Source organism: Planktothrix sp. PLAVEN19ND, assembly GCF_057220675.1.
This window is the reverse complement of record NZ_CM170132.1, coordinates 481,011-538,681: the sequence shown is the minus strand read 5'-3', so window position 1 is coordinate 538,681 and position 57,671 is coordinate 481,011. Positions and strand designations below refer to the sequence as shown.

Genomic DNA, 57,671 nt, shown 5'->3' with positions numbered 1-57,671 from the left:
GACGGGAGAAGTTCAACGTCCGGGGTCTTATATCGTCTCCCCATCGGCGGCCACGACCCCGAATAACCCCCTGATGGGAACCCCAGAAGTCTCAGGAACCGGGGGACGTTTACCGACAATTACAAGGGTATTGCAACTGGCCGGGGGAATTACCCCCAGTGCAGATATGCGACAAGTAAAAATTCGGCGCTCAAGTGGAACAGGGAGGGAAAAAATTATCAATTTGGATTTGTGGGAACTCCTGCAAACGGGAGATTTACGCCAGGATATTACCCTGCGTGACGGCGATACGATTTATATTCCCACCAATACCGAAAACAATGCGGCGGAATCTTCTCAATTAATTACGGCTAATTTTGCCAGTAATAATAATCAACCCATAAATGTTGCTGTTGTTGGTGCGGTAAATCGCCCCGGAACCCATACCCTAACCTTAGAAACCATTCCCAGAGTTTCCCCGGAACCCGGTCAACCCGCCGAGGGTTCAGTGGCGGCGACTGGGGGACTATTTACGGTGACCAAAGCCCTGAAAATGGCGGGGGGAATTACTCCGGGCGCGGATATCCGTAATATTCAGGTGCGACGCCTAACCCGCACCGGAACTGAACAACAGATTACCGTGGATTTATGGAAACTGTTACAGGAAGGAGATTTGAGTCAAGATGCGATGTTACAACAGGGCGATACGATTGTAGTTCCAACGGCGACAACAGCCGAAAGTCAACAAAATGCTGAGGTGGCGACGGCGAGTTTTTCTCCCGATACCCTGAAAATTAGTCTGGTGGGTGAGGTGGTATCCCCAGGGGCGAAAACTCTCCCTCCCAATACCGCTTTGAATCAAGCTTTGGTGGAAGCGGGGGGATTTAATGAATCTCGGGCGAATAAAAAACAAGTGGAATTAATCCGCATCCATCCTAACGGAACGGTTTCTAGGCGCCAGATTTCCATTAATCTATCGGCGGCTGTGAATGAGGAAACTAACCCTATCCTCAGAAATAATGATGTAATTGTTGTGGGTCGTTCCGGTGCGGCTAGTTTCCGAGAGGGTTTAGGAACTGTGTTAAATTCATTAAGTCCCCTGAATAACTTTTTAGGACTTTTTCGATTTGTGAATATTTTAAACTAAAAAAAACTATGAAAAACCGAAAATTATCTCAAATCTCTGTTATTAAAAATACTAGGAAACCTTTACATTCTTCGGAAGAAACCTTATATTATGATGCTGATTTATACCCGGGATATGATGAAGAAAAATCGGATTTCTTTAAAATTTTAGGGAAGCGAGCGCTCGCAGTTTTAGGCGTCACTACCGCCGTCACCGCCGGGGTATATCTATGGACAATTAATCAAACTCCTGAATATAAAGGGTCATTTCAAATTTTAGTCGAAACTACTCCCGCAAAAGATAGTTTACCCTTAGACTCCAATTCAGAAAAAAAATCAGACCTCGATTATTATTCCCAACTGGAAATTTTACAAAGTCCCAAATTAATGTCGGGAATTTTAAAAGGGATTCAAACGCGCTATCCTGAAGTTACCTATGATTCTCTATTTAACCAAAAAACTGGACAAACATTTTGGGAAAAGGATACCCTGGCGATTAAACCATTAAAACAGACTCGGATTTTTGAAGTGAGTTATCAAGGTTCTGAACCTCAAAAAGTCCAATTTATTTTAGAAAAAATAGCTGAAGGTTACTTAAAATATAGTCTACCCAAAGATGTCAAGGATCAACAACAAGAACAACAATTAAAATTAATTCATGGGCAAATTGCCACCTTAGAGAAAAAACTTCTCCCGATTAAACAAGAAATCCAGAAACTCCAACAACAATATAATTTTATTGATCCGAAACTACAAACTGAATATTTATTCAAACAAAAGAGTGAATTACAAGCTCAAAAATTAGAAGCTCAATCCCAACTTTTTCAACAGCAATCTCAATATCAAGCCTTACAAAAACAGTTAGGATTAAAACCCGAACAAGCCCTGTTAGCATCCGCCTTAACTCAATCCCCGAACTATCAAGGGTTACTTCAAGAGTTATTAAAGTTAGAAACAGAGATAGCGATTGAATCCGCCCGTTTTAAGGGGACAGCACCGCAAATTCAGGCATTATTAGATCAGCGATCACAAATACTTCCCTTATTAGAAAAAGAAGCTAAAAATGTATTAGGATCAAATAGCAATCAAGTCGATCCTAATATTATCCGGTTTCAAGATTCGATCCGAATGGGAATGATTCAGCAGTTAGTTGTGGCGGCGAATAATATTGAAATGCTGAAGGTGAGAAATGAAGTTTTAGAAAAAGCCACCCAAGAATTCAACCAATATTACCAAGTATTTCCCAAGGTTTTAGGTCGATATAATGATTTACAACAACAGTTGAAAACTATTACCAATCAACTCACAGAACTGACTAATAAATCTCAAGAAATACAACTCAAATTTGTTCCCAAAGTCAAGTCAGAACCCTGGGAATTAATTGCCCCTCCTCGGATTCCTAGTAATATTAATGGAGAATTAATCACCGTTTCTCCTAATGTTCCTTTAAATCTCGCCCTAGGGGGATTAGCTGGATTATTCTTGGGGGTAATTACGGCTCAAATTTTGGAACGATTTAACAATGTTTACCGCACTACCCACGAAGTTACAGATAGTATTTCCTTACCATTATTAGGGGTAATTCCAGCTAGTAATGAAGGCTTAATCCTTCCAAATTCAGTTGCACCAACTATTGATATTTCTGATATCACCTACCCCGCTTGTAGTCCATTCCAAGAGGCATTCCGAGCCTTAAATACCAATTTACGCCTATTAAACCCTGAAGGTTCTGTGCGGTCTTGTGTGATTACTTCCGCTACTCCAGCCGATGGAAAATCAACCATTGCTATGAATTTAGCCCAAGGAGCCGCCGCCATGGGTCAACGGGTTTTATTAGTGGATGCTGACCTACGTTGTCCCCGGATTCATACCCTGTTAGAAATCACAAATCAGTTGGGATTAACTAACATTTTAACTCAAAAATTAGAGTTTAAAACCGTAATTAAAAAAGTTGCTTCTGAGGAAAACCTATATGTTTTAACCGCCGGAAAATTTTATCCCGATCCGACTCGGTTATTATCCTCAAAACCCATGCAGGAGTTAATGAAACAATTGCGGGAATCCTTCGATTTAATTATCTACGATACCGCCCCAATTTTAGGGTTAGCCGATGCGAATTTGTTAGCCCCCCATACCGACGGATTAATGATGGTTGTCGGACTAGGAAAAACCGACCGAGAAGCCTTTAGTTTGGCCCTGCGGGAAATTAGCACCGCCGGGGTTCCCGTATTAGGAATGGTCGCTAACGGGGATAAACGAGAAACCCATTATTATCGAGATTATTAGAATCCCTTATTAGCTAGGATTGGAAATCAAAAAGCTGCTTATCGGACTTGAACCGACTAATAAAGTTAGAATACCGATTCTATCGTTGTTCTTCTTCCCTCAATCTGTATCGTAAAATAAACGCGAGGGAAAAGTGAGGGAACAAAAAACAGGAACTTTCAAGGATTACGGCGACTTGGTTGCATTTTTTAACAGGAAGCAACCCGAATGTCCAAAAGGGGTCGCACTCAAGCTAGAGAAAAGAAAATACCTTAGCTTGCAGTTTGTCCATCCGGGGACAAACAAACGACTTCCCAAATCTTGTAACGCGCAATTTACCGAGAAGGGCATCCTTGAAGCAGTTGACAAAGCATGGAAGGTTTCAGAAGCATTAAAACGTTTTGCTGTAGCGAGCGAGTTTTGGGCTTGGTACGATACCGAGATTCTCAATAAGAATAATATTGAGAATGATCTGAAAACCTACCGAGAGATATTTGAGGAAATTAAAGATAATTTCTTTAAAGGAAAACATCGCAATACAGGGAGACCAAGGGAGCGAGATATAACAAAGCCAGGGGGTGTTAGTGATAACAAAAGTTATCATCAATGTTATGGTTTTTACCTTGAAAAATTTAAAAACCATTTAGATGATCGTCCTACTTGGGACTTGATAAAATCAATATGGAATACATGGGAGCAGGGAACAAAATCATACAAAGATTTTAAAACCGTTGCTATTGCTATCGCAGAGTCATCTCCTAATGGAGATGACTTGCTAAAAAGAATCAAAAAAATTAATGTAATACAGGATAAATTCCGAAATAAACAAAGTATTGCATTAGATGATTTTTTAGCGTGGTACAAACGAGAATATAGCAACATTGAAAGCATAAACCGAGAAGATTGGAAAAACGCTAAAAAATCATGGCTATGGGTAACAGCTATGTGTGTACTGTATGGTCTAAGACCATCTGAAATTGCAGCGTCACAGAATTTGTCAGAACCATTCAAACAGGACGGGGTAACTATTTACCCTATAAGTGATACTGTAAACAATCCAAAATGTACGTTAGTTGTTGGAGAATTTACATATTTTGGTTCATCTTCTAAAACGGGATTAAGAGTTGTCAATCCAGTCCCGCTTAATCATCTCATAGATGATTTAAAAATACGGGAACCATTGTTGCCAGAGTATGTCCCTTCTCCAGTTTCAAAACCAGAATGTATAGCAGGTGGTTTTGATGCCAAATACTACAAAAAGCTAAAAAGCTATAACTGCCCAATATCTCAAAAATATGCTTTTCGACATTTGTATAATCAGTTGTTAGAGATGTGCGGCATCTCTACGACTATACGTTCTCGACTAATGGGACATAGTGAAACTACAAACACAGGGACATATAAAAAGCGTAGAAATCTTAAGACCGAGTTAGCAATCATCAACGCTGAAAACAGACAACCGTTAAGCCTAGAGATAGCCAGGTTACAGATTGAATCCTCTGGCTTCGACCTAGACGATCCATCGGTTAAAGCAATTCTGCGAATCATTTACCAGTTAGACGATTAGAACCCAACTAATCTAAATATTTATCAGGCAACCTCTAACCAGGGTTGCTTTTTTATTGGGGCAGTGTCGGTAGGGATTATGAATGTTAATCGCAATTCTTCCCGTTATACATACCTTGGGAAGATAGAAAATATTTTTACAGAACCGTAAAAAAGTAGACACTTAAAACCCCCCTGGATTACCTACTACCGATTTCCATTAAGTTGCAACCGGGTATCTGTTCAGGAGGGTAAAAAGTAGACACTTAAAACCCCACTTAGACAAACACTAGCCTTGATAGGGTTTTATATCATGCTCATAGACGCTGTTCATCAACCCAGGGATTGAGGCGTTATCCCACATGACCTTATAGATACCCCCCATACCGTCCCGTCGTGGCTCCTCTACTTCAACAACGCTTCCATAAAGTTTATGCCCGTCAACGGTTTTCTGACACGCCTCTATCACCCTGTCACCAACCTTGAACCCTTCTGGTTTAGGCATCGGTACGGGATCTGATTTTATATTTTCAAAGTTTTGTGTTTTTAGCTGTGTAGGCCGTGTAAACTGTGTATCTCCCTCTGTGTCGGGGTTTGAGCTTACACAGTCATCTACACAGCTAGGGGGGGTTGTGTAAGGGGATTGTGTATCTCCCTCTGTATCAGGAACCGTTACTACAGGACGCTTGTAACCCCGTTTACGATTGCCGTTATCATCCTTTAAGTTTTCAGTCTTGACCCATTTTAGTTTGGTCATGACATCGGATATCTCGCTTTGGGCGCGCTTAACCTGACTCAGATTATCCTTGCTAATTCCCATCAGGTTTAATAGTTCATCCGTGGTAACAGTTGCTTTACCCTCTAGGAAGTTCTCAATGTCATCTAACCAGGGGGAAGTCGCCGAAAATGCTTCATTGTTAGCGGTAGATTGTTTCTGTTCAGCGCTGTTCAGATACCACGTTTCGCCACTCTTGTAGGCTTGTACCGCCGCTCCCCATATCGCGTCGCGTTCTTGCTTCAAAAGGTCAATAGGGATCTTTTTAGCCACGGGTATTAACCAGAAGCGGCGGTCGCCTGTGGGGTCACGGAGGACGTCTACAGGGTTGACCCATTCAATACCTTGACCGCTACAGTTTAGGAATTGAACTTGATAGCTCCACTTGCCGTAGCTGTGTTCCATACCAGTTACCCGCGCTGGGAACCAACGCTTTTCGCTAGGGTTATCCCAACTGACTGAGGAAAAAACTTCTACCAATTGACCGATACGATACTCAGGTAATGGGATATCTGTTGACACAAAAAACTCAATTTTGCGTCTTTCAATTTGTGTTACAATCATGTTACAATTCTTTTTAGTTAGTGTTGTAGTTGTACATTTTGATTTGACCCGCCCTGGCATAAAAGGACGGGTTTATGTTTTTGAGTTTTACTCTGTAAAATCTACTCAGTAGAGTAGTTACAATTGAGCCATCAAATTGTTAATAGCTTGGTCTGCTAATTGTTCAGACTTTTCTAAACCTTTACCCATGGCTGCATAACGGGGACGCATCCCATGTAATGCTTTGGCGGTTGTACCCTTGTAGCCTTGAGTTTTAACCTCAAATTCAGCTTCGTTTCTGATCATCCGTTGCCCGTGACGGTTGATTTTTGCCTCGGCTTTTAAGATGACTTCGTGTTTATCGGCTGCTTTTTTAGTAGCAGTAGCATTTTGCTTTTTAACCCGTGCTAACTCGCTTAATCCGTCCGCCTCCTCTGGGGTAAATTCCCGCACACGGTCACAAACTGGCATTGTCCGATAAGTGTCAAAAATTGTTTCCGGTGGGTTGTCAGGGGTGATGGCGTTATCAGCACTGCGTTTGAAAACGTTATCCTTGCTAATCCCTTTATGGGAGCCGTCAACGGGCGCAATTGTTGATGATTTAAAATCATCTCCTCTCAAGAATCCGAGCATAGCTAATCTCCTATGGAATGAGTGTTACACTGATAACTGTTTTGATAAAAAGGGTTAGAATAATTCGTTTGATTCTGTGAACCGTTCTTTAACTTGTTCGACAAATTCATCCCAGTTATCCCAGCCCTCAATAGCTGAGCTATAAACCTCTATAGAAGAAGATTGGGTATAAAGAGTTATCCTGTAATACTCGGGATTAATGAAATACCCGCTTATGTCCCGAGTTGCTATTACAAACTCTTTTTTGTTGTTGGTAGAAAACAATCGTAAACAAGTCATAATGAGTGTTACAGTGATATTGTGACATGAACATTGGTTGCTAAATAAAACCCAGTTAGAAAGCACATCAGGTACAACAAACCAGGGAATAAGTAATCAATAATTCCCTTGGGTTTCATGTTGCCAAAGCTCCCGCTAGAATTTCTTGACCCGCTTCTAACCAGCCGAGATAAACGGCGGCGGTATCTTCGTCTAGTGGCTCCTGTTTGAGTGTTTCAAACTCCCCATCGGTCATAGTCACTCCTATGTAGGGTTCCATCCGTTCAAGGAGTTGTTTCCGCAAGGGTTCTGATTCTGGTTGGTAACAGTCTTTAAGCAATTGGTCGGGGTGTTCTTTAACCCATTGATTGAGTTTTTTGTCCCACCGATGCCAACCTTCCATGTCACCTTCTAATTCAATTGGTGGGATGGGTTCAGACTTTTTTACAGAATGATCCGTCGCGGTGTTAACGATGGTTTCAATTCGGAATGAATGCCAATGGGTATCAATTCCCTTGGCGTTACAATTACCGTAGTGATCAAAGTACAAGATTTCATAGGCTTGATGACCCGTGGTAAAAGTTGCACCAGGCATCATCCAGGGTTGCCATGCTTCAAACCGTGGATCGGTTTCTGCGAGTTCAGGGAGTTGGCTAGGGTCAACGATTTCAGAACACAGCACCCACTCCCCATCAATCATGGTATGGGTAGGGTTGTCAAAAGGTAAATCTTCAACACTAGGCTGATTAACTGTTACAGCGATATCGGCACTGGGTTCAAACCCCTCTGTTTCATCCTCTGGGTATGACCACTGAGGGATACCCATTGCTTCACAGTGAGTATCTACCGCTACCTTCATCTCCTCAAACTCTGCGATCGCAATCTCCCACGTTGCCTTTTTGGACAAGCTACCGTGTTGACGCACTTCATCAGGGGTTAATCCCAGTGCGGTGGCTTTAGCTTTAAGTTCTGTCAGTGTCATAATTGAAATGCTCCTAATAATTAGGGGTGAGTACCCACTGGTGAAAGTTTGGCGACCGATACCAGTGGGTTTTGTTGTGACTATATAGTACATCATACAGAGTCAAAATTAACTAGAGTTAGCTAAAGTTCATCAAGGTGATGTACCATATAGAGTAGATTACATCGTAACGAGGTAAAATGTCAATGATCACAATTACTCAAGAAATGCCGACAAAATTAAAACGGCTAAGTATCTATTTAGATCCGGAAATAAAAGATGCTATAGAAAATATGGCAAAGGATGAGCAACGCAGTTTGGCCAATATGATTTCCGTGCTTATAACAGAAGCATTAATCGGTAGAGGTATTGTTTCAAAAAGAAAGGATAACTAACCCACCATCACCCCAAACACTAAAACCCCTGACTAACTATCAGGGGTTATTTTTTTGGCTATTTCACTGTGTAGGCTGTGTAAATGTTGTAATGCTTACAGGGTAATGGTTAGAAGCTATTTAGGATAAAAGTGTTTAATGGGGTTGTGTAGGGTTGTGTAGGGGGGTTGTGTAAACCTCTAACCCTTATATATCAATACTTCCCACTTTCTTACACGGCCTACACAGCTATTTTAGTTAAATTTATTTTTTTTACCAGCTTTACCAGGTTAGTTACCAGCTTGTTAGGGGGTAGTGTACCAGCTTAAACTCTTACACAGAGGGAGTCTTTACCAGCTTTACCAGCTATACCAGCTTTTGCCTATTTATTGCATGAAAAAAGTTATAGGTTATTGAGTTTGGCTAACGCTTCCTTGATTTCCTTTTTGATGGCACCCCCTGTGTTAGCAGGTAGGGTTAGGGCGTGGGTTAATGTGTCAATGGCGGCGTCTAATTCAGTTTGGCGGTCATAGCTACCCTTATCCAATTTGTGGGCATATTCTAAAACTTTAGGTGCGATCGCTTCTGGTAGTCGGTAGACTTTGATGGGTTTATTTACCCAGGGGGACTTATCTAGTCCAGAGGTGTTAGGAATACGGTTAGGCATAATGATTGCGTCCTCTGTTACGGTAGTTAAAACTTTCTACCGTTCCTATCCTAAAACTTTCTGGTTATCTTCCCAAGCTGCATACAATGGGAAGATTTACAAATTTCTCCAATGGCTGTGACAAAATTTTTAACTTAGCTGAGGATTGGGAGAATATACCCTCTCCCCCTAACCCCTGACAAATATTGATTGGAGGTTTCAGGTAGCAGTCAAGGTGTCTTCAACGTAGTGTGCCTTGACGGGTAACTGAACCGACTTAGAATCAATAGTCGGGTTAGGGGGGGAAACTTGTAGAGATAGTTTATAGGGATTATTCCTTATATATAATTTTCTATTTATCCCATTTGACACTTTTAAATTTATGTGTTAATGGGATTTTTAAGTTTTAAGGGTATAAGTAAAAATTAATTATTTAGGGTTTTAGATTAAATGTCTGTATGAGTAAGCTATGGGGTATTCCCTCAATTACCCGATAAGCTGTAGATAGATTGAGGGAAAAGTGAGGGATAATTGGTAGAGCGGTTCACTCGTAATGAACAGGTTAAAGGTGAAAGACCGATAAATAAAGCGTTATAGGATTGGAAATCAAAAAGCTGCTTATCGGACTTGAACCGACGGCCTGTTCATTACGAGTGAACCGCTCTACCAACTGAGCTAAAGCAGCAAGGAATTTATATTTGCACGATGTCAAATTATAGCAAAACCTGATCTCGATTGTCAACATTTTTTCAGGACAACGGCAAAATCTGATTTTATATTAGGGAACAGGGGGAGCAGAAGCAGTGCGTTGGCGTCACGTCCTCGCTCGCTTAATATCACCCAAAACCCATTCGTAATTCGTAATTCGTAATTACCCATTACCTATTCCCTTCCCCCGATACCATTGAGCTAATTTTGTCGGGGAAATTCCTAGATAATATCCGATGACCATACACTGATTCATAAATGTGGTTTTGAATATGCCTAACTTTTGCCACCGTCGTCCTGATGTAATTACAGGACTTGATAAAATCTCAATTTTCCCTAGACGATTTAAACGACGGATGAATTCAAAATCCTCCATAATCGGTTGTTCAGGAAATCCACCTATCTCCAAAAAAGTGGTAGCTTTGATAAAAATAGCCTGATCTCCGTAGGGCATTTGTAAATATTTTGAACGCCAGAATACGGTGGTTTCAATGAACCTTAAACTCAATTCGGGGGCATTAATTTTTAATTGAAACGCTCCGGCAATTATATTAGAATCGTTCAAAGTTTTTCGGATTTCCGTTTCAAATCCTAGGGGTAATTGAGTATCTCCATGCAAGAATAATAAAATCTTCCCCGTTGCCACCTTTGCTCCTACATTCATTTGTAGTGCCCGTCCTCGATTTGTCGATATCACTTTCACCCCCAAACCTTGAGCTATTTCAACGGTATTATCCTGACTTTCCCCATCAACAATAATAATTTCTATATTTTCTGCCCGTTGAATTGTAGAAATTACCAACCCAATATTTTCGGCTTCATTTAAAACCGGAATAATGATTGAAACTTTTTCAGATTCAAAACTAAAATTCATCGAAGTATTATTGAGCCAACCCCATCAATTTCTAAAGTAATTAATAATTTATCACATTTTCTGAGATAATAATAACCATATAAAAAACGGGTTAGATCAGCGAGTAACAACACCACAAAAAACGTCGTTGAACCGTTGGAACACAACCCGCACACAATGAGGAAGCATTAATGTCCGATAACCTTAGAAGTCAAGCCATTACCCAAGGAACCCAACGCACCCCAAACCGTGCCATGTTGCGGGCGGTGGGATTTGGGGATCACGATTTTGTCAAGCCCATAGTCGGGATTGCCAACGGTTACAGCACCATCACCCCCTGCAATATGGGCATCAACACCCTAGCATTGCGGGCAGAAGCCGCCCTAAAACAAGCGGGGGCTATGCCGCAAATGTTCGGGACAATTACCGTCAGCGATGGCATTTCTATGGGGACTGAGGGGATGAAATATTCTTTAGTTTCCCGCGAGGTAATTGCTGACTCAATTGAAACCGCTTGTAACGCCCAAAGTATGGATGCGGTTTTAGCAATTGGTGGCTGTGATAAAAATATGCCCGGGGCGATGATTGCCATTGCTAGAATGAATATTCCGTCCATTTTTGTGTATGGTGGAACAATTAAACCCGGACATTATAATGGTAAAGATTTAACTGTTGTTAGCGCTTTTGAAGCCGTCGGACAATATAGCGCGGGAAAAATTGACGAAACAGAATTAATTGAAGTCGAACGTCGGTCGTGTCCAGGGGCGGGTTCCTGTGGGGGAATGTACACAGCAAATACCATGTCTTCTGCCATTGAAGCGATGGGAATGAGTTTAATGTATTCCTCCACCATGGCAGCAGAAGATGAGGAAAAAGCCGAAAGTACAGAAAAGTCGGCCTATGTGTTACGAGAAGCGATTAAAAATGGTATTCTTCCCCGTCAAATTATCACCCGAAAAGCCTTTGAAAATGCGATCGCTGTGATTATGGCCGTGGGCGGTTCAACTAATTCAGTTTTACACTTATTAGCTATTGCTAATGCCATCGGAGTTGAACTCACCATTGATGATTTTGAAGTGATTCGGGCGAAGGTTCCCGTATTGTGTGATTTAAAGCCCAGTGGTCGTTATGTGGCTACGGATTTACACAAAGCCGGGGGTATTCCGTTAGTGATGAAAATGTTATTAGAAAAAGGCTTAATTCACGGGGATGCCTTAACAATAACTGGGAAAACTGTTGCCGAACAATTAGCCGATGTTCCCTCCGAACCTAGTCCCGACCAAGATGTAATTCGTCCTTGGAATAATCCTATGTATGCTCAAGGACATTTAGCCATTTTAAAAGGCAATTTAGCCACGGAAGGTGCGGTTGCTAAAATTACCGGAGTTAAAAATCCAGTGATTACTGGCCCAGCCCGGGTTTTTGAATCGGAAGAAGAATGTTTGGATGCCATTTTAGCCGGAAAAATTAGTGCTGGTGATGTGATTGTGATTCGTTATGAAGGGCCGAAAGGCGGGCCAGGAATGCGGGAAATGTTAGCGCCAACTTCGGCAATTATTGGGGCAGGTTTAGGGGATAAAGTCGGATTAATTACCGATGGTCGTTTCTCTGGGGGCACCTATGGCATGGTGGTCGGTCATGTTGCCCCAGAAGCTGCGGTTGGTGGGAATATTGGTTTAATTCAAGAGGGAGATAGTATTACTATTGATGCCCGTCAACGGTTATTACAAGTGAATATTTCCGAGGAAGAATTAGCCCAACGTCGGCAAAATTGGCAAGCTCCAAAACCCCGTTATACTAAAGGAGTTTTAGCCAAATATGCGAAATTAGTTTCATCTAGCAGTATTGGTGCTGTGACGGATTTAAACTTAGGTTAATTCTCCCATACCTAGGCGTGAAAACTCGTAGTGAGCCCTTCAGGGCTCATTTAATTATATTATTTACTCTAATTGTGTTACTAAAAATGGATTGATAATTATTGTTTTTTGTTCAATGAGTTGATTAGCTTGCATATCTTCTGAATATAAAGTATTACAATTGTGTTGTAAAGCCGTAGCCAGAACTAGACTATCCCAATAAGTATAACCGTATTTAGAATTAATGTCTAACGCTGTGATCACTTTTAAAATATCTATTTCCACAAATGATTGAGGTAAAGTTATTATTAACCAACTCTCTCACTTTAACAGACTTCTTCGGTGAATTTTGGGAGTAAAGATAAACCCAGAGGTTAGTGTCTAATAAAACCTTATTTTTCATAAAGTTCCTCTCTATTAAATTCATAGTCATCAGGAAGAATCAAGGAATGTTGATCTACAAACTCAAAAAATCTTTGCTTTTTGACTTCAATTTCATCTGTTTCCACAAGAATAACTTTCAAACTTTTTTCTTCCCATTCATCACTTAATTTTTCAGAGAGGATCAGATTACCATTATTACAAGTTGCTTGGATAACTTTGTACATTGTAGCGATGATCTCCTTTTGTATTAAATCTTTTTAGCAATTATAACCAATAGGATCAATTTTTACCAACTTTTTTTAAGCAGTAAAAAGCGATACCTACGGTAAGCGCAACTTAACACCCGTTGTTGGGCTTTAGCCCTCTATTATTCAGCTAAATTCAACAATTCGGAAACTGTTACAAACCGATAGCCACGTTTTTGTAATTCAGGAATTATAATTTTTAACGCTTCTATGGTTTGAGAACGATTTCCGCCGCCATCGTGCATTAACACAATATCCCCTGGACGGGCTTGATTTAAAACGCGATTTGCTAAAATTGAAGCTGTGGGTTGTTGGAAGTCTTTCGTATCAATAGACCACATAATAATGGCATAATTTTTACTGCGGGCATAGTCGGCAACACCATTATCTAAAATTCCCCCAGGCGGCCGAAATAACCGGGTTTTTAATCCCGTCATCAACTGTAACTTTGCCGATGTATTTTCAATTTCGGCTTTAGCTTTTTGCGGTTCCATTTTTGGATAAGAATGCGTCCAACTATGATTCCCAACGGCGTGACCTTCCTGAACTACTTGCTTAATAATGTTAGGATATAACGGTAAATTTTGGCCTAGAATAAAGAAGGTGGCTTTAACATTAAACTCTTTTAAAACTGTTAAGACCTTGGGTGTTTCTGGCCAGGGGCCATCATCAAAGGTTAAGGCAATAACTTTTTCTTGATTTCGAGGGGAAACATTATGAACGGTTTTGCCTTTATAGCGTTCTGGAATTAAAGAATAATAGGGTTTTTCTGGTTTCTTTAAATTAGGTGGTGGAAAAGGTTTTCTAGGAATAAAAGAGTCTGGTTTTCCTAATGGTGGAATTGTCGGATCTTCCATGCCATTTTCAGCAGAATTAATCGGTTGTGTGATCACCGAATTTTGAGCTTGTAGTCCAACAATAGGTAAGGAAACAGCAACTTGTCCATGATTAAAACTCACTACAAATATTCCACTAACACCACCGAGTAGAATCTGTGAAAACCGTTGAAAATTTCGGGAACCTATCATTGATTTTCAAAGTCAGGATAATCTGACTATAGACTACGAGACTTTCCCTCTAACTCCCGTAAATCTTAACTAAATATGAGAATGTTCCTGATCGGAAACAATTTCGGCTTTGTTGGGTGTTAGTGCGATCGCAAATAAAAATGACACTAACGGCCCGACAATGAAAATTGCTAATTCTAATCCGGTCATAGTCTACCCCCTGTGGGTTGCGGTATCGGTTTACCCCTCGAATGCAGAGTTAATTGTTAGTCCGATTTCTGACTAATCCTGGCTCAAAACCCGCTTCCGCATCAGAGAACGTGCTGATAATACCCTGGATATTCTCCAATATACTCTAATCATCGTCATGTAGTATCTATTAATCTTCTGAGCGGTCTTGATTTAACTAAATCTTTAAATTCAGATCATAAACCTTTGCAGAATCTAAACTTTATTCATGAATCTTTACAAAAACTATTTGAATAACTAATCATATTCAAAGTTTTTCAATTTAGGAACTCCAAACCAAAAATCCGTGGGAATCAGGGCTTTCAGGGTAGGATCATGACCACCGACTTGATGGGTGCGGAGAATCCAGAGATAGGCTCCTAATTGGAGGAAAATCATGGCGATTTTATCATTAATTAATCGCGGTAATAATGAGCGCCAACTAGAGCTTAACCGAGACAGGGTTTTTAGGGGGGTTTCTTGAGTAAAACGCCCTAAAGTTGGAGAACCATATTGCCAATCTTTTCGGACTTTCCTTCCAGCAATTAAGATACTTTCTAAACTGGCAACTAAGGTTCTTAATTGAATGAACCGTTGGGCTTGTTCGTGGTGGGGATTTTCTCGTAACCATTTCATTAATAGGGGATTTAATTCAAACTGCGCCAGCATTCTTCTTAATGATAAATATAAGGCTTGACTGGAATCTTGAGAACAGGAATTAATTGCACTGACAAAAGTGGTTCCAGTTCCATCCCCTACGCGATATCGAGCGGTCATAATATCTAGTTCATTAATCACAATATCCAAGGGAGAAAACTTGAACCCATCAAAATCATAATCTTGGGTGAGGGGATCAAATTTAATTAGAATATCGGTAAAGGGACGAGATCCTAACCAACCGAATTGACGATCGCCACTATACCTTGTCCAGTCTAAACTTCCTGAGATTATTCCATCACAATTATGGGTATAAATTTGGCGATATTCGATGTTAAATCGCAGGTCTTGAGTAAGGCGATCGCGCACCACCGTAGCGATTCCATAGGCAAAATGTCCGAAATAAATCCCAAAGGGAGTATGATCTCCATTTGGCCCGCCAATGCCTCCATAAACGTGCATTAATAAGGCTCTATCCCCTTCTTTCCAGAGGGATTCCGGGACAATATTGTTAGTGGAATTATCCTGATTAGGATTGAGGAAAATTGTCTTAACCTGTCCTTGGGGTGTGACTTTATTTTTCCAGTATTCCCAGTTAATATAATCTAGAGTTTTTTGTTGTCCTGAAATCACCAAATCAGGAGTTAAAGAAAATAATTGATAGGGGGCGATCGCCTGTACTACAAACTGACCATCAATATTTTTCTGTCCAAAAATATACCATCCTGAAGCATTAACCGGAGATTGTTCTAAATCCTGATTTATTGAAGATAAAGCCCCATCTCGGTTAGCAATGACTGAGGGTAAATAGACCCTTTCTTCGGGGCCGTTAAATTGTTGAGAGGCGGGAGAATAATGACGCACCAAAAAGAAGTCATTGCCTAAATTTTCAATAAACCGAACCAGGGCATAAAATCGGCCAGTAATTTCAACTGGATCATGTTGAATATACAAACTTGGACGTTCTAAACCCGTATCTTTCAAGACTACAGGATCTTTTAAAACCACAATCATATCATCCTGGGGTCTAGCTCCGGCTATGGATTCTAAGGGGTCAACTTTTGACCAACCATTGATTCTTTCTGGGTGAATATTACCTTGGGATTTACTAACTTTTACCTGATCAATAAAGTTGACATCCTGGGTGACTAATTTAACTCTTTCCTTGACAGAAGAAACCTGTAAATCCCATCTTAAATTAACAATTTGTCCGACTCGATGCTGATGGGATGAATCGGCATGATAAATCTCAAATAATACGCCCTGCACCTGTTCCCGCTCTGATAATTTAGGTAAAATTAATCGACCTATCCAATTCCCTACGGGTTGATATAATTCGGGATTAAGAGTTTGTTTAACTGGATAATATGCAACTTGGTTAAAAGGGGCTTTTTTGTAGAGTTCATAGTTACTAGATTTTTTGAAAATATTAGGATCTAGCCCAGTAATTTCCCAATTTTCTAATAAAATTCCAGTGACAATATCAACGGTTTGTTGCAGATGGGTTTTGCCATTTGGTAGTTGATTATCTCCCATCGGGCCACCCATCATATTGTGTCCCACTGGCCCCAAAGAGATAAAACTAATTTTGCCCCGCCGTTTGGCAAAATTCCAGTTTGATAACAGAGAAATCGGCCAGCGTCCAGGGAAAATAATTGCCCCCACTTTTTCCACGCTATCCTGATCCCCAACCAGATGATAGAGATGTTCTGCTACCATTGTCCCCGTATTTCCACTGATCACACCTGCAATAGAAATCACTGTAATCGGGGCTTTAATGGTACGTTTAAGAAAGGTTACAGCCCCCATGGACATTTGACCGCCACCACTGTAGCCAATCAAAGTCACTGGAACTTCACTATCGACGGGATAACCATAGCTGAGTAAACTATTATACAGAACTTGCGCCAGGCCTTGATTTTGAATCGGGCCGTAACGGGGATCGGCTGAAACGGCTACTGAGACGACATTTCGGGCGTTAATGATAAAACCAATGGGGTTGGCAGGATTTTGAACTACCATGGAGTCAATCATCCGCCACAAAAAGGATAGGGGCCGATTTTCAGTTAAGGGTTTATTAGTAACAGAATAGGGCATAATCCCTTTAACAATTGCTACATTATCGGGAGTGGCAATGGCAAGGGCATCTAAAAAACGTTCAACTTCTGGTAAATATTGATAGGAGCCTTGATTGATTCCATCTAAATATACAACATAGTGATTAAATGGGGTATCAATATTAGGATTTTCGACTAATGTTCCGGTATTTTCTAAGGGTTGAACTCCATACCATCCTGCCCACCAAGTTAAAGATTCTAGCGGTGTTAGGATAATAGAAATTAATAGAGCAATTAAACCAAATTGAACTAATTTCAAGCCTAATCTAAAGCTATGATTAAGGAGACTAAACCCTACTGTTAAGGGGTTATTACTATTAGGATATAAAATTAAAACTAATAAAAAGCCCAACAATGCCAGGGCTACAAATTTAACGGTAGATGAACTTTTTTGTTTGGGAACATCTTCTTGCTGTTCGGCTTCTAACCAAATTTCCTTGCCTACGGTAATGATTTGAGGCTCATTCCCGTCATACATGACCATTTGTTCTAGTTTTTTCGGGTCAGTAATTAATGAAGTTCCTGCCACCGAATTAGATAACCAACCACTAAAGGCTAAAATCGGACGACCAATAGTTCGTTGGACAATTTGGAGGACAACCCAGCCGATTAAAGTACAAATAAAGACTGACCAATCTTCAAATCCGGCAATGCTTTCTAGTCCGATAAATTGAGCCAGTAAACTCCAAATTGAAAGGAATACTCCAATTGCAATTCCCATGTAGGGTAAAGCAATTAAAAACCCTAACATTTGAGGGGCATAACTGAGTCCTAGAGTTCTAAAAATTAGATCAAAACTTAGAGAAACATCAAAAAACAGGTTACTTGCAATCCAAATACTCCCGGCCCATAATCCATAACTTAAAGCAAAAACAATCGCAGAAATTCCTAAGCTGAGAAAAAAACGAATGGGTGTAACTTTATTGGCAAATAAAACAATACATTGTCCAATTGCTTGTGATAACCCGGCGATGAGAACAATAATTAATGCTACGGTGAGACCATCGGGTAAGGTATTAATTTGATCAAAAACTTCTGGGTTGAGGGCAAATGCCCCTGAAACCAGATGCCAGAATTGGTTAAATGCGGTTTCCATAAAACAAAAATTTACTAAAGATGCAATTAATGGTTTTTGAATGGTTTTAAGTCTAACCTGAACTACCATAAAAAGCAATATTTAGAGTGACTTATGACTAAATCAATCTATGTTTCAACCGTTGAATAAATTTCCAGCCCTTACTTACCGTGATACACTCGAACAATTAAATAACTGATTGACAGGGCTAAAACTGCAATAGCAAGTCCAATCAAATCTTCACCTCCTTTTTTATCGAGATCAAAAATAATGATTTTTCTTCCTACCGCAATTAAGGAGGTGACAATCACTAACTCAACTTGAATAACGTGTTTTTTTAAATAGGCTGAGATATTTTCTAAAATCTCTATAGCAATCAAAACATTTAAGAATAATCCAAAAATTTCAAACAAAGAATTTTTAAATATTAGAGTAGAATCCGTTAACAATTTTTGGGCTAAATATAAAATTAGTTGACCACAGCAAACGACAATAACGATTATCATAGCAATTGATAAGGTTTTAGCGATCGCCACTTGAATTTCTTCTAATATCATTAAGAAATTTTCGTCGCTAAACCAATGGGTGAGGGATTCAAAAAAAGTTCTTTTGTGTGACATAGTGACCCGTGAATTGGAGTTGGACAAATTAATATCAATATATAATTTATAGTCAGTTAATGCAAGATTATTTTTTAAAATCAATCTAACCAGTCCAGAAATCCGGTTTTAAAAGTTTCCGGGCTGAATTCAACAATCATATCTATTGAAATTAATCTATATTAGTATGCTGGGTTAAGCGTCAGTAAAACTCAACGTAATCAAACTCTATTATCCTTGTTGGGCTAAAATCATATAATCGTCAATAGTATAACTTGAATTATAGTTTAAATTAAAATAGTCCTTACAAAGAGGACTAATATAACTTTGACGAGGCAATTTTTCCCTTGCTAATTTACCAAATTCAGAGGGTGATAATTGTTCTCTAGTTCCTGTAGATGTCAAATATTTATACCAAACTAATTTTAAACCCATTTCTTCAATAAAAGATTTAATTACACTGTATTCTAGGTGATAGTCTTGGCGATGTCGTAAATTATACGCTTGGAACAACTTCTTATCTTGAACAATGAATAACACATAACCGTCCGGTTGTAAACAGCGATTAAAAATATGTTGAAAATTACTATTAGCTTTTTGTCTGAGTTGGGGTTGATAAAAGAAACAATGGGAAATGATAATAAAATTAAAAAAATTCTTAGGCATTTTGTCAAAATTAGACTTGTCTCCTAATAGGTCACAGGTATCAAAGCGAAAATAAGCATTAGTTGTTTGGGGTTGTTGCTCAACATATCGGCGCCAAAACTGAAGTCCCCGATATTGAAATTTAGCTTGTTTTTCTAAAGAATAATAGGCAATTTGAAACTCCGAGGAATTCATCCCTGGATAATTACTTCTAAGAAACAAATCTAAACCATAAATCATCGTCCCAGGGCCAGCCGCAATATCCAAAATATTGAGATGTTTGGGTAATAACCCGGTTTTGTAAATTAAAAACCAAGCTAAATAAGCACCATAAACATTGGTTAAAAAATAGCGTAAAAAATAAACATAAGGACTCAATTCAAAACTATATTCAGGATCTTCTCCAAATTTTAAGCCATTCAAATCTTCAACGGCTTCTTTTAAGGAATATTCAAAATTTTTTCTTTGACTCATTTGTTTAAATTCATCTTCAATAAAACGAGCTAAATTTAACTCAAAATCATTAAAAATATCAGTATCAATTCCTGTACATTGAATTAAATTATCATCCGGCTCAATTAAATTAAATTGTTTAGTAATTCGAGCAATAATATTTTGATCAGGAATAATCAAATTTTCTTTCCCAAAATCAAACTCAGAGGGGAATGAATCTAATTGTGAGAAACTTTTAATTTGTTGTTTTAATCGTAAAATTTCTTTCTGTTTTTGCTTTAATTCATAATCGGTTTCTAACTTATCTTGAAATAACTTTTCCAACCCAGAAAGTTGTGTTTTTGAGCGTCGAATCTCTTGTAAAATATTCCGAGCTTGTTGTTCATTTCCTCTCTGTAAAGCTAAAAATAACTTCAGAGATTGCCAACTCTGAATAATTCTATTAATCATAGCCAAACCCTTCTCGTCCCTCTTTAATTTCTACATCACCAAGCAGAAACTCTAATTTCTGTTTAAATAGAAAATAGTTTTCCTGTTCTTGATTATACCACCAAGCATATTTTTCTTTCAGAGCGATCGCTTGATCACGAGTTGACGCAACTAAACTTTTATTTTGGGTCGCGTGAAATTCTTGAATCACTATCCTATCGACAAAACTTAATTTTAAAATAAATTCGTCTTGATCTTCTGGTAAAGTTGGTAATAGCGGCGTAATTGTAATCGCAAATCTGATATCATATCCAGCCGTAAAAGGAATATTATATCTTAATTTTCCTATGGCTTTAATTCGAGATTTAATACTGGGTGATTGAGGTTCAAAATCCCGTTTTACCGCTTCACTTCCCGTGGGAATACTTAGATTAATTCTTAAAGTTTTAAACTGTTGTAATAAATCAATATCTCTAGTAATCATCGGACTCCGAGTTTGAATCACTAGAATCGGTTGATACTTGACCATCACCCCTAATAATTGCCTAGTTAGTTGTACTTTAGCCTCAATAGGTTGATAGGGGTCAGTAACACTACTCATATAAATACTGGGCGGTTTTTCGGGATGACGACGACACCATCTTTCTAACTCTTTTTCTAAAATTTCTACGGCATTTTCTTTAATAATTACCCAATTTCCCCAATCTTTTCGCATCTGGGGATTAGGACTAAAAGCCGTAGCATAACAATAACTACATCCATATTGACAGCCTCGATAGGGATTAAGAGTAAAGTCATAATCTCGAATAAAACCCGTGGCTTTATTTAATAAAGATTGAGCATTTTTTCCATAAACATTGACTTGACCAAATTTTTCTTTAACCAGAAATTGATGTCGAGATAACAAATCATCGGAGTAGTTAATTTCTGACATACTTCAACATAGAAGGATTATAGAAAAGGATATTGCGAAATGTCTGAAAATGCAAGAATCAGCGTATACTAATGATTTAGGTTAATTTATATTCCATTAATTCTATGCCGAGTTTAGCTGAAATCCACAACTTAGGATTTGAAATTATCTTAGTTGCTGGTTGGTTAGGTTTAATTTTAGGGGTAGCAGAAGGACTAAATCGGATTTTTGCTGTTAATGCCGAAGTTTCGCGTAAAATTGTTCATATTGGTACAGGAAATGTGATTCTATTTGCCTGGTGGCTAAATATTCCGGCGTGGGTGGGAATTGCAGCGAGTGTGCTTTCAGGAATTATTGCCCTGATTTCCTATCAAACCCCGATTCTTCCGAGTATTAATAGTGTGGGACGTAAAAGTTTAGGGACGTTTTTTTATGCGATTAGTATTGGGGTTTTAATTGGTTGGTTTTGGACAATCAAACAACCTCAATATGCGGCTTTAGGTATTTTAGTGATGACCTGGGGGGATGGTTTGGCGGCGGTTATTGGTCAACAATGGGGTCAACATAAATATCAAGTTTTTGGTAATGGTAAAAGCTGGGAAGGTTCTTTAACAATGCTGTTTGTTAGTTTTGTTATTTCCGGTGTTATTTTATTAGCAACTCAAGGAAATAATCAAATAATTTGGAGTATTTCAATAGCTGTGGCGGTTGTAGCTACGGGATTAGAAACTTTTTCAAAGTATGGAATTGATAATCTAACTGTTCCTTTAAGTAGTGCGTCACTAGCTTTTTTTCTGAATCAAATTTTTTAGGTATAGTAGGGAATTACGAATTACGAATGGGGAACAATAACAATAACAATAAATCCCCCATAGGAGTTATGGGAGATTTAAGTAGATTTTGAAACACATCATAATATTTGATCACAATTATTTCTAGTGTTTCCAACGAGGATCTTTATTGGGATTACCTTCAAAGGGTTGTGTGCCTACCGATGGGTAGACATCATCACTAACAATAAACATCCGCCCGGCGGCTTCAGTTAAATAGGTCATCATTTCTTTAAGAGAACGTAAAATATTCATAACTCCTAACCTCAACTCTATTATCCAGGCTTCTATACTAATCATTCTATCGGAAAAAATTAGAAAATGTGCGGATTTGCAACATTTATTTGCACTTTTGTATTTACTAAAGTTATACTATCTGTTCAAATTGTAAGAAATACTTAATTCACCTGGTTCGGGGTTGGGTGACAAGACCAAACCCCTACAAACCCGAGCAAGGTTTAAGACTGCAATCCTTTTAAGACCTTATCGGTAAAAGCATTAATTGATTTGCCAACATTTTTTTTCAATTTCCAGGCTTTGAATGCTACTTCATAATCCTCTCCTTCCAATTGATAGGTTTTCCAAGCTCTGAGGGTTAAAAATAATCCCCAAGTTAAAAAGACAAAGGCTGCAAATCCGATTCCATGCCAAATAACGAGGTTAATTAAAATCAAGAAAGAGTTAACAATCCCAAATTGAATCAGATTTTGTTTCAGTCGATTCTGGCGATAGGCATTAAAAACCAACTTTTCATCGGCTTCTTGTTTTTGTAACTTCCATTGCTGTTCAGCTAATTCTAAATCCAGGGGAGAAATTCCTAAATCTTTGGCAATGTCTAACAATTCTTGACGAGTCATTTCCTCGTTATCTTGTTTGCGAGAAATAGCAATATAGAGAATTTCTTGTATATCTTCCTGTAAATAGGTCGGGGTGATTTGACTGTCTGAGTTGGTCATAAGTTTTTCTGATCAAGCTAAAATACGAATAGGACAAGGTTTACAGTTGATCTGCAATCCTAATAATATGAAATCTTAATCTAGCCTAACCTATCCTATCAGGGTATAGGGCGAGTTCTAGGGGCGAGATTTAAGATAAAGTTAAAAAAAGTCGGTTATCAATACCGTTACGAGGAGAATCGTTCATGAATCTGGTTGTACTCCAGAATGGATTAGATAATATTTCTTTTGCCATTTTGTTGATCACCCTATTGTTGTATTGGGTGGGGGCGGCGTTTCCTAATATTCCCTATTTGTCGGTGTTGGGAACTGCGTCCATGGCGATCGCCAATCTCTCCATTGCCACGTTATTAGGGGCAAGATGGATTGAGGCGGGTTACTTCCCGATTAGTAATCTTTATGAATCCCTGTTTTTCCTGACTTGGGGTTTAACAACCATTCATCTAATTGCCGAACAAATGAGTCGGAGTCGCTTAGTTGGGGTGGTCACCTCTCCAGTGGCGATGGGAATTGCGGCCTTTGCTACCCTGAAGTTACCGCCCCAAATGCGGGTCGCTGAACCCCTCGTCCCAGCCTTGAAGTCTAATTGGTTAATGATGCACGTTAGCGTCATGATGTTGAGTTATGCAACATTAATGGTGGGATCTCTGTTAGCGATCGCCTTTTTAATTCTCACCCGGGGACAGGAAATCGAGTTAAGTGGAAGTTCTTTAGGAACCCGGATTTCCCGAAATCATCATAAACCCGTTAGCAATGGGATCAATTATGCTCCAGAAATCCTGGCGGAGTCCCAGCCCAAAGGGTTCACGACCAATGGTAATAGCACAACAGCTGTGTTAGAGTTCGTCAAAACCGATAACCTGGAATCGACTCCCCTGCTTTCCCCACAGCGATTAACTTTAGTGGAAACCATTGACAATATCAGTTATCGGATTATTGGATTAGGATTTCCCCTGTTAACCATTGGGATTATTTCCGGGGGAGTCTGGGCGAATGAGGCTTGGGGTTCCTACTGGAGTTGGGATCCCAAAGAAACTTGGGCGTTAATTACTTGGTTAGTGTTTGCAGCCTATTTACACGCCAGAATTACTCGCGGTTGGCAAGGTCGAAAACCTGCTATTTTAGCCGCCACGGGCTTTGTGGTGGTCTGGGTGTGCTATTTAGGAGTTAATCTATTAGGAAAAGGTTTACATTCCTACGGTTGGTTTTTCTAAATCAGTTAATCCCTAGTACAAAATACAATTTTCAGGACATAAACATGAGCGATTTTACCTCTATTCTCGATGATGATGATGTGATTAATACCAGTGAAAGTGCATTGATGTTTCAATGTACTTTTAAAGCCAGTGAATTCCTGTCAATTATGGAATCTAAGTTAGAGGAAGAAAATTTATTTAAGGAAGGAATTGAGTGTCAACTCTTGCGTCCGGGTCAATCTTGGAAAACCGGAAAATTTCGGATTTGTTTAGAATTTTCTTCCGATGAACCGGATGTTGAAGCTAAAGGAGGTGTCCCAACTTCTGAATATGCTTCCCCGACAATTCCTTCTGATTCCAATTCGGATCTACCACCTTTTGTTAACCAACCCACTAAAAGTGTAGGAATGTGGAGTTAGTGATTCGTCGTAAATTTAACGCAAATAGTAGTAAGCCCTTCAGGGCTTAGAGGCGTGAACGCCTCACTACAAATAAGGCTTACTGTAGAGAACCTAACCTCTCTCTACAGTAAACATGGTTATAAATTAACCAGGATTACGCCATAAAACTTTGGGCATAATTTGGCTATTATCAACTCGATGCTGATACTTAACAGCAAAATTCAACAAAGAATCTAACAGAGAATCCGATAGAAAATGGGGTTGTAATCCTAAATCCAATAAATTAGTATTCTTAGCGTTGAAATAATGTTCTTCTAGTTCAACACGAGGATTAGGAATATTTTCGATTTCCACATCTAACCCTAACGCAATTCCTGCTTTTTTTACCATCATTGCTAAGTCACCGACGCTATGCAATTCGGTAAACTGATTAAACACCCGGAATTGTCCAGAATCCGCTGGATTTTCTAATGCTAATTCGATACATCGTACCGTATCCCGAATATCCAAGAAGGCTCTGGTTTGTCCCCCAGTTCCATATACGGTCAAGGGATGACCAATAGCCGCTTGAATACAAAAACGGTTTAACGCCGTTCCAAATACCCCATCATAGTCGAGACGATTAATTAACAACTCATCCATCCCGGTTTCTTCCGTCAACACCCCATAAACCACTCCTTGGTTTAAATCCGTTGCTCGCAGACCCCAAATTTTACAGGCAAAATGGATATTATGGCTGTCATGAACTTTGGATAAATGATAGAAACTGCCAGGTTGTTTGGGATAGGGTAAAGTATCCTTACGGCCGTTATGTTCAATGGTAATATAACCTTCCTCAATATCAATATTGGGAGTTCCATATTCTCCCATCGTTCCTAACTTCACCAGATGACAATTAGGGAAATGTTCCTGCATGGCATACAATAAATTTAGGTTGCCAATCACGTTGTTAGTTTGGGTCAGGACAGCGTGTTCTCTATCAATCATTGAGAAAGGTGCAGAACGCTGTTCTCCGAAGTGAATAATCGCTTCCGGTTCAAACTTCAGTAAACTTTTAATCAGGAAATCGTAGTTGTTAATATCCCCAATAAATAGGTCAATGGATTTTCCAGTTAAATCTTTCCAACGCTGAATTCGTTGCTGAATTGGAGCAATCGGAGTTAGTGTATCAATACACAGTTGTTGATCCCAATAACGTCGAACTAAACTATCCAGAATACCGACTTCATAGCCACGGTTAGACAAATACAATGCTGTCGCCCAACCGCAGTAGCCATCACCACCAATAACCAGGACTTTCATAAATACACTTTTTGAATCTTGATGTGCCAATACTCGGTAAATTTATCAGGAAAGGGGGTCAAATTTTTACCTCGTCAGCAAAACTTGTCCAGCGCACGAATTGAAATGGCCCGGCTAAGGCCCCCCACAGTTGTTCATCGGTTTCGGGGTCGTGTCCTCGGTCGTGACTAATAAAGTGGTGTTCGTCGATTTCAAATTCACTTGCTAGATAGGTGACTTTCCCTTTGCGTTCCACCATACATCCTTTCCCTGGTTCGACTTCTCCTTTAAAACTATGTCCTGTCCAATGGGTAATAAAAGAACATTGTGCCATTTTTTTTAATCGTTCTTTTGTTAACCCTTGAAGTCGTTCAGGTTCCCGGGATGCACCATAAAATTCTTGTTCATTTTCAATCACATAATTCTCAATTTCAATATGATTTTCTACCGGAACTAATTTTAATACCCGCACTCGATAGGGTTGTTTTAAGTTAATATCATAGGCTTGTTCTAAATACAAGCTCACCCCATCTAATAATGTTACAGGTAGGGGACGCATACAGACGCGAATATGGGCAAAAAACGGTGGATTTTCAAATGCTTGGGCTTGGTTGCTGAAGTCCGCCGCCATTAATTGCGCTAGTTTAACAATATCAGTGGAATGAGTCATAACTAAATTCGATTGAGATCAGAATCAAAGTTATCATAATATAGATGACATTCCGCAGTTCATTGGTGTGTTCTTTTACCCAGATTCTATACTGACAACACTAACACAAGCTGTACTTGGGAGTTATTACTCCTATCTGTATTTTTGAATCCATTTTTTCTTGTTGACCAGAATTTGTTTTTCAATATTAGGAAAGATTGCTCCTAAACATTGAATCAATACAGAGGGAATTTGTGCTAAATAAATCAGGATGTTTTCTTTTCTTGGTAATTTAATAACTTTTACAGGGTAATCTCTAAAAATAATTTTAGCCAAACAAATCATTTTTAAATAACGAACTTGATCACAATATATATAAACAACTTGAATTTGATGATACGCGAAATTATCTAAAATCAATTTTGTATATAATAAATTGTGTAAAGTGGTTAAAGATTTTTCTTCTAAAAATAAATCTATATCTGATATTTTATTGGTGATTATTTGCTTCATTAATTGAGCTTCAGAAATAGGGGATTTTGTAAAACTACATCCACCACTCAGGATTAATTGATCAATTTTTTCCTCCTTGATATGGCTAATTACAAAATCAAGATAATCAGTCAGGTTATCGTCTACAATATTACCATAGCCACAAACAATTCCTACTTTCATATTTATTTTCTTATATTTTTTAGTTTTGTTTACCCAGAGTCCAACTATAAGCTATTTTTAGCATTCGCATGAATCGAACTCTATTTAAAATTCCCAGTTGAGCATAGGATTGTAAACCTTTAATTAAGAAAAAAATAGATTTCATAATTTGTTTTTTATGCCAATAAGCTAAAGCTAAATCCAATAAACAACTAGCTGTTCCATGTCTATTCAAACTAGCTTGTCTCATTTCTAGGGCTATTTTAAAATTTTGGATAGCTTGTTCACACTTATTTTCCGCCAGATTAATCAAACCTAATTGTTCATAACAATCAGAAATTCCTTGGTAATTCTCGGTCTTTTTATAGCCTTCAAAAGCTACTATTGCTAATTTTTTTGCTTCCGTCAAATTTCCTTGGTTAAGATAGATATAAGCGAGATGATGAGCAATAAAAACCTCGGCTTGAATATAATTAATTTGTTTGGCTTTTTCTTGAGCATTTTGCAAAACTTTAATCCCTTGGTCATACTGTCTTTTTCTCCGTAAAATAATGCCTTGATGCACTTGTGGAGTAATTATTCGATGAATTAATCCCAGTTTTTTCCTTAAGTTAATAACTTGATCATAAATTTCTAAAGCTTGATCAAAATGACTCGCATTCATTTCATAATGAGCCAAAATCTCAAGCATTCCCGTTTTAATATCATCAAGCTGAAAATCTGATTGAGCTAGATTTTGATGCTTCAAATTTTCATCAACAATCACTAACCATTTTTTCAAGTTCCTGATTCCATCTTGATAATTTCCCAAGGAAACTTGATACATTGCTAAATGACAATTTGCTTTTATATGTTGTAAGGATTGAGGATGGGATGTAGCAGAAATTTCTTGAAGAATTTGAAAAACCTGTGTCGGATTTTGATTTAAACTACTTAACGTTATAGCTTTTAAAAGTAAAATATCATTCAAAATTTTGCTACTGGTTTTTAATGAATCTATAATCTCTTGAGTGACCCCCAGTAAATTTTGATAAGAACCTTTGAAAAATAGATATTCAGATAAAGGGAGTAATAGATTAGTCGTAGAAGGATTAATAGCAATAGGAAGTTCAAAAATAGTGATTATAGTAGAATCGGTTAGTACCCATTCGGGAATTGTACACAGGTGGTATAAGGCTTCTAAGCTATTTTTGACTTTTTGTGAAGATTGTTCATCTGAATGAGTTTTATAGCCCATCAAAAACTTAACCGTAGCTTTATAATTCATCTGTTGAAAACGGGGTAGGGTCTTAAAAAAGGCAGAATCAAGATTTAATTGTGCTAAAATCAAATCAATAGAGTTTTGATATAGAGCTTGATTGGGGAGTTGAATCATCAGGGTTAATCCATGTTTTTCAGATATTCTAGGGCGATACTGCGGATTAAATTATGCTGTCTAATTACATATTGCTGATTTTCTAAACTATCTTCAAAAAGAAAGCGATCGCGCAATGTTTCTAAAGCAATTTCCTGTTCTTCTTCTCCACAGTCATCTTCTAATAAACTTAACCAATAATCAGGAGTAACAGCACAGCGATAGATGGATGCAGAACAGAGTAAAAGATAAGCATTAAACGCATCTTTTTCTAAACGACTAAAGGTGATTTCTAGTCGAGAACGGACTCTTTTTCTGAGATTCCCAGTATATCGATCTAATTTCCATTGGTCATTCGCACCTTGAATTATACCTTGTTCTTTAGCTTCGGCGATCGCTTTTTCTACTTCTTCAATTTCCTTTCCGTATGTATTCCAGTAAGCAACCACATTACCAAAAAAGGGTTTGTCACCAATTTCACCCGAAATAACCCTTAAAGCTAAAGGATGACCTTCATAGGCTTTACCAATACGCTCTAAATAAGGTTGATGACCAGAAGCAGGTTCAATATCTAATCCTGTCTTTTCAAACAATGCTAATTGTTCTGATGGTTCAAGTCCACTTAAACGTGTAGAATCCCAGAAATTTTTATAGCGAGAAGGCATTTGTCCGGGTAATTCTTGAGTTGTGAGAATCAAACGACTTTGACAAATAGAACTCGCTAATAAGGCGTGAAAGAATTTAACCCACCCTTCATCTTCAAAATCACTCCAACCCTCGTCTTCATTTCCCTTCATAATCAATTCTAGGGAATCCATCACAATCAGATAACGATGATTGCTCAAAAAATTGACTAAACGATGAAGGAGTTGTTCTGGATTTTTACGGTCTTCTAAGGTAACAATCTGTCCCCATTTTTCTAACCAATGAACCGCAACACTAGCAAAATCTGATGCTTGGTTTTGATTATCAAAATTCTCTGAATGAAATTTTGTCCAGTTATCTTTTAACCAATCTTCCCGTAAATCAAAGACTAATTTTTCAGCTAGGGCGGTTTTGCCAATTCCTGTAATTCCTGTGATAATTAAAACTCGACAAGAACCTTCTATTTTATGTTTTAATTCGGTGAGGAGTTGTTCTCGACCAACCCAAGATTGATCATATTGAGAAAATTCTGGAAGTTGTTCAGGTTGAGAAGATGTCGGACTAGAATGATCTACAACATCTTCCCAATTTACACCAACGGCTTCACAGAGTTTAATGAAAACATCTTGGCTGATTGCTATTCCTGCTCGGAAACGCTTTAAAGTTGCAGGCCTAGTGTAAGATTCCTGACACCAACTCGTAGAATCTGCGTCAAAGCCTTTCTTTTTTCGAGCCTGTTCAATGATTTTTTTGCCTGATTGTGAGAGTTTGAGTGTAACTGCCATTTTATCTCCACAAATACATGAAGTATTATAGCTTTATTTGTGGTAGGTAAATCGGCTGTAAACATTGCCCTTTTTTACATATTGAGTGTTGCCGCAGCATCTTCAGAACCCCGAATGCGTTCCTCTAAAAACTGGGTATATTCTTCGCATTGTTGTTCGCATTGTTCGTAGGTGCGGCAAAGTTCCTCAAAGAACGGTTCAAACCGATCATATTGACGATCTTGCCAGCAGTTTTGTAGATTCTGCCATTGACTGATCACACTTCTCCAATCACATCCGATCATTTCCTGAAAGCGTTGTAATTGTCGGAGTAGTGCTTCAGTGTCTTCAATACTGATACCAGCTATTCTACTATTTCTATGGCTATTAACAGATAGCATTTGTCTAGGTTGTTTATTGCTCTGCTGATTCTCTATTTTGTTTGGGGAGTTAGAAAGCCAACTAAGAAAATTAGTAACGAAAGCTTCTTCAGAATAAATTCCTAGTCGCGTTGCTTCATCACATATTTGATCGCTGGAGTATTTATCTTGCCATTCAATGCGCTTATTATCTGCTGTGCTTAGTTCATCTAGTGTATTCAGTGCAATCAGTAGGGTAGACTCTGTTAATGCCGGATTCTGAGAATCAATCCACCTGATTGTGAATGTTTCCTGGTTTATGACTCGTTTAGCAATATTCTTATTACTCTTGCCAGACAGATGATCTTTGAGACGATCGCGAATGTCTTTAGAGGTGTTTTCTGCTTTGCCAACATATAAATTTTTCCGATCTTGACTATCACGAATTAAATAGACACCACCGTGATATTTACCACCTAATTGATCCAGAATTGACCAGTCATCATGATGAGGTGTAAATTGAAAGGGATTAGACCATAACGAGTTGAATTTCATCTGAAAATATCACTTTTTTTATGATAACCATACCCAAATTATGTATACAGTGGGTATACATTTCACTCCAAAACAAAGCTAAATGTGATTAGTGCAAGAGCCAATTTTTTACATATTAAGTGTTGCCGCAGCATCTTCAGAACCCCGAATGCGTTCCTCTAAAAACTGGGTATATTCTTGGCATTGTTGTTCGCATTGTTCGTAGGTGCGGCAAAGTTGCTCAAAGAACGGTTCAAACCGATCATATTGACGATCTTGCCAGCAGTTTTGTAGATTCTGCCATTGATTCATCACACTTTTCCAGTCGCCTCCAATCGTTTCCTGAAAGCGTTGTAATTGTTGAAGTAACCTCTGGGTATCCTCAAAACTAATACCAGTAACTCCACTACTTGACGATCCTCTAAATTCTTTAATTTTTGCTTCGTATGGCTTTCGTTGTTCAGAAGTTAACTCAGGATGAGCATTAAGATAAGCTTGAACGGCATCTGCTTTCTTTGCATTTTGGTTGGTTGCGTTTTGACTAGACTGACTTGGCTGGCGCTTTTCACCATATCCTTCTACGTCTTGCTGCTCCTTATTTTGATGAATTTTTTTGTCTATTGATGATTCCATAATTTCTACAAACAATTTTGGATTGATTTTTCTCAAACATTAAAACTAAAAAAGTACAGCACCATTTTTTACATATTGAGTGTTGCCGCAGCATCTTCAGAAGCACGAATGCGCTCCTCTAAAAACTGAGTATATTCTTCGCATTGTTGTTCGCATTGTTCGTAGGTGTGGCAAAGTTCCTCAAAGAATGGCTCAAATCGATCGTATTGACGATCTTGCCAGCAGTTTTGTAAATTCTGCCATTGATTAATCACACTTCTCCAGTCGCCTCCAATCGTTTCCTGAAAGCGTTGTAATTGTTGAAGCAGTGCTTGAGTATCTTCAACACTAATACCAGTAATTCCACTACTACTCATAAGTATTCCTCCAAGAAATTGTTCAAAAAGTGAAAAAGCCTTAACCCAATGCTTTACGCACTGCTTCCTGATAGCGATTCAACTGCTCGGCGGCATTTCTTCCTACCTCGACAGCTTGAGCGATCGATTGGCGAGTTGAGTCGAAATTTTGGGCAAATTCGTCTCTTTGTCTACCAATAAAAGTTTCGCTACAGCGTGACCACTCGCTATTAAGGGATTGCAATTCTTGTTCAAGAGTATCTTGAAAATTGGCAAGGGCGCGAGCAAATTCCGCTAAAACTTCAGGATCGACATGAATATCTACGGACATAATCAACCTCCAAAATTGGTGAAATAGAAAGAGTAAACAAACTCATTGACGCTGCTTTAATACTTGAGCATAAGTATCAATCATCGATGCAGATAGCAAAGCATAGGGACGAAACTTTTCCGGGGAATCGGGAGTAGATGCGTCGGTAAAATAGGCTTGGGAATCGCGTAAGTTTTTAGCAACGTTCTCACCGAGAAAGTCTTGGGAATCGCGATCGCTCATTTTAAGAGCCACCCGCAAATCAAAGTGAGTCAATGCAGCCCGACTACCGCCAAACAATTGCTGAACGACCTTAAAATCGGTGAGCCATAATACTATATAAATGCCTAATTCCGAACCTTTACTAGCAACTTCTAAAAGCTTTTTGGCATCGGTTGACATCTCTTCACCTATACGTCCTGTAACAGGGCGAAAGCGATCCATTTGGCTGAGACTACCCACCGCAAAGATAAAGAAAAGAGACTTGCCAAAATCGATTGCATCGGTATTAGCTTGACGAATAGCTTGGCGACGATCAAACTCTTCTACCACTTGTTGCCAAATTGTTTCAGCCCGGACAATTTGCCGATCTGCATCAGCAAAACGCTTACCTAATGATACATCAAATTGTGTACTAAAGCAATTGCGAAAGCTAGGCATTAATTCAGCGACATCTCCATCGGATAGGGAAAGATCGATGATTTTAAAAGCAATAAGTTCGGGCGGACAGGTATAAATCAAACCAACAAGCATTGCTCCTAACATACCAAATATTTCACTCTCAGCGTTGCCAATTAGGAGCAAGTTGTTGCGAGGACGACGACGGAAAATAGCTCTAATTTGTCTGCCGATTCTCATTGATTCACCAAGCCAGGTCATACAAGGACTTTCAATCGTTATCCAATCTTTTTCCTGTAGATGCTGTTGATTTAACTCTTGAGAAGATAGCCATTGATCGCACTGGATTAGTGCTTTGAGTTCAATATTACGTTTGAGTTGGGCAGGTTGAATCCCGTTGAACACAACAGTAGGAATAGAACGTTGAAAATTCCGCTCCTTACTTGTTTTTAAAATAGCTTCCATTGCGGCAAGGCGAGCGTTGGAATTAATAAAAGCGACTTGTCCGATGCGGTTACAATTTTTTTCGCCGAGGCGATCGTTATAAGCAAGTTTACCCGCCCGGTCTAAAAGTTCTACCACATCAACATTCCCTTCTGCCATTACCATTGATGCGGTGGATCGGCTCATCTGCATAGCCATTCGCACTGCTATTTGTTCGTAGATCCGCTCGCGAAAGTTTGTCACACGCGGCGACTGAGAACTCAGTAATAAATGAATGCCAAAAGAACGTCCCTGTTTGATAATTGTCTCCAGAGTATCATTGAGGCGATCGCACAAACGACTATCTGCTTGTAAATACATCTGTTGATATTCATCTATTACAATCAAAATCCGAGGCAAGACTTTACCTGTAGCTTTTCGATAGGAATTTAATCCTGCTGCACCGACGGATTTGAATGCTTTAGCTCTAGTTTCAATTTCCGAAACTGCTCGATTCAAAACACTTAGTCCAAATTCTACATCGCTTTCAATAGAAATTACTTGCGCCTGGGGAAGTATTCGTGTGGGGTCTGGATCGTTAAGGGCATTAGGATTACCAATGCGATCAGGCGTAACGTAAATCTGAAATTCTACCCCCTCTTTATAATCGAGCAAATAAAGTTCTAATTCTTCTGGTGAATAATGCAGTGCTAAACTAAAAATAATAGCGTGTAATGTATAGCTTTTACCCGACCCTGGAATCCCAGCCAAAAGTGCATGGGCTGGTTCGTAGGAACCATCATCGTACATTCCTACTAAAAATTCTAACTTATCCCTTGCCCCTGCCATCCCTATTGGTACGTGCAGGTTATTACTGCTGTTACTTGTCCAAAGATGCTCTGGATAAAGGAGATCGAATGGTACAAAATCATTAGGTACATTTTTAACTGCTTCGCTGACCATAGCAGCAATTCGATTGAAATCATCACTATTGGGTGCTGTGTCCAAACGGATACGAAATGCTTCACCGTCAGGAAGTTGTAAGGTAAAAAGTGGTATACCCTCATGCTGAAAATCCTCAGTTTGTAGTGCTAAACATTCTGCTGATAGTGCTTCATTACTTTGAATACCTAAACAGGTTAGACTTGCCCGATCTTGAGAGTCAATACTATTCACTTTAACTGCTAATATTTGACCTAATTTTACTGCTTCTTCAGGGTAACGAATGCGCCGTTCTGTCATCTGAGCAGTGGGTAACATACCTTCTCTACCAGGCAAGAATTCTACAAATGCTCCTGAGTGAAGAATTCGCGTTATTCTTCCTAAGTAAACGTAACCCACTTTAAAACTGCCTGGTCGTCGGAAGCTACCGCCTGTAGTCAACCCATAAGCAGGACGCAAAACAGTACACCAATCATCAAATATTTCATAGCGGAAATCCCGTGGTTTTTCCAGGGTGTCGTCGATGTGCAAGAGTACATATACGCCTGCTTTTGCTCCGTTAAGGATTAAGCTTTTTAAATCCTCGATCGCTGAACGATCAAAACTAGATGGAAAGTCGCCAACAAATACATAGCGATATGCTTCCGGAATTGCTGTACCATCAGCATTATAATCTTCGATCATTTCGTAGTTGCGACTGAGGTAATTTTGAATTACCTGTTCAACGTGCTGGGCTAGAGTACGTAATTGTTCCCGAATATCTTCACTACGAGTATAAGTTTGTTTGCCTACAATTTGATCAGGAAAGTTCCGAAAGGGAAATGTATTTCCGGCATTAACAGGGTCAATAAAAATAGCTTTGCAGGTACAAGCAGGCATTGAGGCAAGTGTGCGTACTGCTAGTGATTCCATCGCTTGTAATGCGGCCTGACGAGAATCTCCGTCATTACTAAATATGGCAATATGACCTGATGAGTGCCGTTTAGCAGTTTGCTCATGGGCACGCAAGGTCAGAATAGCTGGTACTGTGACTTCTCCCTGTTCCCGTTCAATAAATAAGTCGCCGAACCGAAAAAGACTACATGGACTATTCTGATCGGGAGAATGATAATTGGTCTCCCAGCGTTGATCTTGCCAAGGCCATAAGGGGGTATGTAATTTGTTAACTATTTCAGTAATTACGTGCTGTTGTTTATGCCATTCATCTCGCAGATTGTGGGGCTTAACTTCAGTTGCATCATAGCGTGCAGAAAGCATAAATGCTCGGATGATTTCTATGCGATCGCGTGCTTCTTGACGCAGATTTTCTAACTGATCACGCAGTTGTTTTTCTCGATCATACTTCAGCCTCTGTAATCGTTCTTCCTCTTCGGTAAAATAGCGATGGAAGTTTTTCAACTTTTTATCGATCTCCCGATAGATTTTAAACTTTTTCTTAACATCAGCCATTGCTATTCTGGCTATTGTTAATGCCAAGATTGCCATTAAACTGACCAGGATTGCAATCGGTAATATGTCAAAATTTTTCAGTTGATTGTTAAGATAAGTAGTCTTTACTATGATCATAACAACAATAGTTAAAAAAATAATTAATAAGATAATAAATACCTTATGTTTGGCAGAATCGAATTGAATTAAGCTTTCTTTAAAGCTTTCCTCTAATACGTTCATCTCTTTTTTTAATGATTGTAAATCAGCATCGTTCCTCTGTTGAATATCACTAAGTTGACGCTGAAGGTTTCCTTGAAAAGTTTGCAAAGCCTTGAGTCCATCCTGCAAATTTTGAAAGACATCCAGTAATTCTTGTCGATCCAGTTGTATAAAAGAGATAGCAGGTTGGCTATAAGCAGGTCTACTGAGTCCATATTGTAATGCTAATGCTAATGCTTCTGCCAATTTATTTTCATACCATGAGGCTTCTAACCGAGAGTTTTGCAACTCTCGGTATCTTCGATCCACTAAAGCCAGAGCAATGTAATACTGCTTGAGTTGTTGGTAATGTAACATAATTTTTTAGAGTTTAGTCAGTTGCTTCTTTTGCAGAAACAGGACACCGCCAGATACAGTATAGACTGCTGCACCTCCTAAAATAAAAGGCTTTTGGTCATTTTTAACAGCAAAAGCCACGCTACCAATTAGAATAGCAATGAGAGCATGAGCGATGGCAAAACCTTGCAGTTTGCTCTTCGTTTTTTCTCGCAATTCTTCATAAACTGGATGACCACTTCTCAAAGCCGGTGTAAATTTTGTCAGGGCTTGATACACAGGAAATAAAGTCCCTAAATTTGCTAGTGGAAACACAGAAATAACCAACAAATTTGACATTTGTTTAGCAAAATCTTCTGATTTCTCCTGTGGCAACTTTGAAATTTCTTGCAACTGGTCATCGAGTGTCCTGATCCCACCCGTAAACTCTTGTCGCTTTTTCTGAAGCTTTTGACGATATTCCAAAAAGGCAAAGCTGGTATTGCTATCAATGGCTTGTGCTGCTGAAACAGAAAGTAATTCTGTTTCTAAAATGGTTTTGATTAACTTTGTGAGGTTTATCCCCAAGGCGGTTTCAATTTCCAATTGCATCGCTTCTAGTAAAGTTTTTTGTTGTTTAAGGTATTCATCTTGTACTTCTTCATAAAACACACCTAATACAAAGCGCGAATAGTCAAATGCTTCACCCATACGAGTTTCTTTGTTTTGACGGATTAGTTGAAGTTTAGTTTTGCTATCAGCCAGCACTTCAGCAATCGTATCGAAGGTTTCGGTCATCTGATTAGTGAATGTATCGATCTCAGTAATATTATTTTTAAACTGCTGTTGACGATCTCGGATACGGGCTTCTACACGCGCTAATTCATTAGGATCGATAATGTCTTTGTATTGGAAGTTTGTATCAACTACAAGTGATGTCAGTGAATGGGCAGAATCATCATTGGAATTGCATATATCATAAGGCAACTGCTCAAGTTGCTTTTGCATGGAGTCAAAAATTGCTTCATTCTCGCAAAAACATTCATACAGATACTTCACAATTTCAGTAAAGGCTTGCTTAAGCTCGTCGGAATACTTTTCAACTAATGTTTCAAGTTCACCATTCAACTGACGGAATGTATTGCTTGCTGTATTGCGATCGCTATTGTTTTCAATGCGATCGTACAAAAACACATAGGCTTTCTTCGCCATAAACAACAAAACAAAGGGTTCGAAGATCAATGCCTTATTATGAAAACAATCAAACACCAACTGCTGGAGCTTGCCCAAAAAAGCAGCCATATCACTGTCAAGAGCCGGTTTAAGTTCCTCCGTCTTTTCGCGCACTTGTTCTTCAACTTCGGCTTTCTTCTCTTTAAAGCGCTCTAGTGCATCTTCATACCGTTCTTTTGATCGCATCATTTGATCGACTAAACGCCGATGCAAATCGACTTTATTGTTATACTCATTTACTTTAGCGTTGTGACGAGCAACAGCATTATGGTCAGTGCGATCCAAAAACAGTTCACCTGGTGGAGAACCAGGGCGGTTAGAATCTGCACGATGTTGCGCTACTTCAAGTTCAGCTTCTGTTTCTCGGAGACGCTGCTTGAAACTTTCTAAACGTTCTTCACATCGGACTGCAAATTCCTGAATTTTTTGTTTGGTTTTAGCATAATTGTCTGCCTTAATAATACCAGCCAATTCTTCGTCGCTGTAGTTAACGCCCGAATCACCCAGCTTGATAAAAAAATTGATATTGGCAATGGGGGCAATAAGATCACGAACTACATACAGAGATTCATTGCTTGTGATCTGGTCAACCATGATTCTTCCTCTCACTATGTCAGGTGATAATTTTTGTTCATTAATAATCAGGAATTTGATAGATCATATATCTCTTAAAATTCCCCATATTTTGACAAATTTGGAGCCAGGCTTCTTCTTGCCTAATGACAAGATATTATGAACTAATCAAGTCTTTTTATTTCATCAAATAAATAGTCTAAATATTCACCCGATGATACTTGCTCAACTCCGCTAATATTGGGACTAATTTCTTCAAAAAGATGCCGATTCTCTACTTTCGTTTGCACATACCAAGTACCACTTCTTTTAAAAAAGTGATCATGGTATTTGGGATTTCCTTTTTCAAGTGCGTCCGCCGAATCAGCATCCAAAATGCCTTTATTCGAGCCAGATTCTTTGTATTTGTAATATCTTCCGTTTTGACGATGGTATATCGCTCTTGACCAGGCTGCCATAACTCAGTTCCTCGTTTGGCTTAACTACACTGCCATCATCTCAAAAGCTACTTTGGATGTCACGATCTGCTAAGATCAATTAATTACTGATCTCAACTGATCTTGACAATTAACCTAAACTAACCATGACAGGTCAAACCTTGATGGCATCTGAAGAAGGACAGAAAAAAATCAGAGAGGCTATTGAAACTAAAAAATGGAATGTTAGTCAGAAGGATACTAGACCTTTAGTAGCAGCTTGTTTTAAGTACATTCAACAATATCAAGCAGCCCATAATTTGGGTAACAATGCTCGTGAGTGGTTAAAAGATTTTGAACAGATTTTTTATTGTGAAGGTGCTAAAAATCAAACCGAAGCACAAAAAATAGCAAAAATAGCAGAAATTAAGAGAGAAATAATTAAATCATCAAAATATACTTTACTGGATAATATTAAAAATTTTATTGAATCTGGTGAACTTTTTGTAAAGAATATTTCTTGGGGAACTTGGAATAGATTTGCTTCAAAATCTATAAGAAAACCTGTGAATGAGACTGCATTCAAAATTTATTGTGCTATTCTGGATTTGGATTGGCAAGAAATTCAAGAAATGACTGAGCAGCTACCTCCACAATCTGATAATTTTTCCTTAAAATCTAATTTAGATGAACTTCCCCATCAGTCTATATTCTATGGGCGAAAAACTGAGTTAAATCAGTTATTGGAATGGCTGAGTAATAAACAAACAAAAGTTATTCTACTATCGGGAATGGCTGGAATTGGTAAAACAACTTTCATCGTAAATCTTTTAGAGCAAATCACAGATCAGTTTGAGTGTATTATTTATAAAACTTTATCTAATCCTAAGCCTTTTTCTTTATTTTGGCATGATTTAACCGAACAATCTACAAATTTTACTGAAGATATAAAACCAATTATTGATTATTTTCGTAACCATCGTTGTTTACTTATATTAGATAATTGGGAAGAACTTTTAAAATCAGAAAATTTAGCAGGTTATTACCGCCAGGAATATCAAGAGTATGGAGAGTTATTAAGCCAAATAGCTAAAACATCTCATCAAAGTTGTGGGTTATTTATAAGTCAAGAAAAACCGATACAATTTGAAATGTTATTATCTCAACAAATCCCAGTTTATTTGTGGGATTTAAAGGGATTAGATCCAGCCTCTGCTCTCCAGATTTTTGAACATCAAGGATTGGGTAAAGATACTCAAGTTTTAACTAATTTAATCAGACGTTATAGTTATCACCCTGGAGTTCTTAACCTGGTAGCACAGGATATTAAACAAGAATTTAATGGGAATATTTTACAATATTTTAAACAAAGTTCACTCCTAGTAAGTGATGTTATTAGTAACTATATTATCCAGGCATTTACCAAACTATCATCACAGGAAATAGATATTATTTATTTCCTGGCTATTGTTACTGAAAATTTGTCCCAAGAACAGTTAAAACAAGTTTTTGATCACTATTTATCAGGTACAGATATTCTTGATACGATGAAATCACTCAAACGGCGATCGCTCTTAATTCAAGATGCTAATAATACAGAAATAACTTATAGCCTACCTCCATTTATTAAGAAATATGTTAGTAATTTATTTGTAGAAAAGTTTTGCGCTAATATTATAGCAGTGATCAAAACCAAAAATTGGCAAAATATAGGATTATTGAGGACTCATCCTTTAGTTTATCCTAATCCTAATAACAACTTAATTAATCCTAAACTATCGAACAAAATTATAGACAAACTTATTAATTTAAACTGTTCTGAAGATTTATATACTCAATTACAAGATTTATTATTCAAACTGGATTCAAGTTCTGGTTTAGGATATTTCCAAATCAATATTAGTTATTTATCAGGTGTGATTAATCATGGAAATAGGACAAATAATTAATCATAGATATCAAGTGATCTGTCTTTTAGGAACAGGAGGATTTGGAGAAGTTTGGGAAGTCTATGATCTCCAAGATCAAGAACATAAAGTATTAAAAATACTCCAGCAGCATAAATTTCAATATTATCCAGAAAAAGATCAAAATAAAATCATTTCTCTGTTTAAACAAGAAGCAAAAGTATTACAAAAATTAGCTCATCCTGGTATCCCTAAAGGTTATGATTACTTTACCATTACCCCAGAAGGTTATTTAACACCATTACATTGTTTAGTAATGGAAAAAGTTACTGGAGAAAATTTACAACAGTGGTTAGAAAAAAATCAAAAAATCCCTAATATAATAATAGCTCTAAATTGGTTAAAGCAATTAACAAAAACTATTGCTATAATTCATCAAGAGAAACTGATACACCGAGATATTAAACCAGAAAATATTATCTTAAAGTCTGATGGAACTTTAGTTTTAATTGACTTTGGTAGTGTCAGACAAATTACTGCAACTTATTTAATTAAGATGGGTAGTAATGAGTCGGGTACAAAAATTTTATCACCTTTATATGCAGCACCAGAACAATTTGATGGGATCTGTTTTCCCCAATCAGATTTTTTTACTTTAGGACAAACTTTTGTTAATTTATTAACAGGTAATAGTCCAGAGCAATGTCTAAATAACAATAAAACAACTTGGAAAGATAGCCTGAAAACAGAGTTTCAATCATTAGCTAATTTAATTGACTATATGATCGAAGAATATCCGGGTAAACGTCCTCAGAATACATCAATTATTTTACAATACTTAGACGCGATAGAACAAGAAAAAAACGAAAATATTAATCAAATTTTAGAGCTAATAAAACACCAAAATTATTGGCATTATTTCTTGTTAATTCAGAAACATAAAATTTTATTAAATACAATTCCTATAGCTACCTTTTTAGTTGTAACCTCTCTAATTTTATCTTTATTATCACCTCAAATTTCTAGACAACTTAATGAGAGTGGTTTACAAGCATTTAACCAATCCAATTATAATAGTGCTTTATGGCAATATCGTTTAGCCTTATTTTTTAATAATAAATCTGTTTCGGCTCATCATAACTTAGGATTAATTTATGACAATCAAGAACAATTAGGTTCAGCCAAAAATGAATATAAAAAAGCTATTGATATAGGGAATTTAGACGAATCTTACAATAATTTAGCTCGTTTAGAAATTTTAATAGGTAATTACAATCAAGCTATTACTTTAATTAAGACCAGTTTAAAAATTAATCCTAATTCTGAGATTAAAACCAAACATAATCTCTACAAAAATTTAGGCTGGTCACAATTAAAATCAGGACAATTATCGGCTGCGAAACAATCTCTAAAACAGGCAATTAACTTAAACTTAAATCTAGCACCACCTTACTGTTTAATGGCACAAGTATTAGAGGCTGAACAAGAATCAGCACAGGAAGAATGGCAAAAATGTTTAACTTATTCTGCTCCAGATGATCAGCCAGAAATCAAAGAATGGCAAGAATTAGCAAAGCAGAAAGTTAAACAATAATGATTTTATAAAACTAAGCTAGATTGCCTATAATCTAGGCAAATCTAGTTAGAATTACAAACTACTTTGTTCCTCCTGTATTACCATCTGGACAATTATGATTAACCTTAACTTCAAAAGGATCTGGAGAAGCAAAAGCAGGTTGATTATAAGGCAAAATTTTACCGATTAAGTTAACACCATGAAGCATTAAACTCACAAGGAGTAAAATTTTAGTCAAAGAAAGACGTTTCATCACAGATTACCTCTCAATCTTAAGTGGGATGAGAAGCTCGTCGGCCAACTGTGCTTACTCGTATATTTCCAGAATGCTTGATTTATTAGGGTTAAATTACTCAGTTTGAGATCAATCCTGTTCGTGCAACAAAGTGAACTAAAACTGAACCCATAAACCAATAACCCTATGCTCTCTTAGCTTGTTAAAACAGTCGATACGGTTCAAGTCAGGGCTTTGAACATCTGATATAATGAGAAGTCAGGTCAAGTCAGGTTAAGTCAGGTAGGAGTGTTTAATCTTATGGAATCTCAATTCAGTAACTTAAGTGAAGATGAAGCTTTAGAAGTCGCAAATAAAAGTTTTTATGATAAATTTCAGCGTTATGTGAGTGATGTAGAAACGATCATTTTTCGTGGTTCTTGGCAGGATAAAACTTATCAACAAATAGCTAATGATTCAGGCTACTCCTTAGATTATTTTCGTGGAGATGCTGGTAATAAATTTTGGCAAAAACTTTCAGAAGCCCTTGGAGAAAAAGTAAAAAAAGACGATTTTAAAGCCGCTATTGAGCGTAAATGGAAAAATTATCAAAAGCCAAATCCTCCTGATTCTCCTCCCTTAAATTATCGGGAAGAAACTTGGCAAAAAGAAAGAACTTATGGTCAATTTGTAGGACGAAATCCTGAAATAACTGATTGGACTGTTTACAAACAGTTGAAAATAGTTATAGAATAATAAATAGATTCTATTTTAAATTCTGCGCTATTAATTTTATGATCAACGTAAAAACACTGAATATGCCGACGGTAAATATTATTTTAATAGCTGTTATTGTAATCTTGTCTAGTTTAGGAAATACTGGAGTTGCGATCGCTCAAAAACAAAAACAACCCGAACCAGAAAAACCTTTATTAGATGATTTTTCTCCTAACCCATTATTCAGTAAAGAATCCGATCCCTTACTCCCTTCTCCTCCCCCTGACGGTCAAGTTTTAGGTCAAAGTCAACAGCAAATATTAGAACCTGAATTAGTTAAACTCAATGCGGAAGCTACAGGATTATTAGTGGCGGGAAATATTCCAGGTGCGTTTGAATTATGGAACCGAGAGTTAAGGATTCGTCGTTATTTTGGATTGTCTCAAGAAATTGCAGCTTTAAATCGAGTCGGGTTAATTGCTTGGAATAATAGTCAAAGATTATATATAAAATTTATCACAGAACGTCTTGATCAAATTTCACAAAAACTTAACAAGGAAAAGATTAATGATCTTCAATTATGGGAATCCTTGGGATTAGCATTTAAGAATATTAGGGCTAAAAATTCAGCTTTAAGCCTATATCAACAATTATTAGAAACGGCAAATCAAAGTCAAGATAGTTTAGCCCAAGAACAATATTTTAATGAAATTGCTCAAATTTATATGATGTGGTTAGACTATCCCAACGCCGCCCAAACCTATGAAAAATTGTTAGAATTACAACAGGAAATCCGCGCCATTAAAGGGGATGTACTACCGCCGCCAACCCAACCAGCTACACCGGAAAATCCCAACCCCACACCCCCACCCAGTGAAGTGCGATCGCTACAACAGTTGGCTTTTATTTATGAACAAACAGGAGAATATTTAAAGGCTATTTCTGTTAAAGAAAGACTGGCTGGATATTATGCAAATCAGCAAAATTTATTGCCAATTCCAGAAATTAAGTTAGGTATTGGTTGGAATTATGAAAAATTAGAACAATTTGAACAAGCGGGATTAACTTATCAAGAGGCCTACAGTATTGCTACTTCAATTCAACAGTTTGATAACGCTAGTGAAGCATTAGGGAGACTGGGTAAACTCTATCGGTCTCAAAATCAAATTAAAACCGCTTTAGACATTTACCAAGCCCAAGTTTTAGTCAATCAACAGGCTTATAATTATTATGGAATGATGAATGCTTATGATCAAATAGGAGATATTTATTTATCACAAAAAGCCTATCAATCTGCGATCGCCGCCTTCCAACAAGGATTAGGATTAGCACAACAGTTAAAATATCGAGAGGATTATTTTGTTAAAAAAATTGATCTTGCTACTCGTCAAATGAATCGTTAAATTTTAGTAGAATTTGGCATCAGGTATACCCAAATCCCCTGACTCCGGCTTTATTCGTATCTTTGTGGTTGCTTTAAATCAAAGCAATATCGTCCTGAATATCCTCAATCCAGTTAAAAATAGGTTCATCAGAATGACGATGATATATTTCTATATATAACTCTCTAACTAACTGTTGAATAACAGTTTTTTGGATCTTTTCTGAATTATTATCATCAATAATCATCAAGATCATTTCTGTAGTTTGAGTTCCATCTAAAGCAGGTAAAATATAAATAATATCTTGTAATTCTTTTGCACCCAACCGTTTATAAAAGGCAATTCTACGCTGCTTTAATTCTCGATGATCTCCAAAATCAGGATGTTCAACTTCTAAGACTAAGGTTTTCGACTCTTTTTTAACCAAATCTATCAGATAATTCAAAAATTGAGAACCGATTTTAATATTTCTTAAATGGGGGATTGTTGCTAAATAAGCTAATAAGATAAAGTTAGAACCAGGCAGGGGATATAAAATTGATATCAAGGCAAATTCTTGTTGAAAATAACCCAACCAGAGTTGAGTTTTTTGAGTTAAAATTGCTTCCCGTATCCAAGGCGTTGGAATTCGTTCTGGAGATAGAAATGTTTCTTCATAAAGTGCGATCGCAGTCTCAAAATCAGGATGATCAATATTCTGAATCTGCTTAAATTCAATTTCAGGGTTAGTTGAATACATAGGAGATTTTAGTTTAACTTAATTTTGGGATTAAATATATTATGACTCCTAGGGGGCGGGTTTATAAAAGTTATTAGTGGGAAACAAAAATTATTACAGAACCCGCCCCTACAATCTGATTCATCTTGTAAGTCAAACTAGAAACCTCGTTTCTAGTTCACCCAGCTTAACCCTAGTATAAATCCGCACTCCTCTTGACAGTGTAGTATAAATGTAATATGCTTGACATAGATTGATATTTAGATACCCCATAAAATTCTTATGCCTTACGAAACGTTAAATCTTTCTACCCCTAAACCCGTCCTATCTTGGGCGAATCACGATTTAGGTTCAGCAGAAACCCAAATGGCGAAAAACGTCGCTTCTTTGCCCTTTGTCTTCAAGCACGTTGCTTTAATGCCCGATGTTCACTTAGGAAAAGGGGCATTAGTCGGTTCTGTAATTGCCACAAAAGAAGCCATTATTCCGGCGGCTGTGGGGGTCGATATTGGTTGCGGAATGTGTGCGATCAAATTACCTTTTATTGCTGAACAAGTGGAGGGGAAACTCAAAAAAATTCGCCAGGAAATTGAAGCAACAATTCCGGTGGGGTTTGATCAAAATAAACATATTGAAAAAGCTGTCACCAATTGGCAAGGATGGCGAGAATTTAAAGACCTGCATTCTAAAGTTCAAAACTTAGAATCAAAAGCGATTAAACAAATGGGATCTTTAGGAGGTGGTAATCATTTTATTGAACTGTGTTTAGATGAAGAAAACAACGTTTGGTTAATGTTACATTCCGGTTCTCGACATATTGGAAATATGTTAGCCCAGAATCATATTGACACCGCAAAAAACCTAGCAAAATTAGCAGAACTTAAACTTCCCGATCCAGATTTAGCTTATTTTGTATCAGGAACTTCTGAATTTGCAGCCTATTGGAATGATTTACAATGGGCGCAACATTACGCTCGATTTAACCGAGATATTATGATGGCACGGTTTAAACGAATTGTGGAAACAGCCGTGGCGGGTGGTAAACCAACTCAAGCCTTATTAGAAGTTAATTGTCATCATAATTATTCTGAAAAAGAACTGCATTTTGGCGAGGAAGTTTATGTAACTCGTAAAGGTGCTGTCCGCGCAGCAGAACAGGATTATGGGATTATTCCTGGTTCAATGGGGGCAAAATCCTTTATTGTGAAAGGCAAGGGAAATCATGATAGTTACTGTAGCTGTTCCCATGGAGCGGGGCGCTTAATGTCTCGAACTAAAGCCAAAAAAACCTTTACTTTAGATGATTTAGTTCAACAAACTAAAGGAGTTGAATGTCGGAAAGATACAGGAATTATTGATGAAATTCCGGGTGCTTATAAATCCATTGATGAAGTCATGAAACAACAATCAGATTTAGTTGAAGTTGTGGCAACTTTGAAACAAATTCTCTGTGTCAAAGGCTAAAAATTCCGTAGGGGCGAGGTCTTCTCGCCCTCTAACTTTAAACCCGATAATTTAATCGGGTTTAGGGTGGGAAAAACTCACTCCTAGGATTGTTTTTGTTCAGTAACTAAGGTTAAACTCACCCATTCTCCTTTGCCATTATATTGACGAATTAAACGCTGTCTAAGATTCGGTCTAATTAACCAACCCGCCTCAAAAAAGCAGGGTTTCCCTAACTCTACTTTCTCAGGAATTGTCGCGGAAGCCCCATCGGGTAATAATATTACTTTAACGGGGTTTTTTCCTTGATCAAAATAAAGAATAGACCCATCAATTCTTGCTTTTGAGGATATTTTAGTTTCCTGAACTCCAAAAGTTAGATTTTGCTGAAGTTGATGATCATTATCTAATTGTAACTGCATTCGAGTTGAATAAGATTCAGGAGAACGTAAATCAGGATAAATGGTCATTGCTTCTCCTCGCCATTCTCCTAATAACGCCTCAATGGTAAAGGGAGGATATTTAACGATATCAGTTCCCCGACGTTTTTCTCGAATTAATGTTAAACTTTCTAACTGACCATCGGTGTTGAATAGTTCTACTAAACGTAACCGTTGATTTTCATAAATAAATCCAAATTCTGCACCAGATTGTGAAACGGGAGACAGTTGAATTGTTCCTTGAGAAAAGGCACCATTCTCAAAAAATAAAAGATCTCGTCCCAGAGATTGATATTCTCGGACTAATTCTTTAACTTCCGGTGGAGCAGTGGGATCAGAATTAGGATAAAATCGTTTTAGGGTCAGTCGTGCCGTTTGATTGTCATTGAAACTTTCTAGGGTGAGATGACTGGGAATATCAGTGATCAATTCTCCTTGGGGTGATAATTGAGCGAAAGACCCTTGCCATTCTCCGATATTTTTTAGAAAATTTTGCCATTGACTGTTCATTTTTAATTCAATTAATTAATAACATTGATAATGAATCAGGATAATAAAATTATAACACTTTTAACAGATTTTGGTTTAAAAGATGTTTATGTCGCGGTAATGAAAGGGGTGATTAGTCAAATTAATCCTCGAATTAATATCATTGACTTAACCCATGAAATCCCACCTCAAAATATTGCCAATGGTCGATTTTGTTTAATGAATGCTTATTCCTATTTTTCGGAAGGAACAGTTCATGTTGCTGTTGTTGATCCTGGGGTGGGAACCCAAAGAAGGGCGATCGCAATTCAATTTAATAACAATTATTTGGTGGGGCCGGATAATGGATTATTGACGGGAATTTTAGAACCTTTTTTAACTTGTGAAATGGAGGAGATAAATCGCAACAACTTAATTGCGGTTGAATTAAATCATCCTGAATATTGGCGTACTGCTAAACCGAGTACAACCTTTCAAGGTCGAGATATTTTTGCTTCGGTTGGCGCTCATTTAGCATCCGGTGTTCCCCTGGAACAACTGGGAACCATAATTGATCCCAAAACTTTAGTCAGGTTATCTTTACCGCCTTGTCAAGTCCATGATTTAAAAATACAGGGATGTATTCAATATATTGATGGATTTGGAAATTTAGTCACCAATATTCCCAGGGAATTAGTAGCTGATAAAAATTGGTATGTGGCGATTAGTAAAGCCAAAAATAAGAAAAGTAAAAAATTGAATAAAAAAAAGCAAAAGAAATTCAAAAAAAACCTCAATTCCCAACAGCAAATTCTTTCCGGTTCGTCCTACCTGATTGGTGCGGGTCAAACCTATGGCGATGTCCCCTTGGGTCACTTTGTCGCCTTAGTGGGTTCCCATGGTTGGGTAGAAATTGCATTGAATGGGGGAAATGCTCAACGAAAATTAAAGGTTGATTGGGCCACAAAGGTACAAGCCTTGTTTACCTAGGATAGAACATCTGAACACCCAAGGATTACGGAAATAACAGGGGTGGAACATCCCTACCACCCTACAGGGTTTTCTACACTTCTCAATCCCCATAGGATTTGTCATCTTAGATACAGGTAGGCAATATTGGAACTGTAAAATGAAAAATCTGATTCAATCTTTTTATAATTGGTATCGTGTGACGCTACGGAATACGAAATATCGTTGGGTTGTAATTTTAGGAAGTTTAATTTACTTGGTGAGTCCCCTTGATATTTCTCCCGACTTTCTGCCCATTGTTGGATGGTTAGATGATGGGATTATTGCTACAATTTTAGTGACCGAAGTATCTCAATTATTGATTGAAGGGTTAAACCGTCGCAAACAAACCCAGAAAGCAACAGAGGTTAATCCAGTTGATTCAATGGGTCATGATCAAACCGTTGTGGATGTTTCCGTTAGCTAGAGAGAATATTTATAATATCAATCAAAAATGCAGTAGAGATAGATAATTATTGATCTCTACTGCATTTTTTATGAGTTTTTGATACTGATAAATTTTGGATTTAAAAAATAAGTCTATCTTTAGGTAGATGCTAGGGTTAACACAATATCTGGTAAATTGCATCTAATGATTCATGATTTTTACATTATTTTATCAATGTTAAAGATCAACAAGCGGTAGCACAATTAACGGATTAAACTCCCTATTGCTTGAATTTATTCCCAGTCCAACTGGCTTTAAAATTAGGTGTGCATTTATACAGTGTTAATTGAGGGTAAAATAGCCAAACCGAACCTTTTCCATTAGGATAAAATTAGATTAGGCAATGATGACATCAAATTATTCAAGATCTTCCGATCCAATATTTTTCTGAATCACCGAGCAAAATGGGGCTGAACCTGTGAACACTAACCTCTCGAATGCTCAAACCTACGAAGCCGAAAGGCAAAGGGCTGAATTCCTAGGGGAACTCAACCCAGCAAAAATGGCGTTTTTAAGCAGTATTAGTCATGAATTTCGGACTCCATTGACCTTAATTCTGGGTTCGGTTGAAGAAATTCTCCAGAGTCAAGACTGTCTTAACTTCTCTCAACGGGAACAGTTAACAGTCGCCAAACGTAATAGTTTACGATTACTCAAATTGGTTAATACTCTCCTTGATTTTTCCAGTATTGAAGCCGAACGAATTCAAGCAGTCTATGAACCTACGGATTTAGCCACTTTAACAATCGAACTGGCGAGTATGTTTCGTTCAGGCATCGAACGGGTGGGAATACAGTTCATTATAGACTGTCCCCCCCTACCCGAACCCGTTTATATTGACAGGGAAATGTGGGAAAAAATAGTAATAAATCTTCTATCTAATGCTTTTAAATTTACATTTAAAGGTCAAATTATTCTTTCTCTGCGCTGGGTCTCCCATGGCGTTGAATTAGAAGTACAGGACACCGGAATTGGGATTCGAGCCAAAGAAATCCCCCGTCTGTTTGAACAGTTCTACCGCGCCCCGGTAGAGACCTGCCATGGCACGTCTGTACAAGGGAGAAACTATCAAGGATCGGGCATGGGTTTATCCTTGGTCAAGGAATTAATCCAATTACAGGGTGGCACGATTAATGTCACCAGTGTCCCAGGACAGGGCAGTTGTTTCAAGGTCTCAATTCCCTCCGGCTATAGTCATTTGCCGGCGGAGCAAGTCAATCTCCGTCCGCCCAATTCCCCTGGTGTCACCCATCTGACCCCCTCCAACACGATGACGACCTATTTAGATGAAGTCAAGAGTTGGTCTGCGGAAACCGATGTTGTGGTTGAAGTTCAACAGATGCCCCCCCCCCAATTACCCCTTCCCCAAATCTTATTAGTGGATGATAGCCCGGATCTGTGCAACTATGTTCAGCGTTTACTGAGCAAGAAATATCAGATAAAAGCGGTAAATAGTGGGTTAGCCGCATTAGAGAGCATTCGGGAAGAAAAACCCGATTTAGTGATTACCGATGTGATCATGCCCGAATTGAACGGCTTTGAACTGCTACAAATTCTGCGCCATGATCCGGACACTCAACGGATTCCAATTATTCTGCTTTCCGCCCGGGCGGGGGAAAATGCCCTGATTGAAGGCCTAGAAGCCAAAGCCGACGACTATCTAATTAAACCCTTTTCTGCCCGGGAACTCCTGGCCCGTGTCCGGTCGATTTTGGAAATGACCCGACTCCGCCAAGAAGCCACAATTCGAGAGCAAGAATTAATTAATACTAAAGCCCTGGTGATTGATATTCTCGAAAGTATTACCGATGGCTTTTTGTCCTTAGATCATCAGTGGCAATTAACCTATGTGAACGGAGCGTCAGAACGGCTCTCTGGTAAAACCCGAGAGGAATTATTAGGGCGTAATTTTTGGGATATTTATTCTCACTTATTGGGCTTTAAGTGCAAGGAAAAACTACGTCAGGTAATCCAAACTCAGGTGGCTGACCATTTTGAAACCTGTTTGGTTGAAGACAACCTCTGGTATGAAGTTCATGTCTACCCCTACGAACAGGGTTTAGCGATTTATTGGCGAGATATTACCAAGCGCAAACAGGCAGAATTGACCTTACTTAAAAGCGAAGAACGATTACGGGTCGCCCTCAAAAGTGCGCCAATTACCTTATTTAATCAGGATCAAACCCTCCGCTATACCTGGGTTCATAATCCCACCCTCCACCAATCCGATCAGGAGATTATCGGTAACACTGATTTTGAGTTGTTACCCCAGGAGGGAGCCGCTCGACTGACTCAACTTAAACGCCGGGTTTTGGAAACCGGGATCGGGACGCGAGAGGAAGTCCCGATTTTCAGCCAGGGACAGCAATACTGTTTTGATTTAACCATTGAACCCCTCTACAACCCTAACCATGAAATTATCGGGATCACTTGTGCAGCCGTTGATATTTCGGACTACAAACGAATAGAGTTAGCCCTGCGCCAAAGTGAAACCCAGGCAACAGCTAGGGCCGAGGAGTTAAAAACCTTTATGGAAACCGTTCCGGCGGCGGTCTGGATTGCCCATGACCCCCAGTGCCACCAGATGACGGCGAACCGGGCTGCCCATGAATTGGTGCAGTTGCCCTCGGGCTCGGTGGTGACGGCGACTCCCGAGGATGGCTCCTATCCCTTTGAATTCAAGATTCAACGCCGGGGCCAAGATATTCCCCCAGAAGATTTGCCCATGCAGCAGGCGGGACGGACGGGAGAAAATATCGAGTCGGAATTTGAGTTTGTTTTTGAAAATGGGGAAGTTCGTTTTATTTATGGTCGGGCGGTTCCTTTACGAGATGAAGTGGGGGAGATTCGGGGGGTGATTGGGGCGTTTTTGGATGTGAGCGATCGCAAACGAGTCGAACAGGAACGGGAACAACTGCTAATCAGGGAACAGGCCGCCCGGGAGCAAGCCGAAATGACCAACCGGATTAAGGATGAGTTTCTCACGGTTTTATCCCATGAATTGCGATCGCCCTTAAATCCGATCTTGGGTTGGACAAAACTCCTACAAACTCGTAAATTCGATTCCCAAGGCACAGCCCGGGCTTTAGAAACCATCGAACGCAATGCGAAACTCCAAACCCAACTGATTGAGGATTTATTAGATATTTCTCGAATGTTGCGGGGAAATATGGTCTTACATAAACAACCCGTTAATTTAATTACAATCATCACCTCGGCGATAGAAACTTTTAAATTAGCCGCCGAAGCCAAAGAAATTCAAGTCAGATTTGAAATTGCTCAAAATTCTGGTTTCTCCTCCCTTTTAATCTATGTTTTGGGGGATGAAACCCGACTGCAACAGATTATCTGGAATCTATTATCTAATGCCATTAAATTTACTCCCCCCGGGGGTATTGTTGAGATTTACTTAAAATCTGGGGAAGATCAAGTCCAAATTCAGGTCAAAGACACCGGAATTGGTATTAATCCTCAGTTTTTACCCTATGTATTTGACTATTTTCGTCAACAGGATGGGACAAACACCCGCAAATTTGGGGGTTTGGGACTGGGACTCGCCATTGTCCGACACCTAACGGAATTGCATGGGGGAATAGTCAGCGCGAACAGTTTAGGCGAAAATTTAGGGGCGACGTTTTCGGTGCAGTTACCCTTAATGAAATCTGTAGAGACCTGCCCGGGCGAAGCCATGCCGAATATTGGCACGTCTTTACCACCGCCCCCGGCTCAAAATCCGGTGATCAACTCCATTAATTTAACCGGCTTGCGAGTTTTAGCCATTGATGATCAAGCTGAGACCCGGGCTCTAGTCGAGTCGATCCTAACCCAAGCTGGGGCCCAAGTAAAAATGGCAGGCTCCGCTCAGGAAGCACTCTTGATGATTCAGGAGTTTTCCCCCGATGTCTTAGTTTCAGATATGGGAATGCCGGACATGGAGGCCTATATATTTGGGGATGAGGTCAGAAACAGATCATCAATTCCCGTCATCGGATTAACAGCAAATCCAGAAGAAACTAACGGCTCCCTCACTAGGGACACCAGATTTCAAATCCACTTGGCTAAACCCATTGTGGCTAATGAATTAGTCGCTTGTGTTGCCACTTTAACCCATCGCCTTCGGAACTCCGCGATTTGATCAAGATCTGTTAGAATCAAATGACTATTTATCAGCCCCTTTTCCCCAACAGCAAAGTGTCTAAAAATACTGTCCCCCCTGAGTCTACAGAGCAATTCACTTCCTGTCAGAAACTCGAAACGCCGGAGGATTGGAAACAGACTGTTGAGCAGTTATTTTATTTACAACACAGCAGTCATCTGTTGATGGCAATTATTGATCCTCAAACCTTAACGGTGCATTACGCGAATCAATCCTTTTGTCATGTTTGTCAACTGAATCCAGCCCTATTAGGGGCGGAAACGGGGTTATCCGTAAATCCACAGAGAAGTTATAAAAATATTGAAGTTGCAGATCGACCCTTAAACGGATTAAACCTGAAAATTCAAGACCTATTCCCACACTGGGATCATTTAACCTTAGAAAAACTCTATCGTTATCATCTGTTGCATAAAATTTTAAAGCAGGATTATGGTATTGATCTGCAATCTTTACAACTATTAGATCAGTCCGTGATCGCAATTTTGAATTGCCCGGAAACCTTAAAACAAAAATTTATTAGAATTTGGTTAAATTCAGATTTACTGCAAATCAAACGGCGAGATCCTAAACAGGATGAATTTGCCCACTTTAAACTCAAATTAATCCCCGTTTCTGAGCGAGAGGCTTGGTTTTCACACCCGGAAAATTTTAATCAACTCGCCCAACAGTTAACTTTAGATCACTATCAAATAGAAGGAGTATTGTTATTAGAAGGGTTGGAAATTACTCGACCCGAAAAAATGCGTCGCATCACCTATCAATTAATTAGTCGAGATTTAACTACTCAATCTGACTATTGGGAACAAATAGAACGGCAATTAAATTCTTTATTTAGCGTCAATAACTGTTTATTATTACGCATTCAAGGTCAAGAAGCAAAACTATCTTTGAGTTTGAATAATTGCACTACTGCACCTATTATTTATTCCTTGGATACGCTGAATGACTCCCCGATTATTCAAGCGGTTCAACAGAATCAGGTGCTGAATATTCCTGACCTTCGCCAACAATGTCCTACGGATTTTGAACGCCATTTACGCAAACTTCATGTCCGCTCTTTATTATTAATTCCCTTAGTCATTCAATCAGTTAATTTAAAAGGCAGTCAACAAATTTTAGGGGTGGTGGGGTTAACCAGTGATCGCCCGAATCATTTTACCCTAAATGATGTTAAAAATGCCCAGGAATTAATCCCGGCTTTTATCACCGCTTTCTGTCATTCTTTACAACAACAATTCACCAAATTACGCAATATTCATCCTTCGGTGGAATGGCGATTTTTACAAGAAGCTGAACGTCGCAGTTGGGGATTTAAACCAGAAACTATTGTCTTTGAAACCGTTTATCCCCTCTATGGAATTTCAGATATTCGGAGTTCGTCTGAACAACGTAATTGCGCCATTAAAGAAGACTTATTAGAACAATTTCAACTGGCAATTAATATTGTCGAAGTTTTATGTGAAACCCAAGATTCAGCCTTGGGAGAACAACTCAAACAGGATTTACAAAATTATTTAACTCAACTGCACGCTGAGATTAATGTTGAGATAGAAATGAGTGCAACAGATTATTTGGAAAAACATTTAGAAATTTATTTTGATTATTTTTCTCAATGTAATACCCAGGTACAAAAGGCATTAAAACAATATGAACAAGCCTGTGATAATGAACATGGATGTATTTATAAAGCCCGATCTAAATACGATGAAATGTTACATCAAATTACTGACAATTTACAACAAACTTGGACAAATTGGCAAAAGCAGATGCAGACGATTATCCCCCACTATTATGATATGGAAATTAGCGATGGAATGGATCATATTATCTATGCGGGAAAATCCATTGATTCTCGGTTTACTTCCTTCCATATTCGCAGTCTCCGATATGAACAACTGCGGGCAATGTGTGATTGCGCCCGATCCCTGTTTAAATTAAAATCAGAACATAAAATTACCCTGGATTTAGTCCACCTAGTTTTAGTCCAGCATACACCCATTGATATTTTTCATGATGAAAATACCGAAGGCATTTTTTCAGTTAGGGGAACCCGTGATATCCGTTATGAAATTGTTAAAAAACGCATTGATAAAGGGATTGATAAAGAAACGAAAACCCGCATTACTCAATCAGGAATGATAACCATTGTTTATTCAACCGAAGAAGAACGAGAAGAATATGAACAGTATTTACGCTATTTGCATCGGGAAGGTTGGGTAACGGATAAAATCGAATTTGGAGTGGTTGATCCACTTCCAGGGGTCAGTGGGTTAAATTATGCCCGTGTTGCTGTTATAGGTAATGGGTAATTACAAATTACGAATTACAAATTACAAATTACTATTCCCTATTCCCTATTCCCCATTCCCTAAAATACGGATATTCCCATATCCAGAGTGTAGAAAACTTTACTCACACAATTGGAAAAATTTGTTTATCATAGAGAGGAACTTAAGCCTATTATTGAGGATATAGCCATGTCAGAACCCACTCAAAACAAACTCGCCTCGGATTTAGAAAAAGCTCAATCTGAAGGTAAATTACGCGCTGAACGAATTCGGGAAATTGTTAAATCTTCCATCTCAGAAGTCGGTTCGGAATTTAAAGGCGGTTCTCAAGAAATTCGAGATTTAGTTAAACAGGTTGTAGGAACAGTTTTAGAAACTGTCAAAGGAAAAGGCGAGGAAGTTCAAGAAAATGTGACTGCTTCTATTGAAGGAGTAATTGATGGTATTAGTCAAGCGAAACAGGAGTCGATTGCTAAAACTCAAGCGGAAGTAAAACAACTACAAGCTCGCATTGATCAACATGAACAGGAGTTACAAAATAATATTAATTTGGCTTTAAGTGATATTCAAGAAGTTGGAACCAATAAGTCAGATCAGGTTAAAACGGCGATTGAATCCGCTATTACAACCATTAAAAACAGTGAAGAATCTACGTTAATGCAGAAACGTTACGCCCAACTCAAAGCTCAATTAGCTATCGTGAATGCTAACTTAGTTGGACGTTATGGACAACGTTATGAGGAGGTTAAGGATTATTTAGAAGAAGCACAATCTTGGTATGAAAAAGCCAAAGACGAACCGGAAATTTATACCGAGAAAATTGATGAGAAACGCAAAGATTTTGAAGTAAAATTAGGAGAAGCAGGAACGGCGATCGCTCAAAAAGAAAAAGAAATTAAACAGCGTTTAAACGATCTATGGAAATCGATTTCTGAAACCTTTACTAATAATCAGTCCCAACCTGATGAAAAAAAAGAGGATTTATCTGATATCAACAAAAATACCCTTTAAAATAATCTGAGGCAAAATTTATGATCGCATCATTATTAACGTTGGTAGCAACAGCCCTAAGTTTATTAGTGGTTGATTTAGTTGTACCTGGGGTAAATTTATCCACCTTTTTAGTAGCTTTAATTGCGGCGGCGGCTATTGGGGGAGTCAATGCTTTTATTAAACCGATTTTATCAACATTATCCATTCCCCTAAACATTTTAAGTTTAGGTGGTTTTTCATTCATTGTGAATGGTTTTTGTTTCTGGTTAGCTTCGGTTTTCATTCCTGGATTTCAAGTACAGGGTTTATTAGCTTTTATTTTGAGCCCCGTGATTTTATCCGCCGTGAATGCTTTTCTCAATGGCTATTTTGTAGAAAAATATCCCCAATTCTTTAATTCTCAAGAGTCCTTAAACCAATCAAAAACTACTGATTAAACCGTAGGGGTTGGGTCTCCCAACCCTCTTTATGCCTGGGTTGAGAGACCCAACCCCTACCCTAAAATATAGCAACCTCCGTCTCGCGCGTCGCGGATTGCTATATATCCTGTGATGCTTTTTCTAACCAGTTAATAATTTCGGGAGGTAAAGGTTGGCGTTGACGAGTTTTAGGAGCAATACAAATATGTTTTGTTATCGCTTCAGCAATTAATTGATCAGAGTTATCCAATCTGATTTCATATTGAATTTTGAAAGAATTTTCATTAATAATTTCAGGATTTAATCTAATTAAAATTTGATCTCCACAGAATAAAGGAAACCGAAAATCCACACTCGCATGAACAATTGGCATGGCAAAATCAGGATTAGCAAAAAAACTTTTAAGATTAATTTCTGCCTGATTTAGAGAGGCTTCATAGGCTTCATGACCCATTGCTAAAATATTAGCAAAATAAACCACCCCCGCAGCATCCGTATCTTGAAAACGAATCGTTCGCTTATAGATATATCGCAAATCAGTCATCAGTTATTAGTTATTAGTCTATTACCCATTACCTATCACGGATTTAAGAGGATTTCACGGATTTAATCTGTGTTAATCTGCGTAATCCTTTTAAATCCGTGATCCGCTTCTATTATCCTTTATTTTTGATCAACATTACATCAATAATGTTATTAGCCATCGGTTCGGAAATCTCTAAAACATTAAACAGTTTATCCAATAAGGCTTCTTCTTCTTCGGTAATGACTCCATCGGCTAAAGTAATATCAGTAACCACAGCAAAGGCAGTTTCTCTGAGTTCATGGGGCAATTTTTTCACCGCCTCTTTTAATAATATATCCGCTCCTTGTGCTTGTAATTGATTTAGGAGTTGATCAATCATTCCTCGCATTTTTTCCCCGGAATAATCACTAAAAAGCTGCATTCGAGAGAAGGTTGTGGTAATAGCTTGGGATTCACTTCCAGTAATATAACCATCAGCCGCTACCGCAATTAATGCGATCGCCGCAAACGCTTCCGCAGAATTAAATTGAATGGCGCTTGACATTGTGAAAACCTCCTGAGGTGATTTCGCGTTATCGTAGATTTTTCCCACGCCTATGATTACACTATCTGCGGTTTTTTTCC

Annotated in this window: 50 protein-coding genes and 1 tRNA gene (1 of these 51 only partly in view); 19 read left to right on the top strand and 32 right to left on the bottom strand. The window is 38.3% G+C overall.

What is annotated here, in order from left to right:
• The 3 genes from AC2D3N_RS02490 to AC2D3N_RS02480 all read left to right on the top strand — a co-directional run.
• Positions 1-1,126, top strand: the 3' portion of a protein-coding gene (locus AC2D3N_RS02490; protein ID WP_484692672.1) for a polysaccharide biosynthesis/export family protein. It extends 410 nt beyond the left edge of the window; only the last 1,126 of its 1,536 coding nucleotides appear in the window; the start codon falls outside the window, past its left edge; its stop codon occupies positions 1,124-1,126.
• An 8-nt stretch (positions 1,127-1,134) separates the two neighbouring features.
• The gene (locus tag AC2D3N_RS02485; RefSeq protein ID WP_079679695.1) at positions 1,135-3,390 is read left to right on the top strand and encodes a polysaccharide biosynthesis tyrosine autokinase; all 2,256 of its coding nucleotides are present in this window, start codon (positions 1,135-1,137) and stop codon (positions 3,388-3,390) included.
• Between the two features lie 133 nt (positions 3,391-3,523).
• Entirely contained in the window at positions 3,524-4,936 is a 1,413-nt protein-coding gene (locus AC2D3N_RS02480) for a recombinase (protein ID WP_484692671.1), read from the top strand.
• A 267-nt stretch (positions 4,937-5,203) separates the two neighbouring features.
• On the opposite strand, the gene AC2D3N_RS02475 is transcribed toward AC2D3N_RS02480, so the two are convergent.
• The 3 genes from AC2D3N_RS02475 to AC2D3N_RS02465 form a co-directional block, all read right to left on the bottom strand.
• Positions 5,204-6,253, bottom strand: a complete 1,050-nt coding sequence (locus AC2D3N_RS02475) for a VapE domain-containing protein (RefSeq protein WP_484692670.1) — start codon at positions 6,251-6,253, stop codon at positions 5,204-5,206.
• 117 nt (positions 6,254-6,370) lie between these two features.
• Positions 6,371-6,865: a hypothetical protein gene (locus tag AC2D3N_RS02470; protein ID WP_484691985.1), complete on the bottom strand. Its 495-nt coding sequence runs from the start codon at positions 6,863-6,865 to the stop codon at positions 6,371-6,373.
• A 394-nt stretch (positions 6,866-7,259) separates the two neighbouring features.
• Positions 7,260-8,105, bottom strand: a complete 846-nt coding sequence (locus AC2D3N_RS02465; protein WP_484692669.1) for a hypothetical protein — start codon at positions 8,103-8,105, stop codon at positions 7,260-7,262.
• A gap of 185 nt (positions 8,106-8,290) precedes the next feature.
• On the opposite strand from AC2D3N_RS02465, the gene AC2D3N_RS02460 reads away from it, so the two are divergent.
• Positions 8,291-8,479 (top strand): type II toxin-antitoxin system antitoxin, encoded by a 189-nt coding sequence (locus AC2D3N_RS02460; protein WP_484692668.1) that lies wholly within the window; start codon positions 8,291-8,293, stop codon positions 8,477-8,479.
• Positions 8,480-8,861: 382 nt separating this feature from the next.
• On the opposite strand, the gene AC2D3N_RS02455 is transcribed toward AC2D3N_RS02460, so the two are convergent.
• The 3 genes from AC2D3N_RS02455 to AC2D3N_RS02445 all read right to left on the bottom strand — a co-directional run bounded on the left by AC2D3N_RS02455 (position 8,862) and on the right by AC2D3N_RS02445 (position 10,686).
• The gene (locus tag AC2D3N_RS02455; protein ID WP_484692348.1) at positions 8,862-9,125 is read right to left on the bottom strand and encodes a hypothetical protein; all 264 of its coding nucleotides are present in this window, start codon (positions 9,123-9,125) and stop codon (positions 8,862-8,864) included.
• 591 nt (positions 9,126-9,716) lie between these two features.
• A tRNA-Thr gene (locus AC2D3N_RS02450) sits at positions 9,717-9,789 on the bottom strand.
• A gap of 186 nt (positions 9,790-9,975) precedes the next feature.
• Positions 9,976-10,686 carry a TIGR04283 family arsenosugar biosynthesis glycosyltransferase gene (locus AC2D3N_RS02445; protein ID WP_484692667.1) on the bottom strand — a complete coding sequence of 237 codons (711 nt, stop codon included), beginning with the start codon at positions 10,684-10,686 and terminating at the stop codon, positions 9,976-9,978.
• A 170-nt stretch (positions 10,687-10,856) separates the two neighbouring features.
• Here AC2D3N_RS02445 and ilvD point away from each other — a divergent pair, with 170 nt between their 5' ends.
• Positions 10,857-12,542 carry a dihydroxy-acid dehydratase gene (ilvD, locus tag AC2D3N_RS02440; protein WP_484692666.1) on the top strand — a complete coding sequence of 562 codons (1,686 nt, stop codon included), beginning with the start codon at positions 10,857-10,859 and terminating at the stop codon, positions 12,540-12,542.
• 63 nt (positions 12,543-12,605) lie between these two features.
• On the opposite strand, the gene AC2D3N_RS02435 is transcribed toward ilvD, so the two are convergent.
• From AC2D3N_RS02435 to AC2D3N_RS02405, 7 genes are all read right to left on the bottom strand, one after another.
• Positions 12,606-12,806, bottom strand: a complete 201-nt coding sequence (locus AC2D3N_RS02435) for a PIN domain-containing protein (RefSeq protein WP_484692665.1) — start codon at positions 12,804-12,806, stop codon at positions 12,606-12,608.
• Between the two features lie 107 nt (positions 12,807-12,913).
• A complete protein-coding gene (locus AC2D3N_RS02430) occupies positions 12,914-13,129 on the bottom strand; it encodes a hypothetical protein (protein ID WP_484692664.1) in 216 nt (71 codons plus the stop codon).
• 143 nt (positions 13,130-13,272) lie between these two features.
• Entirely contained in the window at positions 13,273-14,178 is a 906-nt protein-coding gene (locus AC2D3N_RS02425; protein WP_484692663.1) for a polysaccharide deacetylase family protein, read from the bottom strand.
• Positions 14,179-14,643: 465 nt separating this feature from the next.
• Entirely contained in the window at positions 14,644-18,324 is a 3,681-nt protein-coding gene (locus AC2D3N_RS02420; RefSeq protein ID WP_484692662.1) for a Yip1 family protein, read from the bottom strand.
• A 71-nt stretch (positions 18,325-18,395) separates the two neighbouring features.
• Positions 18,396-18,854: a phosphate-starvation-inducible PsiE family protein gene (locus AC2D3N_RS02415; protein WP_079677404.1), complete on the bottom strand. Its 459-nt coding sequence runs from the start codon at positions 18,852-18,854 to the stop codon at positions 18,396-18,398.
• A gap of 210 nt (positions 18,855-19,064) precedes the next feature.
• Positions 19,065-20,381: a photosystem II assembly protein gene (locus tag AC2D3N_RS02410; RefSeq protein WP_484692661.1), complete on the bottom strand. Its 1,317-nt coding sequence runs from the start codon at positions 20,379-20,381 to the stop codon at positions 19,065-19,067.
• Positions 20,374-21,294, bottom strand: a complete 921-nt coding sequence (locus tag AC2D3N_RS02405; protein WP_484692660.1) for a radical SAM protein — start codon at positions 21,292-21,294, stop codon at positions 20,374-20,376. The genes AC2D3N_RS02410 and AC2D3N_RS02405 overlap by 8 nt, the downstream gene beginning before the upstream one ends.
• A 104-nt stretch (positions 21,295-21,398) precedes the next feature.
• Between AC2D3N_RS02405 and AC2D3N_RS02400 the strand changes: the two genes are divergently transcribed.
• A complete protein-coding gene (locus AC2D3N_RS02400; protein WP_484692659.1) occupies positions 21,399-22,085 on the top strand; it encodes a diacylglycerol/polyprenol kinase family protein in 687 nt (228 codons plus the stop codon).
• A 123-nt stretch (positions 22,086-22,208) separates the two neighbouring features.
• Here AC2D3N_RS02400 and AC2D3N_RS02395 read toward each other — a convergent pair whose 3' ends face one another.
• Complete coding sequence (locus tag AC2D3N_RS02395; RefSeq protein ID WP_162832328.1) at positions 22,209-22,358, bottom strand: hypothetical protein; 150 nt, start codon at positions 22,356-22,358, stop codon at positions 22,209-22,211.
• A 203-nt stretch (positions 22,359-22,561) separates the two neighbouring features.
• Positions 22,562-23,059 (bottom strand): 2TM domain-containing protein, encoded by a 498-nt coding sequence (locus AC2D3N_RS02390; protein WP_484692658.1) that lies wholly within the window; start codon positions 23,057-23,059, stop codon positions 22,562-22,564.
• Between the two features lie 185 nt (positions 23,060-23,244).
• Between AC2D3N_RS02390 and ccsB the strand changes: the two genes are divergently transcribed.
• Both ccsB and AC2D3N_RS02380 read left to right on the top strand, forming a co-directional pair.
• Complete coding sequence (gene ccsB, locus AC2D3N_RS02385; protein ID WP_484692657.1) at positions 23,245-24,273, top strand: c-type cytochrome biogenesis protein CcsB; 1,029 nt, start codon at positions 23,245-23,247, stop codon at positions 24,271-24,273.
• A gap of 44 nt (positions 24,274-24,317) precedes the next feature.
• Entirely contained in the window at positions 24,318-24,674 is a 357-nt protein-coding gene (locus tag AC2D3N_RS02380) for a KGK domain-containing protein (protein WP_079677326.1), read from the top strand.
• A gap of 126 nt (positions 24,675-24,800) precedes the next feature.
• Here AC2D3N_RS02380 and AC2D3N_RS02375 read toward each other — a convergent pair whose 3' ends face one another.
• The 12 genes from AC2D3N_RS02375 to AC2D3N_RS02320 form a co-directional block, all read right to left on the bottom strand.
• A complete protein-coding gene (locus tag AC2D3N_RS02375; RefSeq protein ID WP_484692656.1) occupies positions 24,801-25,958 on the bottom strand; it encodes an NAD-dependent epimerase/dehydratase family protein in 1,158 nt (385 codons plus the stop codon).
• Positions 25,959-26,016: 58 nt separating this feature from the next.
• Complete coding sequence (locus AC2D3N_RS02370; RefSeq protein WP_484692655.1) at positions 26,017-26,607, bottom strand: CpcT/CpeT family chromophore lyase; 591 nt, start codon at positions 26,605-26,607, stop codon at positions 26,017-26,019.
• A gap of 132 nt (positions 26,608-26,739) precedes the next feature.
• Complete coding sequence (locus AC2D3N_RS02365) at positions 26,740-27,261, bottom strand: ElyC/SanA/YdcF family protein (RefSeq protein ID WP_079677323.1); 522 nt, start codon at positions 27,259-27,261, stop codon at positions 26,740-26,742.
• Between the two features lie 19 nt (positions 27,262-27,280).
• Positions 27,281-28,615 (bottom strand): tetratricopeptide repeat protein, encoded by a 1,335-nt coding sequence (locus AC2D3N_RS02360; RefSeq protein WP_079677322.1) that lies wholly within the window; start codon positions 28,613-28,615, stop codon positions 27,281-27,283.
• Positions 28,616-28,620: 5 nt separating this feature from the next.
• Positions 28,621-30,024 (bottom strand): AAA family ATPase, encoded by a 1,404-nt coding sequence (locus tag AC2D3N_RS02355; RefSeq protein WP_484692654.1) that lies wholly within the window; start codon positions 30,022-30,024, stop codon positions 28,621-28,623.
• 74 nt (positions 30,025-30,098) lie between these two features.
• Complete coding sequence (locus tag AC2D3N_RS02350; protein WP_484692653.1) at positions 30,099-30,917, bottom strand: GIY-YIG nuclease family protein; 819 nt, start codon at positions 30,915-30,917, stop codon at positions 30,099-30,101.
• A gap of 108 nt (positions 30,918-31,025) precedes the next feature.
• Positions 31,026-31,529: a hypothetical protein gene (locus AC2D3N_RS02345; RefSeq protein WP_484692652.1), complete on the bottom strand. Its 504-nt coding sequence runs from the start codon at positions 31,527-31,529 to the stop codon at positions 31,026-31,028.
• Positions 31,530-31,597: 68 nt separating this feature from the next.
• Entirely contained in the window at positions 31,598-31,885 is a 288-nt protein-coding gene (locus AC2D3N_RS02340) for a hypothetical protein (protein ID WP_484692651.1), read from the bottom strand.
• Positions 31,886-31,925: 40 nt separating this feature from the next.
• On the bottom strand, positions 31,926-32,195 hold the full coding sequence (locus AC2D3N_RS02335; RefSeq protein ID WP_484692650.1) for a WXG100 family type VII secretion target: 270 nt from the start codon (positions 32,193-32,195) through the stop codon (positions 31,926-31,928).
• A 42-nt stretch (positions 32,196-32,237) separates the two neighbouring features.
• Positions 32,238-36,164, bottom strand: a complete 3,927-nt coding sequence (locus AC2D3N_RS02330) for an FtsK/SpoIIIE domain-containing protein (RefSeq protein WP_484692649.1) — start codon at positions 36,162-36,164, stop codon at positions 32,238-32,240.
• Positions 36,165-36,170: 6 nt separating this feature from the next.
• The gene (locus AC2D3N_RS02325; RefSeq protein WP_484692648.1) at positions 36,171-37,949 is read right to left on the bottom strand and encodes a hypothetical protein; all 1,779 of its coding nucleotides are present in this window, start codon (positions 37,947-37,949) and stop codon (positions 36,171-36,173) included.
• 143 nt (positions 37,950-38,092) lie between these two features.
• Entirely contained in the window at positions 38,093-38,386 is a 294-nt protein-coding gene (locus AC2D3N_RS02320) for a hypothetical protein (RefSeq protein ID WP_079677314.1), read from the bottom strand.
• A 125-nt stretch (positions 38,387-38,511) separates the two neighbouring features.
• Here AC2D3N_RS02320 and AC2D3N_RS02315 point away from each other — a divergent pair, with 125 nt between their 5' ends.
• Positions 38,512-40,293 carry an NB-ARC domain-containing protein gene (locus AC2D3N_RS02315; protein ID WP_079677313.1) on the top strand — a complete coding sequence of 594 codons (1,782 nt, stop codon included), beginning with the start codon at positions 38,512-38,514 and terminating at the stop codon, positions 40,291-40,293.
• Entirely contained in the window at positions 40,271-41,845 is a 1,575-nt protein-coding gene (locus AC2D3N_RS02310) for a protein kinase domain-containing protein (protein WP_484692647.1), read from the top strand. Before AC2D3N_RS02315 ends, AC2D3N_RS02310 begins: the two co-directional genes overlap by 23 nt.
• Before the next feature lie 61 nt (positions 41,846-41,906).
• Here AC2D3N_RS02310 and AC2D3N_RS02305 read toward each other — a convergent pair whose 3' ends face one another.
• Positions 41,907-42,080, bottom strand: coding sequence for a hypothetical protein (locus tag AC2D3N_RS02305; protein WP_159451510.1), 174 nt, complete (start codon positions 42,078-42,080; stop codon positions 41,907-41,909).
• 282 nt (positions 42,081-42,362) lie between these two features.
• Here AC2D3N_RS02305 and AC2D3N_RS02300 point away from each other — a divergent pair, with 282 nt between their 5' ends.
• Both AC2D3N_RS02300 and AC2D3N_RS02295 read left to right on the top strand, forming a co-directional pair.
• Positions 42,363-42,797, top strand: a complete 435-nt coding sequence (locus AC2D3N_RS02300) for a helix-turn-helix domain-containing protein (protein WP_484692646.1) — start codon at positions 42,363-42,365, stop codon at positions 42,795-42,797.
• A 38-nt stretch (positions 42,798-42,835) separates the two neighbouring features.
• Positions 42,836-44,161, top strand: a complete 1,326-nt coding sequence (locus tag AC2D3N_RS02295) for a tetratricopeptide repeat protein (RefSeq protein ID WP_484692645.1) — start codon at positions 42,836-42,838, stop codon at positions 44,159-44,161.
• Between the two features lie 73 nt (positions 44,162-44,234).
• On the opposite strand, the gene AC2D3N_RS02290 is transcribed toward AC2D3N_RS02295, so the two are convergent.
• Entirely contained in the window at positions 44,235-44,879 is a 645-nt protein-coding gene (locus tag AC2D3N_RS02290; protein WP_484692644.1) for an N-acetyltransferase, read from the bottom strand.
• 261 nt (positions 44,880-45,140) lie between these two features.
• Between AC2D3N_RS02290 and AC2D3N_RS02285 the strand changes: the two genes are divergently transcribed.
• Positions 45,141-46,322, top strand: a complete 1,182-nt coding sequence (locus AC2D3N_RS02285) for an RtcB family protein (RefSeq protein WP_079677308.1) — start codon at positions 45,141-45,143, stop codon at positions 46,320-46,322.
• 83 nt (positions 46,323-46,405) lie between these two features.
• Here the strand turns inward: AC2D3N_RS02285 and AC2D3N_RS02280 are convergent, their stop codons facing one another.
• Entirely contained in the window at positions 46,406-47,251 is an 846-nt protein-coding gene (locus tag AC2D3N_RS02280; RefSeq protein WP_079677307.1) for a DUF3598 family protein, read from the bottom strand.
• Between the two features lie 30 nt (positions 47,252-47,281).
• Between AC2D3N_RS02280 and AC2D3N_RS02275 the strand changes: the two genes are divergently transcribed.
• The 6 genes from AC2D3N_RS02275 to AC2D3N_RS02250 all read left to right on the top strand — a co-directional run bounded on the left by AC2D3N_RS02275 (position 47,282) and on the right by AC2D3N_RS02250 (position 56,539).
• On the top strand, positions 47,282-48,199 hold the full coding sequence (locus AC2D3N_RS02275) for an SAM hydrolase/SAM-dependent halogenase family protein (protein WP_484692643.1): 918 nt from the start codon (positions 47,282-47,284) through the stop codon (positions 48,197-48,199).
• A 139-nt stretch (positions 48,200-48,338) separates the two neighbouring features.
• On the top strand, positions 48,339-48,644 hold the full coding sequence (locus tag AC2D3N_RS02270) for a YkvA family protein (RefSeq protein WP_079677305.1): 306 nt from the start codon (positions 48,339-48,341) through the stop codon (positions 48,642-48,644).
• Between the two features lie 439 nt (positions 48,645-49,083).
• Positions 49,084-52,800, top strand: coding sequence for an ATP-binding protein (locus AC2D3N_RS02265; protein WP_484692642.1), 3,717 nt, complete (start codon positions 49,084-49,086; stop codon positions 52,798-52,800).
• Between the two features lie 56 nt (positions 52,801-52,856).
• Positions 52,857-55,130, top strand: coding sequence for a GAF domain-containing protein (locus tag AC2D3N_RS02260; RefSeq protein ID WP_144017660.1), 2,274 nt, complete (start codon positions 52,857-52,859; stop codon positions 55,128-55,130).
• A gap of 168 nt (positions 55,131-55,298) precedes the next feature.
• Positions 55,299-56,120, top strand: coding sequence for a histidine kinase (locus AC2D3N_RS02255; protein ID WP_484692641.1), 822 nt, complete (start codon positions 55,299-55,301; stop codon positions 56,118-56,120).
• A 20-nt stretch (positions 56,121-56,140) separates the two neighbouring features.
• A complete protein-coding gene (locus tag AC2D3N_RS02250; RefSeq protein ID WP_079677301.1) occupies positions 56,141-56,539 on the top strand; it encodes a phage holin family protein in 399 nt (132 codons plus the stop codon).
• Positions 56,540-56,639: 100 nt separating this feature from the next.
• Here AC2D3N_RS02250 and AC2D3N_RS02245 read toward each other — a convergent pair whose 3' ends face one another.
• Positions 56,640-57,065, bottom strand: coding sequence for an acyl-CoA thioesterase (locus tag AC2D3N_RS02245; protein WP_484692640.1), 426 nt, complete (start codon positions 57,063-57,065; stop codon positions 56,640-56,642).
• 112 nt (positions 57,066-57,177) lie between these two features.
• On the bottom strand, positions 57,178-57,591 hold the full coding sequence (locus AC2D3N_RS02240; RefSeq protein WP_026794349.1) for a tellurite resistance TerB family protein: 414 nt from the start codon (positions 57,589-57,591) through the stop codon (positions 57,178-57,180).
• Positions 57,592-57,671: the final 80 nt, after the last annotated feature.

Bases quoted from the DNA above. Each gene is read 5' to 3' on its own strand.
- AC2D3N_RS02485 (WP_079679695.1), top strand. From the start codon at position 1,135: ATGAAAAACCGAAAATTATCTCAAATCTCTGTTATTAAAAATACTAGG.
- AC2D3N_RS02475 (WP_484692670.1), bottom strand. From the start codon at position 6,253: ATGATTGTAACACAAATTGAAAGACGCAAAATTGAGTTTTTTGTGTCA.
- AC2D3N_RS02470 (WP_484691985.1), bottom strand. From the start codon at position 6,865: ATGCTCGGATTCTTGAGAGGAGATGATTTTAAATCATCAACAATTGCG.
- AC2D3N_RS02465 (WP_484692669.1), bottom strand. From the start codon at position 8,105: ATGACACTGACAGAACTTAAAGCTAAAGCCACCGCACTGGGATTAACC.
- AC2D3N_RS02460 (WP_484692668.1), top strand. From the start codon at position 8,291: ATGATCACAATTACTCAAGAAATGCCGACAAAATTAAAACGGCTAAGT.
- AC2D3N_RS02455 (WP_484692348.1), bottom strand. From the start codon at position 9,125: ATGCCTAACCGTATTCCTAACACCTCTGGACTAGATAAGTCCCCCTGG.
- AC2D3N_RS02445 (WP_484692667.1), bottom strand. From the start codon at position 10,686: ATGAATTTTAGTTTTGAATCTGAAAAAGTTTCAATCATTATTCCGGTT.
- ilvD (WP_484692666.1), top strand. From the start codon at position 10,857: ATGTCCGATAACCTTAGAAGTCAAGCCATTACCCAAGGAACCCAACGC.
- AC2D3N_RS02430 (WP_484692664.1), bottom strand. From the start codon at position 13,129: ATGTACAAAGTTATCCAAGCAACTTGTAATAATGGTAATCTGATCCTC.
- AC2D3N_RS02425 (WP_484692663.1), bottom strand. From the start codon at position 14,178: ATGATAGGTTCCCGAAATTTTCAACGGTTTTCACAGATTCTACTCGGT.
- AC2D3N_RS02420 (WP_484692662.1), bottom strand. From the start codon at position 18,324: ATGGTAGTTCAGGTTAGACTTAAAACCATTCAAAAACCATTAATTGCA.
- AC2D3N_RS02415 (WP_079677404.1), bottom strand. From the start codon at position 18,854: ATGTCACACAAAAGAACTTTTTTTGAATCCCTCACCCATTGGTTTAGC.
- AC2D3N_RS02410 (WP_484692661.1), bottom strand. From the start codon at position 20,381: ATGATTAATAGAATTATTCAGAGTTGGCAATCTCTGAAGTTATTTTTA.
- AC2D3N_RS02405 (WP_484692660.1), bottom strand. From the start codon at position 21,294: ATGTCAGAAATTAACTACTCCGATGATTTGTTATCTCGACATCAATTT.
- AC2D3N_RS02400 (WP_484692659.1), top strand. From the start codon at position 21,399: ATGCCGAGTTTAGCTGAAATCCACAACTTAGGATTTGAAATTATCTTA.
- AC2D3N_RS02395 (WP_162832328.1), bottom strand. From the start codon at position 22,358: ATGAATATTTTACGTTCTCTTAAAGAAATGATGACCTATTTAACTGAA.
- AC2D3N_RS02390 (WP_484692658.1), bottom strand. From the start codon at position 23,059: ATGACCAACTCAGACAGTCAAATCACCCCGACCTATTTACAGGAAGAT.
- ccsB (WP_484692657.1), top strand. From the start codon at position 23,245: ATGAATCTGGTTGTACTCCAGAATGGATTAGATAATATTTCTTTTGCC.
- AC2D3N_RS02380 (WP_079677326.1), top strand. From the start codon at position 24,318: ATGAGCGATTTTACCTCTATTCTCGATGATGATGATGTGATTAATACC.
- AC2D3N_RS02375 (WP_484692656.1), bottom strand. From the start codon at position 25,958: ATGAAAGTCCTGGTTATTGGTGGTGATGGCTACTGCGGTTGGGCGACA.
- AC2D3N_RS02370 (WP_484692655.1), bottom strand. From the start codon at position 26,607: ATGACTCATTCCACTGATATTGTTAAACTAGCGCAATTAATGGCGGCG.
- AC2D3N_RS02365 (WP_079677323.1), bottom strand. From the start codon at position 27,261: ATGAAAGTAGGAATTGTTTGTGGCTATGGTAATATTGTAGACGATAAC.
- AC2D3N_RS02360 (WP_079677322.1), bottom strand. From the start codon at position 28,615: ATGATTCAACTCCCCAATCAAGCTCTATATCAAAACTCTATTGATTTG.
- AC2D3N_RS02355 (WP_484692654.1), bottom strand. From the start codon at position 30,024: ATGGCAGTTACACTCAAACTCTCACAATCAGGCAAAAAAATCATTGAA.
- AC2D3N_RS02350 (WP_484692653.1), bottom strand. From the start codon at position 30,917: ATGAAATTCAACTCGTTATGGTCTAATCCCTTTCAATTTACACCTCAT.
- AC2D3N_RS02345 (WP_484692652.1), bottom strand. From the start codon at position 31,529: ATGGAATCATCAATAGACAAAAAAATTCATCAAAATAAGGAGCAGCAA.
- AC2D3N_RS02340 (WP_484692651.1), bottom strand. From the start codon at position 31,885: ATGAGTAGTAGTGGAATTACTGGTATTAGTGTTGAAGATACTCAAGCA.
- AC2D3N_RS02335 (WP_484692650.1), bottom strand. From the start codon at position 32,195: ATGTCCGTAGATATTCATGTCGATCCTGAAGTTTTAGCGGAATTTGCT.
- AC2D3N_RS02330 (WP_484692649.1), bottom strand. From the start codon at position 36,164: ATGTTACATTACCAACAACTCAAGCAGTATTACATTGCTCTGGCTTTA.
- AC2D3N_RS02325 (WP_484692648.1), bottom strand. From the start codon at position 37,949: ATGGTTGACCAGATCACAAGCAATGAATCTCTGTATGTAGTTCGTGAT.
- AC2D3N_RS02320 (WP_079677314.1), bottom strand. From the start codon at position 38,386: ATGGCAGCCTGGTCAAGAGCGATATACCATCGTCAAAACGGAAGATAT.
- AC2D3N_RS02315 (WP_079677313.1), top strand. From the start codon at position 38,512: ATGACAGGTCAAACCTTGATGGCATCTGAAGAAGGACAGAAAAAAATC.
- AC2D3N_RS02310 (WP_484692647.1), top strand. From the start codon at position 40,271: ATGGAAATAGGACAAATAATTAATCATAGATATCAAGTGATCTGTCTT.
- AC2D3N_RS02305 (WP_159451510.1), bottom strand. From the start codon at position 42,080: ATGAAACGTCTTTCTTTGACTAAAATTTTACTCCTTGTGAGTTTAATG.
- AC2D3N_RS02300 (WP_484692646.1), top strand. From the start codon at position 42,363: ATGGAATCTCAATTCAGTAACTTAAGTGAAGATGAAGCTTTAGAAGTC.
- AC2D3N_RS02295 (WP_484692645.1), top strand. From the start codon at position 42,836: ATGATCAACGTAAAAACACTGAATATGCCGACGGTAAATATTATTTTA.
- AC2D3N_RS02290 (WP_484692644.1), bottom strand. From the start codon at position 44,879: ATGTATTCAACTAACCCTGAAATTGAATTTAAGCAGATTCAGAATATT.
- AC2D3N_RS02285 (WP_079677308.1), top strand. From the start codon at position 45,141: ATGCCTTACGAAACGTTAAATCTTTCTACCCCTAAACCCGTCCTATCT.
- AC2D3N_RS02280 (WP_079677307.1), bottom strand. From the start codon at position 47,251: ATGAACAGTCAATGGCAAAATTTTCTAAAAAATATCGGAGAATGGCAA.
- AC2D3N_RS02275 (WP_484692643.1), top strand. From the start codon at position 47,282: ATGAATCAGGATAATAAAATTATAACACTTTTAACAGATTTTGGTTTA.
- AC2D3N_RS02270 (WP_079677305.1), top strand. From the start codon at position 48,339: ATGAAAAATCTGATTCAATCTTTTTATAATTGGTATCGTGTGACGCTA.
- AC2D3N_RS02255 (WP_484692641.1), top strand. From the start codon at position 55,299: ATGTCAGAACCCACTCAAAACAAACTCGCCTCGGATTTAGAAAAAGCT.
- AC2D3N_RS02250 (WP_079677301.1), top strand. From the start codon at position 56,141: ATGATCGCATCATTATTAACGTTGGTAGCAACAGCCCTAAGTTTATTA.
- AC2D3N_RS02245 (WP_484692640.1), bottom strand. From the start codon at position 57,065: ATGACTGATTTGCGATATATCTATAAGCGAACGATTCGTTTTCAAGAT.
- AC2D3N_RS02240 (WP_026794349.1), bottom strand. From the start codon at position 57,591: ATGTCAAGCGCCATTCAATTTAATTCTGCGGAAGCGTTTGCGGCGATC.